52 protein-coding genes and 1 rRNA gene (1 of these 53 cut by a window edge) are annotated in these 48,592 nt (G+C 72.3%); 30 read left to right on the top strand and 23 right to left on the bottom strand.

Annotation, left to right across the window (positions count from 1 at the left end):
- Positions 1-437, bottom strand: the 5' portion of a protein-coding gene (locus tag ACFRAC_RS19315; RefSeq protein ID WP_382925145.1) for a hypothetical protein. It extends 370 nt beyond the left edge of the window; only the first 437 of its 807 coding nucleotides appear in the window; the start codon lies at positions 435-437; the stop codon falls past the left edge of the window.
- A gap of 101 nt (positions 438-538) precedes the next feature.
- Between ACFRAC_RS19315 and ACFRAC_RS19320 the strand changes: the two genes are divergently transcribed.
- Complete coding sequence (locus ACFRAC_RS19320; protein ID WP_361350137.1) at positions 539-901, top strand: DsrE family protein; 363 nt, start codon at positions 539-541, stop codon at positions 899-901.
- On the opposite strand, the gene ACFRAC_RS19325 is transcribed toward ACFRAC_RS19320, so the two are convergent.
- From ACFRAC_RS19325 to ACFRAC_RS19365, 9 genes are all read right to left on the bottom strand, one after another.
- Positions 895-1,281, bottom strand: coding sequence for a VOC family protein (locus ACFRAC_RS19325; protein WP_382925147.1), 387 nt, complete (start codon positions 1,279-1,281; stop codon positions 895-897). The genes ACFRAC_RS19320 and ACFRAC_RS19325 overlap by 7 nt on opposite strands.
- 10 nt (positions 1,282-1,291) lie before the next feature.
- Positions 1,292-1,552 (bottom strand): DUF3099 domain-containing protein, encoded by a 261-nt coding sequence (locus ACFRAC_RS19330; protein ID WP_382925148.1) that lies wholly within the window; start codon positions 1,550-1,552, stop codon positions 1,292-1,294.
- Positions 1,553-1,643: 91 nt separating this feature from the next.
- Positions 1,644-1,931: a DUF1416 domain-containing protein gene (locus ACFRAC_RS19335; protein ID WP_031064143.1), complete on the bottom strand. Its 288-nt coding sequence runs from the start codon at positions 1,929-1,931 to the stop codon at positions 1,644-1,646.
- 50 nt (positions 1,932-1,981) lie between these two features.
- Entirely contained in the window at positions 1,982-2,827 is an 846-nt protein-coding gene (locus ACFRAC_RS19340; protein ID WP_382925150.1) for a sulfurtransferase, read from the bottom strand.
- Positions 2,828-2,970: 143 nt separating this feature from the next.
- Entirely contained in the window at positions 2,971-3,051 is an 81-nt protein-coding gene (locus ACFRAC_RS19345) for an Ms5788A family Cys-rich leader peptide (protein ID WP_350751515.1), read from the bottom strand.
- 238 nt (positions 3,052-3,289) lie between these two features.
- Complete coding sequence (locus tag ACFRAC_RS19350; RefSeq protein WP_382925152.1) at positions 3,290-4,021, bottom strand: DUF2993 domain-containing protein; 732 nt, start codon at positions 4,019-4,021, stop codon at positions 3,290-3,292.
- Between the two features lie 158 nt (positions 4,022-4,179).
- On the bottom strand, positions 4,180-5,364 hold the full coding sequence (locus ACFRAC_RS19355; RefSeq protein ID WP_382925153.1) for a hypothetical protein: 1,185 nt from the start codon (positions 5,362-5,364) through the stop codon (positions 4,180-4,182).
- A gap of 2 nt (positions 5,365-5,366) precedes the next feature.
- Positions 5,367-5,621, bottom strand: coding sequence for a MoaD/ThiS family protein (locus ACFRAC_RS19360; protein WP_361350127.1), 255 nt, complete (start codon positions 5,619-5,621; stop codon positions 5,367-5,369).
- 37 nt (positions 5,622-5,658) lie between these two features.
- A complete protein-coding gene (locus tag ACFRAC_RS19365) occupies positions 5,659-6,507 on the bottom strand; it encodes an alpha/beta hydrolase (protein ID WP_382925155.1) in 849 nt (282 codons plus the stop codon).
- A gap of 170 nt (positions 6,508-6,677) precedes the next feature.
- Here ACFRAC_RS19365 and ACFRAC_RS19370 point away from each other — a divergent pair, with 170 nt between their 5' ends.
- From ACFRAC_RS19370 to ACFRAC_RS19390, 5 genes are all read left to right on the top strand, one after another.
- Positions 6,678-7,457: a response regulator transcription factor gene (locus ACFRAC_RS19370; protein ID WP_382925156.1), complete on the top strand. Its 780-nt coding sequence runs from the start codon at positions 6,678-6,680 to the stop codon at positions 7,455-7,457.
- Between the two features lie 104 nt (positions 7,458-7,561).
- Complete coding sequence (locus ACFRAC_RS19375) at positions 7,562-8,584, top strand: LacI family DNA-binding transcriptional regulator (RefSeq protein ID WP_361350121.1); 1,023 nt, start codon at positions 7,562-7,564, stop codon at positions 8,582-8,584.
- 88 nt (positions 8,585-8,672) lie between these two features.
- On the top strand, positions 8,673-9,740 hold the full coding sequence (locus ACFRAC_RS19380; protein ID WP_382925158.1) for a S1C family serine protease: 1,068 nt from the start codon (positions 8,673-8,675) through the stop codon (positions 9,738-9,740).
- Between the two features lie 94 nt (positions 9,741-9,834).
- Positions 9,835-10,569 (top strand): response regulator transcription factor, encoded by a 735-nt coding sequence (locus ACFRAC_RS19385; RefSeq protein WP_382925159.1) that lies wholly within the window; start codon positions 9,835-9,837, stop codon positions 10,567-10,569.
- The gene (locus tag ACFRAC_RS19390) at positions 10,566-12,011 is read left to right on the top strand and encodes an ATP-binding protein (RefSeq protein ID WP_382925161.1); all 1,446 of its coding nucleotides are present in this window, start codon (positions 10,566-10,568) and stop codon (positions 12,009-12,011) included. The genes ACFRAC_RS19385 and ACFRAC_RS19390 overlap by 4 nt, the downstream gene beginning before the upstream one ends.
- 4 nt (positions 12,012-12,015) lie before the next feature.
- Here the strand turns inward: ACFRAC_RS19390 and ACFRAC_RS19395 are convergent, their stop codons facing one another.
- The 3 genes from ACFRAC_RS19395 to ACFRAC_RS19405 all read right to left on the bottom strand — a co-directional run bounded on the left by ACFRAC_RS19395 (position 12,016) and on the right by ACFRAC_RS19405 (position 16,211).
- Positions 12,016-13,056 (bottom strand): type VII secretion protein, encoded by a 1,041-nt coding sequence (locus ACFRAC_RS19395; protein WP_382925163.1) that lies wholly within the window; start codon positions 13,054-13,056, stop codon positions 12,016-12,018.
- A gap of 14 nt (positions 13,057-13,070) precedes the next feature.
- Positions 13,071-14,162 (bottom strand): type VII secretion integral membrane protein EccD, encoded by a 1,092-nt coding sequence (locus ACFRAC_RS19400; protein WP_382925164.1) that lies wholly within the window; start codon positions 14,160-14,162, stop codon positions 13,071-13,073.
- Positions 14,163-14,396: 234 nt separating this feature from the next.
- Positions 14,397-16,211 carry a bifunctional metallophosphatase/5'-nucleotidase gene (locus ACFRAC_RS19405; RefSeq protein WP_382925166.1) on the bottom strand — a complete coding sequence of 605 codons (1,815 nt, stop codon included), beginning with the start codon at positions 16,209-16,211 and terminating at the stop codon, positions 14,397-14,399.
- 145 nt (positions 16,212-16,356) lie between these two features.
- Between ACFRAC_RS19405 and mshD the strand changes: the two genes are divergently transcribed.
- Entirely contained in the window at positions 16,357-17,307 is a 951-nt protein-coding gene (mshD, locus tag ACFRAC_RS19410; RefSeq protein ID WP_382925168.1) for a mycothiol synthase, read from the top strand.
- A gap of 7 nt (positions 17,308-17,314) precedes the next feature.
- On the opposite strand, the gene ACFRAC_RS19415 is transcribed toward mshD, so the two are convergent.
- Positions 17,315-17,992 (bottom strand): hypothetical protein, encoded by a 678-nt coding sequence (locus tag ACFRAC_RS19415; protein WP_382925169.1) that lies wholly within the window; start codon positions 17,990-17,992, stop codon positions 17,315-17,317.
- A gap of 110 nt (positions 17,993-18,102) precedes the next feature.
- Between ACFRAC_RS19415 and ACFRAC_RS19420 the strand changes: the two genes are divergently transcribed.
- The 10 genes from ACFRAC_RS19420 to pstB all read left to right on the top strand — a co-directional run bounded on the left by ACFRAC_RS19420 (position 18,103) and on the right by pstB (position 28,728).
- Positions 18,103-18,489, top strand: coding sequence for a GntR family transcriptional regulator (locus tag ACFRAC_RS19420; RefSeq protein WP_382925171.1), 387 nt, complete (start codon positions 18,103-18,105; stop codon positions 18,487-18,489).
- The gene (locus ACFRAC_RS19425; protein WP_382925172.1) at positions 18,486-19,373 is read left to right on the top strand and encodes an ABC transporter ATP-binding protein; all 888 of its coding nucleotides are present in this window, start codon (positions 18,486-18,488) and stop codon (positions 19,371-19,373) included. Before ACFRAC_RS19420 ends, ACFRAC_RS19425 begins: the two co-directional genes overlap by 4 nt.
- Positions 19,370-20,365 carry an ABC transporter permease gene (locus ACFRAC_RS19430; RefSeq protein ID WP_382925174.1) on the top strand — a complete coding sequence of 332 codons (996 nt, stop codon included), beginning with the start codon at positions 19,370-19,372 and terminating at the stop codon, positions 20,363-20,365. Before ACFRAC_RS19425 ends, ACFRAC_RS19430 begins: the two co-directional genes overlap by 4 nt.
- A 138-nt stretch (positions 20,366-20,503) precedes the next feature.
- On the top strand, positions 20,504-22,879 hold the full coding sequence (locus tag ACFRAC_RS19435) for an RNA degradosome polyphosphate kinase (protein ID WP_382925175.1): 2,376 nt from the start codon (positions 20,504-20,506) through the stop codon (positions 22,877-22,879).
- Positions 22,860-23,909 carry a CHAD domain-containing protein gene (locus ACFRAC_RS19440; protein ID WP_382925176.1) on the top strand — a complete coding sequence of 350 codons (1,050 nt, stop codon included), beginning with the start codon at positions 22,860-22,862 and terminating at the stop codon, positions 23,907-23,909. Before ACFRAC_RS19435 ends, ACFRAC_RS19440 begins: the two co-directional genes overlap by 20 nt.
- Before the next feature lie 29 nt (positions 23,910-23,938).
- Positions 23,939-24,361 (top strand): NUDIX hydrolase, encoded by a 423-nt coding sequence (locus ACFRAC_RS19445; RefSeq protein WP_382925178.1) that lies wholly within the window; start codon positions 23,939-23,941, stop codon positions 24,359-24,361.
- A gap of 208 nt (positions 24,362-24,569) precedes the next feature.
- On the top strand, positions 24,570-25,703 hold the full coding sequence (gene pstS, locus ACFRAC_RS19450) for a phosphate ABC transporter substrate-binding protein PstS (protein WP_382925180.1): 1,134 nt from the start codon (positions 24,570-24,572) through the stop codon (positions 25,701-25,703).
- A gap of 128 nt (positions 25,704-25,831) precedes the next feature.
- A complete protein-coding gene (pstC, locus tag ACFRAC_RS19455; RefSeq protein ID WP_382925182.1) occupies positions 25,832-26,836 on the top strand; it encodes a phosphate ABC transporter permease subunit PstC in 1,005 nt (334 codons plus the stop codon).
- Entirely contained in the window at positions 26,833-27,897 is a 1,065-nt protein-coding gene (gene pstA / locus ACFRAC_RS19460; protein WP_382925183.1) for a phosphate ABC transporter permease PstA, read from the top strand. The genes pstC and pstA overlap by 4 nt, the downstream gene beginning before the upstream one ends.
- A gap of 54 nt (positions 27,898-27,951) precedes the next feature.
- Positions 27,952-28,728, top strand: a complete 777-nt coding sequence (gene pstB / locus ACFRAC_RS19465) for a phosphate ABC transporter ATP-binding protein PstB (RefSeq protein WP_361350090.1) — start codon at positions 27,952-27,954, stop codon at positions 28,726-28,728.
- A 123-nt stretch (positions 28,729-28,851) separates the two neighbouring features.
- On the opposite strand, the gene ACFRAC_RS19470 is transcribed toward pstB, so the two are convergent.
- Both ACFRAC_RS19470 and ACFRAC_RS19475 read right to left on the bottom strand, forming a co-directional pair.
- The gene (locus ACFRAC_RS19470; RefSeq protein WP_382925185.1) at positions 28,852-29,850 is read right to left on the bottom strand and encodes an anion permease; all 999 of its coding nucleotides are present in this window, start codon (positions 29,848-29,850) and stop codon (positions 28,852-28,854) included.
- Between the two features lie 7 nt (positions 29,851-29,857).
- Positions 29,858-30,478: a DUF47 domain-containing protein gene (locus ACFRAC_RS19475; RefSeq protein ID WP_382925187.1), complete on the bottom strand. Its 621-nt coding sequence runs from the start codon at positions 30,476-30,478 to the stop codon at positions 29,858-29,860.
- Positions 30,479-30,714: 236 nt separating this feature from the next.
- Here ACFRAC_RS19475 and ACFRAC_RS19480 point away from each other — a divergent pair, with 236 nt between their 5' ends.
- The gene (locus tag ACFRAC_RS19480; protein ID WP_361350086.1) at positions 30,715-31,095 is read left to right on the top strand and encodes a metal-sensitive transcriptional regulator; all 381 of its coding nucleotides are present in this window, start codon (positions 30,715-30,717) and stop codon (positions 31,093-31,095) included.
- A gap of 13 nt (positions 31,096-31,108) precedes the next feature.
- On the opposite strand, the gene ACFRAC_RS19485 is transcribed toward ACFRAC_RS19480, so the two are convergent.
- Together ACFRAC_RS19485 and ACFRAC_RS19490 are read right to left on the bottom strand one after the other, a co-directional pair.
- Complete coding sequence (locus tag ACFRAC_RS19485; RefSeq protein WP_181890458.1) at positions 31,109-31,285, bottom strand: hypothetical protein; 177 nt, start codon at positions 31,283-31,285, stop codon at positions 31,109-31,111.
- Between the two features lie 71 nt (positions 31,286-31,356).
- Complete coding sequence (locus ACFRAC_RS19490) at positions 31,357-32,196, bottom strand: hypothetical protein (RefSeq protein WP_382925190.1); 840 nt, start codon at positions 32,194-32,196, stop codon at positions 31,357-31,359.
- A 148-nt stretch (positions 32,197-32,344) separates the two neighbouring features.
- On the opposite strand from ACFRAC_RS19490, the gene ACFRAC_RS19495 reads away from it, so the two are divergent.
- Both ACFRAC_RS19495 and ACFRAC_RS19500 read left to right on the top strand, forming a co-directional pair.
- Positions 32,345-32,509 carry a hypothetical protein gene (locus tag ACFRAC_RS19495; RefSeq protein ID WP_382925192.1) on the top strand — a complete coding sequence of 55 codons (165 nt, stop codon included), beginning with the start codon at positions 32,345-32,347 and terminating at the stop codon, positions 32,507-32,509.
- A 92-nt stretch (positions 32,510-32,601) separates the two neighbouring features.
- The gene (locus tag ACFRAC_RS19500; RefSeq protein ID WP_382925194.1) at positions 32,602-34,158 is read left to right on the top strand and encodes an FAD-binding oxidoreductase; all 1,557 of its coding nucleotides are present in this window, start codon (positions 32,602-32,604) and stop codon (positions 34,156-34,158) included.
- Positions 34,159-34,164: 6 nt separating this feature from the next.
- Here the strand turns inward: ACFRAC_RS19500 and ACFRAC_RS19505 are convergent, their stop codons facing one another.
- Together ACFRAC_RS19505 and ACFRAC_RS19510 are read right to left on the bottom strand one after the other, a co-directional pair.
- Complete coding sequence (locus ACFRAC_RS19505) at positions 34,165-34,875, bottom strand: phosphatase PAP2 family protein (RefSeq protein WP_382925196.1); 711 nt, start codon at positions 34,873-34,875, stop codon at positions 34,165-34,167.
- A 196-nt stretch (positions 34,876-35,071) separates the two neighbouring features.
- Positions 35,072-36,079 carry an NlpC/P60 family protein gene (locus ACFRAC_RS19510; protein ID WP_382925198.1) on the bottom strand — a complete coding sequence of 336 codons (1,008 nt, stop codon included), beginning with the start codon at positions 36,077-36,079 and terminating at the stop codon, positions 35,072-35,074.
- Positions 36,080-36,266: 187 nt separating this feature from the next.
- On the opposite strand from ACFRAC_RS19510, the gene ACFRAC_RS19515 reads away from it, so the two are divergent.
- Entirely contained in the window at positions 36,267-36,629 is a 363-nt protein-coding gene (locus tag ACFRAC_RS19515; RefSeq protein ID WP_382925200.1) for a DUF1330 domain-containing protein, read from the top strand.
- A gap of 77 nt (positions 36,630-36,706) precedes the next feature.
- Here the strand turns inward: ACFRAC_RS19515 and ACFRAC_RS19520 are convergent, their stop codons facing one another.
- Positions 36,707-37,666 (bottom strand): alpha/beta hydrolase, encoded by a 960-nt coding sequence (locus ACFRAC_RS19520; protein WP_382925202.1) that lies wholly within the window; start codon positions 37,664-37,666, stop codon positions 36,707-36,709.
- 207 nt (positions 37,667-37,873) lie between these two features.
- Here ACFRAC_RS19520 and ACFRAC_RS19525 point away from each other — a divergent pair, with 207 nt between their 5' ends.
- The 7 genes from ACFRAC_RS19525 to ACFRAC_RS19555 all read left to right on the top strand — a co-directional run bounded on the left by ACFRAC_RS19525 (position 37,874) and on the right by ACFRAC_RS19555 (position 45,816).
- Positions 37,874-38,350 carry a MarR family winged helix-turn-helix transcriptional regulator gene (locus ACFRAC_RS19525; protein WP_382925203.1) on the top strand — a complete coding sequence of 159 codons (477 nt, stop codon included), beginning with the start codon at positions 37,874-37,876 and terminating at the stop codon, positions 38,348-38,350.
- A gap of 325 nt (positions 38,351-38,675) precedes the next feature.
- Positions 38,676-38,984 carry a hypothetical protein gene (locus ACFRAC_RS19530; RefSeq protein ID WP_055624817.1) on the top strand — a complete coding sequence of 103 codons (309 nt, stop codon included), beginning with the start codon at positions 38,676-38,678 and terminating at the stop codon, positions 38,982-38,984.
- 184 nt (positions 38,985-39,168) lie between these two features.
- A complete protein-coding gene (locus ACFRAC_RS19535) occupies positions 39,169-39,975 on the top strand; it encodes a hypothetical protein (protein WP_382925205.1) in 807 nt (268 codons plus the stop codon).
- The gene (locus tag ACFRAC_RS19540) at positions 39,965-41,278 is read left to right on the top strand and encodes a hypothetical protein (protein ID WP_382925207.1); all 1,314 of its coding nucleotides are present in this window, start codon (positions 39,965-39,967) and stop codon (positions 41,276-41,278) included. Before ACFRAC_RS19535 ends, ACFRAC_RS19540 begins: the two co-directional genes overlap by 11 nt.
- Positions 41,275-42,834 (top strand): SCO6880 family protein, encoded by a 1,560-nt coding sequence (locus ACFRAC_RS19545; protein WP_382925209.1) that lies wholly within the window; start codon positions 41,275-41,277, stop codon positions 42,832-42,834. Before ACFRAC_RS19540 ends, ACFRAC_RS19545 begins: the two co-directional genes overlap by 4 nt.
- 6 nt (positions 42,835-42,840) lie before the next feature.
- On the top strand, positions 42,841-44,253 hold the full coding sequence (locus ACFRAC_RS19550) for an ATP-binding protein (RefSeq protein WP_382925211.1): 1,413 nt from the start codon (positions 42,841-42,843) through the stop codon (positions 44,251-44,253).
- Between the two features lie 12 nt (positions 44,254-44,265).
- Positions 44,266-45,816, top strand: coding sequence for a type VI secretion protein (locus tag ACFRAC_RS19555; RefSeq protein ID WP_382925213.1), 1,551 nt, complete (start codon positions 44,266-44,268; stop codon positions 45,814-45,816).
- Positions 45,817-45,827: 11 nt separating this feature from the next.
- On the opposite strand, the gene ACFRAC_RS19560 is transcribed toward ACFRAC_RS19555, so the two are convergent.
- Positions 45,828-46,388, bottom strand: a complete 561-nt coding sequence (locus tag ACFRAC_RS19560) for a GNAT family N-acetyltransferase (RefSeq protein ID WP_382925215.1) — start codon at positions 46,386-46,388, stop codon at positions 45,828-45,830.
- 93 nt (positions 46,389-46,481) lie between these two features.
- Between ACFRAC_RS19560 and ACFRAC_RS19565 the strand changes: the two genes are divergently transcribed.
- Both ACFRAC_RS19565 and ACFRAC_RS19570 read left to right on the top strand, forming a co-directional pair.
- Complete coding sequence (locus ACFRAC_RS19565) at positions 46,482-47,738, top strand: sensor histidine kinase (RefSeq protein WP_382925217.1); 1,257 nt, start codon at positions 46,482-46,484, stop codon at positions 47,736-47,738.
- Positions 47,735-48,421, top strand: a complete 687-nt coding sequence (locus ACFRAC_RS19570) for a response regulator (RefSeq protein ID WP_382925219.1) — start codon at positions 47,735-47,737, stop codon at positions 48,419-48,421. Before ACFRAC_RS19565 ends, ACFRAC_RS19570 begins: the two co-directional genes overlap by 4 nt.
- A 79-nt stretch (positions 48,422-48,500) precedes the next feature.
- On the opposite strand, the gene rrf is transcribed toward ACFRAC_RS19570, so the two are convergent.
- Positions 48,501-48,592, bottom strand: a 5S ribosomal RNA gene (gene rrf / locus ACFRAC_RS19575); the annotation flags it as partial.

Genomic DNA, 48,592 nt, shown 5'->3' on the forward strand with positions numbered 1-48,592 from the left:
AAGGCGGGCTTGGGGCGCTCGAAGACCTCCGCGTAGGAGGCCAGGTCGAGCCAGCCGTCCTGGGCGGACGACCAGTCGGCGGTCTTCGCCCCGCGGGGCTTCTTCAGCAGCAGCTTGCGCAGGTCGCCGTCGGTGCGCACGCGCCGGTCCCGGGCAGCCGACAGCGGCTCGGGCGCCTCGCCCTTCGCCTGCCTCAGCTTCGGCTGGGACAGCGACGGCAGCTTCGTGGGCTCGCGGTCGGCCTGCACCAGGTATCCGGTGCAGGTCCCGGCGACGAGCCCGAGCACGGCGGCCCCGGCGATCAGCAGCGTTGTCCGTCCACGGCGGCGCGCCCGGACCGGCGCTGCGGCGGCGTCAGGCGCGGCGGTCTCGGGCTCGGGCGCGGTGCCGGGTGGGGCCATGCCCTCGGGCTCGCCCGGTCTTTCGGGTAGTTCCACGACGTCTCCCACAGATGCGTGACGTGCGCATTTCACATGCGGCGCACTGGAGACCCACGACCCGCGGCCGAGGTTGTGGCGATGTTGATTACGATTCGGTCATGGCGAACAAGCTGGTGATCAAGGTGACGGCGGGGGCCGACGCTCCCGAACGCTGCTCGCAGGCGTTCACGGTCGCGGCGGTGGCCGTGGCCAGCGGCGTCGAGGTCTCCCTGTGGCTGACCGGCGAGTCCGCCTGGTTCGCCCTCCCGGGCCGGGCCGCCGAGTTCGAACTCCCGCACGCGGCCCCGCTGCCCGACCTGCTGGACGCGCTGCTGGCGGGCGGCCGGGTCACCCTGTGCACACAGTGCGCGGCCCGCCGGGACATCACGGAGAAGGACGTGATCGAGGGCGTGCGCATCGCGGGCGCCCAGGTCTTCGTCCAGGAGGCGATGACGGACGGCACCCAGGCCCTCGTCTACTGAGCGGCCTCCGTCCACAGACAGAACGGATGGCCCGCCGGGTCGAACAGCACCCGCACGTCGTCCTGCGGCTGGTGCCCGGCGAGGGCCGCCCCCGCCGCCACGGCCCGCGCGGTCTCGGCGGCCAGGTCGTCGACCTCGACGTCCAGGTGGAGCATCATCTGCTGGTCCCCCGGCCGCCGCGTCGGCCAGACCGGAGGTACGTAGTCCGCTTCGGTCTCGAAGGCCAGCGCGACGCCCTCGGAGCCGGGAGGCGGGCCGATCAGCACCCAGTTCGGTTCCTCGGCGCGCACCACATAGCCCAGCAGCAGCCGGTAGAAGGCGGCGAGTTCGTGCGCGTCGGGTGCGTCCAGCACCACGGTGGACAGCCTGGCGGGCGACATGGGGCCTGTTCTACTGCGGCTTCTTCTTGCCGTCCAGCTCGTCCCACCACTCGTCGGACTGGGGGTCGCCGGAGGGCTCGTCCCACCAGCGGTCGTCCGGGCCGCGCCGGTTCGCCACCATCGCCGCCACGGGCGGGATGACCATGGCGACCACACACATGCCCACCGCTACGGGGATCGACCACAGGCGCACGACGCCCCACGCCAGGACAAAGAGCGTGATGCAGATCCCCATCAAGGCGAAGTACCAGTGACGCCGCCGTACGTACATACGTCCAGGGTAGGTCGGCTCGCCGGGCTCGCATGCCGAAGGGCCGCACCCCCGGTGACACCGGGGGTGCGGCCCTTCCGATCGTCTCGCCTCAGACCGCGATCGCGACCTCGGCCAGGCCGCCCTGCCGGGCGACGACCGTGCGGTCGGCGGTCCCGCCGGGCACCAGCGCGCGGACGGTCCAGGTGCCCTCGGCCGCGTAGAAGCGGAACTGGCCCGTCGCGGAGGTGGGAACCTCGGCGGTGAACTCGCCGGTCGAGTCCAGCAGACGGACGTAGCCCGTCACCGGCTCGCCGTCGCGGGTCACCTGACCCTGGATCGTGGTCTCACCGGGCTTGATCGTCGAGGCGTCGGGGCCGCCGGCCTTCGCTCCACACATGTCTTTCTCCAGGTTGGGGTCTGACCGGAAGGAAGGCCGGTCGGGGTGGGTTACTTGGCGGGGCCGAGCTCGATCGGCACACCGATCAGGGAGCCGTACTCGGTCCAGGAGCCGTCGTAGTTCTTGACGTTCTCCACGCCGAGCAGCTCGTGCAGCACGAACCAGGTCAGCGCGGAGCGCTCACCGATACGGCAGTAGGCGATGGTGTCCTTCGCCAGGTCGACGTTCTCGTCGGTGTAGAGCGCCTTGAGCTCCTCGTCCGACTTGAAGGTGCCGTCGTCGTTGGCGTTCTTCGACCACGGGATGTTGGCGGCCGTCGGGATGTGGCCCGGGCGCTGCGACTGCTCCTGCGGCAGGTGGGCCGGGGCCAGCAGCTTGCCGGAGAACTCGTCGGGCGAACGGACGTCGACCAGGTTCTCCGCGCCGATGGCCTCCACGACCTCGTCGCGGAAGGCGCGGATCGCGGTGTTCTGCGGCTTGGCCTTGTAGTCGGTGGCCGGGCGCTCGGGGACGTCGTCGCCGGCGACCAGCTCGCGGGCGTCCAGCTCCCACTTCTTGCGGCCGCCGTCGAGAAGCCTGACGTTCTCGTGGCCGTAGAGCTTGAAGTACCAGTAGGCGTAGGACGCGAACCAGTTGTTGTTGCCGCCGTAGAGGATCACCAGCGTGTCGTTGGCGATGCCCTTCTCCGACAGGAGCTTCTCGAAGCCCTCCTGGTCGACGAAGTCGCGGCGGACCGGGTCCTGCAGGTCCTTGGTCCAGTCGATGCGGATCGCGTTCCTGATGTGGTTCTTCTCGTAGGCGGACGTGTCTTCGTCCACCTCCACGATCGCGATGTTCGCGTCGTCGAGGTGCTGCTCCAGCCAGTCGGCGTCGACCAGGACGTCGCTGCGGCTCATGTTTCTCCTCCGGGGCAGTTGCGGCGGGGCGTGCACAGTGCGGGCGTGCGGTTCGCCGCCGGCTCGGACGGCCGGGGCGCGCACGGGTGCCCGGTCAGGGCTGCGGGGATGGGGGGTGAACCGGCAGGAGCCGGCCAGTCCGCTCAGAAGGGGCGACAGAGCATGGCGGCGACGCGGCACAGGTCTACTGCCCGCCGCTTCGTGAGGTCCGCCTGTCGCTTCATGACCTCGATCGTAGGGACGGACAGGCGGGCGTGTCACCGGCGTGTCGCATGCTGAGACAAGATTGTCCGGGATGTGAAATGAAAAGACCGTCGAGCCCGCTCCGGAGGGGATTCCGGGCGCGTGTACCGACGGTCACAGCGGAAGGGCGGACAAGGGCGTCTCGCCCCTTGGGACCGGGCCGTCCATCAAGGGTCGCCCTGGGTCCGGCGGGGGCCGTCCGCTTCGTCCAGACCCGTCCTACCCGGCGAGGCGGACGTCCGAACCCCGCACCGCGATCTCCACCCCGTCCTTCGCGGCCTGGACGCTTTCGAGCTTGATGCCGCCGGGCAGGCCGTCGATCTTCTGCTCGAAGTCGGTGATCGACCGCACCCGGTTCTCGGCGATGTCGGCGCCGCCGAGGGCCGGCAGCCTGTCCGCGTGCACCCGCACGGTCCCGCCCTCGGCGGTGACCGTGCTGAGGACGGAGACCGGCTGCGGCAGCTTGGCGCCGAGGACGGTCGCCTCGACGGTGACCTTGATCTTGCCGTTGCCGCCGTCGGAGAGGCCGACGACACGGGCGGTGACCCCCGGCGCGACCTGCGTGGACTCGGACTTGGCGGTCTTCAGCAGCTCGGCGTAGGAGATGGCGGCCGTGCCGGTGGCGGTGGCCGCCGTGGCGGAGCTGTAGTCGCCGGAGAACTCGACGCCCTTCATGTTCGCCTTGAGGTCGTCGATACGGATGGTCCCGCCGTCGGCGGTGGCCTCGTAGTCCTTGATGCCGACCTCGACGTCGTCCAGGGTGCCGCCGGCGACCTGGGTGAGGAACGGGAAGCCCTTGATGGACACGTCCGGGGTGGCCGCCAGGTTCTCGGTGGCCTGGAGCTTCCCGGCGGCCTCGTCCTCGGCGAACCCGACGGCGAGCCGGTCGGCCAGCACGAACAGGCCGCCCAGGATCACCACGATGATGAGCAGTATGCGCAGGGCTCGCATGGTCCGGTCTTCCCTCACCTCGACGGTCGTCCACGACGACGGTTCCCGACGACCGGGCGGCCGTCCACGCCGTGAGACTAACCCCGCCGCGGGACCGGACCGCCGGATTGTCGATCACCTGTGACAGGCGCGACCTCCGGCGGCCCGGGCCCCGTGCCTCAGACCAGGGCCCGCCCGAGCAGGTAGACCGCGGGGGCCGCGGCGGCCAGCGGCAGGGCGACGCCCGCCGTGAAGTGGACGAAGCGCGAGGGGTAGTCGTAGCTCGCCACCCGGTGCCCGATCAGCGCGCACACCGCGGCACCGGCGCCGAGCAGGGCACCCGCGGCCCCCATGCCGGTCAGCGCGCCGGCCAGGGCTCCGGCCCCCGCGGCGGCGAGCAGCGAGGCGGTCACGGACGCCGGCGTGGGCAGCGGCAGCGCCCGCACCAGGACCGCGACGGCCACGGCGACGGCGCCGACGGTCACCGCCTCGCCGTGCGCGACGAGGTACCCGGACGCGACGATCGCCAGGGCGGCCGAGGCCACCGTCGCCATCAGGCCGTACATCCGCTCGTCCGGGTCGGCGTGCGAGCGGAGCTGGAGCACGAGGGCCAGCAGCACCCAGACGCCCAGCGTGCCGAGGATGGCCGCCGGGGTGCGGCCGGACGCGAGCAGCGCCACGTCCGCCGTGAGCCCCCCGGCGAAGGCCAGCGCGATGCCCTGCCGGGCGGGCCACATGCCGTTCAGCCGGAACCAGCCGGCGGCCGTCACCGCCTGCAGGGCGACGAGCGGGACGACGAGGGCGTACGGCCCGATCGCCGCGGCCACCGCGAGCAGCAGCCCGAGCACGGCGGTCAGCCCCGCCGGCTGCACGCCCGGCTCGATGATCGGGGAGCGGCCCTCCAGCCGCGCCCGCTGCGCGTCCGTGATGCGGGCGTTGCCCGCGACGGTCGCCGGACCGTACCCGGATCCGGCGGCGTCGGAGGGCGGCGTCTGTGCGGGGGCGGGGGGCTGCGTCCGGCCGGCGCCGCCCCAGGCCGGGTCCTGGTACCCGGCGGCCGGAGCGCCGGGCTGGGGGTATCCGCCGTCCGGAGCGCCGCCCTGGTGGTACCCGGCGGCCGGAGCGCCGCCCTGGTGACCGCCGTAGACCGCGCCGGCTCCCTGCGACGGCATGTACGCCGTCTCCTCCGCGGCCGGGGCCACCGGGGGCTGCGCCTGCGTCTCCCAGGTCTGCCCCTGCCACTGCTGCGTGTACTGCTGGGCCGCCTGCGGGTCGTCGTACGGCTGCTGCTGCCACCCCTGGGGCGGCTGCTGCTGCCGGTACGGGTCGTACCCGTCGTATCCCTGATACGGCTGGTCGGTCATCGTCACCCTCCTGCGAACGGCGGGAGCACCTCGACCGTGCCGCCGTCGGCCAGCCGTACCGTCTCATGTCCGCGGGTGCCCACGGGGTCACCGTCGACGAGGAACGAGCAGCGCAGCAGGACGCGCTCCAGCTCACCGGGGTGTCGCTCGCGTACGGCATCCAGCGCCTCGGCGAGCGTGGCCGCGTCGAACGCGTCCTCCGCCACCCCGGCCGCGGCCTTCGCGGCGGCCCAGTAGCGCACCGTGACCTTTGCCATCCCGTCCCTCGTTCGGTCGTCTGTGTACACGGTCAGGCTAGCCGCCCTGTGCGAGGGCCCAGTCCCCGATCCGGGCGAGCAGGTCGTCGCCGGCCGCGTTCTCGGCGTGCCCCATGCCGGGTTCCAGCCAGAGACCGGCGTGTCCACCGGCCGCGGCGGCCATCATCCGGGGGTGGTCGAGAGGGAAGTAGCCGTCCCGGTCGCCGTGCACGATCAGCAGCGGGGTCGGCGCGATCCGGGGGACCGCCTCGACCGGGGACATCGGGACGGGGTCCCACTCCCGGTGGTGGATGCGGGTGCGGAAGCCGTAACGGCCCACCAGCCGGCCCTCGGGGCGGGTGACCATCCAGTGCAGCCGGCGCATGAGCGGGGTGCCCCGGTAGTACCAGCGGGCGGGCGCGCTCACCGAGACGACCGCGTCCGTTCGGGCGTCGTCGTCGCGGTGGAGCGCCGCGTGCCGCAGCACCACCGAGCCGCCCATGGAGAAGCCGACGGTCACCACGCGCGCGTGCCCGAGCCCGCGCGCCCACCGCACGGCCGCCGCCAGGTCCAGCACCTCCCGGTCGCCGACCGTCGACCGGCCGCCCGACGCGCCGTGCCCGCGGAAGGAGAAGGTGACGACCGCGCCGAACCGCCCGAGCACACCCGCCACCCGTCGGACATGCGGCCGGTCCGCGTCGCCCGTGAAGCCGTGCGCGACGACGAACACCGGGTCACCGCCGGACGACCGGGAGGTGTCGTATACGGCCCGGCCCGGGTCGTATACGGAATCGACGGCCACACCGTCCGCGGCGCGCAGAAACGTCCGGATAGGTCCCCGTCCGACCGTCTCAGAGTTCGGACAAACCGTGGATCGTGCCGCATGACCTGCCGGACCGTTGCTCATGTGGGCTATTCTGCTGGCAGAGGACTCGGGCAGCGTTGCCCCCGGGTCCTTTTGTGCTTTCGGAAGCGTTGTATACGACGCGGGAAACCGCGGGTGTACGGGGCCTTCGGGATCGCAGAGCAGTTCCGTACCGCACACGTCCTCGCAGGGACCGAGGAGGAACCAGACGTATGAGTTCTCTGCTGCTCCTGACCAACGCCCTCCAGCCGTCGACGGAGGTGCTCCCCGCACTCGGCCTGCTGCTGCACAACGTGCGCGTGGCCCCCGCCGAGGGCCCCGCCCTCGTCGACACCCCCGGCGCCGACGTCATCCTCGTCGACGGCCGGCGCGACCTGCCGCAGGTGCGCAGCCTGTGCCAGCTGCTGCGCTCCACCGGCCCCGGCTGCCCGCTCGTCCTGGTCGTCACCGAGGGCGGCCTCGCCGCCGTCACCGCCGACTGGGGCATCGACGACGTCCTCCTCGACACGGCGGGCCCCGCCGAGGTCGAGGCCCGTCTGCGGCTCGCCATGGGCCGCCAGCAGATCGTCAACGACGACTCCCCCATGGAGATCCGCAACGGCGACCTGTCCGTGGACGAGGCCACCTACAGCGCGAAACTGAAGGGCCGGGTCCTCGACCTCACCTTCAAGGAGTTCGAGCTGCTGAAGTACCTCGCCCAGCACCCGGGCCGCGTCTTCACCCGCGCCCAGCTCCTCCAGGAGGTCTGGGGCTACGACTACTTCGGCGGCACCCGGACGGTGGACGTGCACGTACGGCGGCTGCGCGCGAAGCTCGGTCCCGAGCACGAGTCGCTGATCGGCACCGTCCGCAACGTCGGTTATCGATTCGTTACCCCGGAGAAGCCCGAGCGGTCCGCCGAGGAGCCGAAGGCCGCGGCGGGGCGGGCAAAGCCGGTGGATGCGGACACAGCGGCCACCCTGGACGCCGCCGAGCTGCGGGCCGACGCGTAGCGGCACCCCGGGCGGGGCGCACCGGCGCGGCCGGGGCCCGTCCGGCATGCGGGACGCTCCCGCACGCCCTGCCCAGAGCGGGTCCATCCGCGTAGACTCCGCGCGTGGCCAAGGTGACTCGCGATGACGTCGCACGACTGGCGGGGACATCCACCGCCGTCGTCAGCTATGTCATCAACAACGGACCCCGGCCGGTCGCCCCGGCCACCCGCGAGCGAGTGCTCGCCGCGATCAAGGAGCTGGGCTACCGGCCCGACCGGGTCGCCCAGGCCATGGCCTCGCGGCGCACGGACCTCATAGGCCTGATCGTGCCGGACGCCCGCCAGCCCTTCTTCGGGGAGATGGCGCACGCGGTCGAGTGGGCCGCCGCCGAGCGCGGGAAGATGGTCCTCGTCGGCAACTCCGACTACGTCGGCGAGCGCGAGGTGCACTATCTGCGGGCGTTCCTCGGGATGCGCGTCTCCGGGCTCATCCTCGTCTCGCACGCCCTGAACGACCTGGCCGCCGCCGAGATCGAGGCGTGGGACGCCCGGGTCGTCCTGCTGCACGAGCGGCCCGAGGCCATCGACGACGTCGCCGTCGTCACCGACGACCTGGGCGGCGCCCAGCTCGCCGTACGCCATCTGCTGGAGCACGGAAACCCGTACGTCGCCTGCATGGGCGGCACCGCGGACACCCCGGCGGTCGGCGACCCGGTCTCCGACCACGTCGAGGGCTGGAAGCGGGCGATGGCGGAGGCCGGGCTGCCCACCGAGGGACGGCTCTTCGAGGCGCCGTACAACCGCTACGACGCCTATCGCATAGCGCTCGACATCCTGTCCGGCCCGCGGCGGCCCCCCGCGATCTTCTGCTCCACCGACGACCAGGCCATCGGTGTGCTGCGCGCGGCGCGCGAGCTGCGCATCGACGTCCCCGGCGAGCTGGCCGTCGCCGGCTTCGACGACATCAAGGAGGCGGCGCTGGCGGACCCGCCGCTGACCACGGTCGCCTCCGACCGCTCGGCCATGGCGCGCGCCGCCGTCGACCTCGTCCTCGACGACGGGCTGCGGGTCGCGGGATCGCGCCGGGAGCGGCTGAAGGTGTTCCCGTCCCGGCTCGTCCAGCGCCAGTCCTGCGGCTGCGCCTGACCGCCTTTACATCGGGCATACGGTCTTCTGCCGGGCTTCTCAGCCCGCCCTCAGGAAGCTCTCATCCTCGGGCGCCACGCTCATCCGTATGACCGAGAGCTACCGCCGCAGCGGCGACGACCACCCGTATCAGGGCGCCCGGCAGCACGCCTCCTCCCCCGTGAACCCGGAGTGGCCACCCCCGCCGGCCCACCGGCCGGCCGGTCACCCCGTGGGCGCGGCGGCGCCCACCCCTCTCCTCGTCGAGCCGGCCGCCCGACCGCCGGCCGGGCGGCGGCGCAGGCCCGGCCGCCCCGTCGCCCTCCTCGCCGCCGTGGCGATCGTCGCCGCGGCGATCGGCGGCGGCACCGCCTACGGCATCCAGGAGCTGAGCCACGGCGACACCGCGGCCACCGCGGCGCCCGTCGGGACCACCGTCGTCCCCTCCAGCCAGAAGGGCACGGTCGCCGGGGTCGCCAAGGCGGTCAGCCCGAGCATCGTGGAGATCAGGGCGCAGTCCGACTCCGGCACCTCCACCGGCTCCGGCGTGATCATCACGAGTGACGGCGAGATCGTCACCAACAACCACGTCGTCTCCGGCGCCTCCCAGGTCACCGTGCGCACGGACGACGGCAAGCGGTACACCGCCGACGTTGTCGGCACCGACAGCGGCAAGGACCTCGCGCTGATCAAGCTCAAGGGCGCGTCCGGGCTGCCGGCGGCCACCCTCGGCGACTCCGGCCGGGTCCAGGTCGGCGACCAGGTCGTGGCGATCGGCTCACCCGAGGGCCTGACCGGCACGGTCACCAGCGGCATCGTCTCCGCGCTCGACCGCGACGTGACGGTCTCCACGGACCAGGGGCAGCAGCAACAGCAACAGCAACAGCAACAGGACAGCGGCTGGCCGTTCGAGTTCGGCGGCCGGCAGTTCAACGGCGACACCGGGTCCTCGAGGACGACGTACAAGGCGATCCAGACGGACGCGTCCCTGAACCCCGGCAACTCCGGCGGCGCGCTCATCGACATGAACGGGCACATCGTCGGCATCAACTCGGCGATGTACTCGGCCGCGGGGTCGGGCTCCTCCGACGCCGGCAGCGTCGGCCTGGGCTTCGCCATCCCGGTGAACACCGTCAAGGCCGACCTGGCGAAGCTGCGGGCGGGATCACAGAGCTGAGAAGGCCGTGAACCGTGCGAGGCTGAAGAGGTCCAGCCCCCCTGGACGCCCGCACACCCGTCCCCGTCCCGTCGCACCCGAGGAACCCGAGCCGATGAGCCCCGCCGACGCCGACCGTGACCCGCAGCGCATCCTGATCGTCGACGACGAGCCGGCGGTGCGTGAGGCCCTCCAGCGCAGTCTCGCCTTCGAGGGGTACGACACCGAGGTCGCGGTCGACGGCGCGGACGCCCTGGAGAAGGCGGCCGCCTACCAGCCCGACCTGGTCGTCCTCGACATCCAGATGCCCCGGATGGACGGCCTGACCGCGGCACGCCGTGTGCGCGCCGCCGGTGACACCACGCCGATCCTGATGCTCACCGCCCGCGACACCGTCGGCGACCGCGTCACCGGACTGGACGCCGGCGCCGACGACTACCTCGTCAAGCCGTTCGAGCTGGACGAGCTGTTCGCCCGGGTCCGCGCGCTGCTGCGGCGCAGCTCGTACGCGGCGGCCGGTACGGGCCCCGGGGACGACGACGAGGTGCTGACCTTCGCCGACCTGCGGATGAACCTCGCGACCCGGGAGGTCTTCCGGGGCGGGCGGCCCGTGGAGCTGACCCGCACGGAGTTCACGCTGCTGGAGATGTTCCTGACGCACCCCCGGCAGGTCCTGACCCGTGAGCAGATCCTGAAGGCCGTCTGGGGCTTCGACTTCGAGCCCTCCTCCAACTCCCTCGACGTCTACGTCATGTACCTGCGCCGCAAGACGGAGGCGGGCGGCGAGCCGCGGCTCGTGCACACTGTCCGGGGTGTGGGGTACGTGCTGCGCCAGGGCGGCGCCGAGTGAGCAGGGCGCTGCGCCGCCTCCGCACGCTGCCGATCCGCACACGGCTGTCGCTGCTGGTGGCGGCGGCGGTGGCGTTCGCGGTGGCGGCGGTGTCGGTGACGTGCTGGTTCCTGGTGCAGGGGAAGCTCTACGAGCAGCTGAACGACGACCTGCGCCAGGCGGTGCGGACGAGGCCCGGACAGTGGGTCGAGCTGCAGCGCGCGCTCTCCGACTGCACCACGTCCCCGCAGGACCCGGGGCCCTTCCGGAACCTGTACACCCAGATCGTCAAGGCCGACGGAACGCCCTGCGTCACCGCCGACTCCATCGGCGCGGTGAAGGTCACCCAGGCCGACAAGGACGTGATCCGGGACGGGGCGTCCAGCAAGGGCGTCATCCACAACAGCACCGCCGAGGACGGGACCCCGGTCCGGGTCATCACCGTGCCCCAGCCGGCCCAGGACGCCGGCACCGGGCAGCAGTCCTACGTCGCCCTCAGCATCGCCGTGTCGCTGGAGGGTACCCGCGCCACCCTCAACGACCTCGCCCTCATCCTCCTCCTCGTCTCCGGCGTCGGAGTCGTCGGCGCCGGGGCGGCCGGGCTCGCGGTCGCGCGGGCCGGGCTGCGTCCGGTCGACAAGCTCACCGAGGCCGTCGAACACGTGGCCCGCACCGAGGACCTGAGCATCCGGATCCCGGTGGAGGACGACGCCGAGGACGAGATCGCCCGGCTCTCCCGGTCCTTCAACTCCATGACGTCCTCGCTGGCCAGCTCCCACGAGCTGCAGCAGCAGCTGATCGCCGACGCCGGGCACGAACTGCGCACGCCCCTCACCTCGCTGCGCACCAACATCGAGCTGCTCACCCGCAGCGAGGAGACCGGCCGGCCCCTGCCCGAGGCCGACCGCAAGGCGCTGCTCGCCTCGGTGAAGGCGCAGATGACCGAACTGGCCGCCCTGATCGGCGACCTGCAGGAACTGTCCCGGGCGCAGGGCCAGCGCGGCGAGCGGGTCCAGGTGGTCTCCCTGACAGACACCGTGGAGGCCGCCCTGCGCCGGGTGCGGCTGCGCGGCCCGGAGCTGACCATCGGCGCCGACCTGCGGCCCTGGTACGTCCGCGCCGAACCGGCGGCGCTGGAGCGCGCGGTCGTCAACATCCTCGACAACGCCGTGAAGTTCAGCCCCGCCGACGCCACCATCGAGGTGGCGCTGGCCGACGGCGTCCTCACGGTCCGCGACCACGGCCCGGGCATCCCCGCCGACGAACTGCCCTACGTCTTCGACCGTTTCTGGCGCTCACCGAGCGCACGGGCGCTGCCCGGTTCGGGGCTGGGCCTGTCCATCGTGGCCCGTACGGTCGAGCAGGCCGGCGGGCAGGTCGCGCTGACCCGCGCCGAGGACGGCGGCATGGTCGCGACCGTACGGCTGCCGGGGGCGCCGACGCCGCCGCCCGAGACGCCGTAGGGCGTCAGCGGGGGCCGGCCGCCCGGCGCATGACCTCGGCGGCCAGGCGGACGGACGCGTCACGGGTGGCGGTGGCGAGCATGTCGGTGCGGATGGGGCCGCCCTGCGCGAGGTGCCGGTCGTAGGGGAGCAGGACGACGGGGACGCCGGGCTCCCGCAGGTGGGCGACGGCCGTCCGCTCGTCGAGGGTGGCGTCCGGGGTGGCGGCGCTGAGGGCCACGACCGTGGTGTGCAGCGCGGAGTGCGGGAGCCGGGCGAGCCAGTCCAGCACCTGGCGGGTGCCGTGGACGCCCTCGGCGGTCATCGGGGCGACCACGACCCGGGCGTGCGCGGTGTCCATCGCCGTACGCGCCACCTCGCCGGGCAGCGTCTCGCTGTCCACGACGGTGACCGCGAAGTAGCGGCGCAGCGCGAGGGTCACGGTTCGGTAGGTCCGTACGTCGAGCGGCGCCCCGACCCGGCCCTGGCTCGCGGGCAGCAGCCAGCCGCCGTCCTGGACGGGCACCAGATAGCCGGTGAGGTCGGTGAGCCCCATCGACGGGGTCAGGATCGAGGCGAGGTCGGCGCAGGTCCAGCGCACGGTCCTGGCGCCCATGCGCATCGGGAGCGTGCCGAGGGCGGCGTCGGCCTCCAGGGTGAGGACCGGGTCGTGCCGGTAGTGGTTGAAGGTGCGCCCGAGGAGCGCGGCGACCGTGGACTTGCCGACGCCGCCGCGGATCGAGGTGACGGCGACGACCCGTCCGGTGGTGACGGGTTGCTGCACCTCGCGGGCGAGCCGCGTCTGCTCGGTGACCTCCTGCGCGGCGGAGGCGGTCAGCCTGCGCAGCGAGGCCCCGGCCCGGCGCGCGGCCGTGTCGCCGTGCTGCGGGCGTCCCAGGGCGACGGCCAGCCGGGGGTCGACGGTCGGCACCGACTCCGGCGTGCCGCGGCCGTGGTCGGGCACGAAGGTCTGCCGGGGGACCGGCGGCGGGGGTGCCTGGCGGTCCCGGCCGGCGTCCGGTGCGGGCCCGAGCGGGCCGCGGTGTGCGTCCTGAGTCCCCGTCACGCTGTCACCCTGCCCTACGCGAAGCCGCCGGACACCACGACCGCCGCCGGGACCAGGGCGAGCACGGCCCACGGTTCCAGCAGGTCGCCGGCCCGGCGCAGCCGTGCGCGCGGTCTCTCGGACGGGTGCACGGTCAGGTGCAGCACCGCGAGCAGGGCGAGGACGACGATCCCGGGCTCTTCCCACAGGGCGGCGAGCCGCACCACGACGACCGCGGCGGCCAGCAGCAGCGACCCGACCTCGACGGTGAGGGGGAACGCGCGGGCGCGCAGCACGAGGACGACGGCCAGCAGGGCGGCGAGCGTCACCGTCCCCGCCGTGGCGGTGCGCAGCAGGAGCACGCCCGACGCGCCGGCGGCCAGGGCGAGCACCACGGTCGCCGGGGCCAGCGCGCGATGGGTGACCGCGAGAGCGGTGCCGGCGTCGTGGCGGCTGACGGAGACGCCGCCCGTGCGCCGGTCGTCGAGGGCGGTCAGGCCGGAGGCCGTCAGGCCCAGCCGCGGGAGAACGCCGAGGGCGAGTCCGGCGGCCACGGCCGGCAGGGCGGCGGCCCGGCTCTGCTGGACGGCCGTGTGCGCCCCGCCCTGGAACAGGACCGCCGCCTCACCCAGGACGAGGCAGCCGAGGACGGCCGCGGCGCCGGTCAGCGCGGGACGCCCGAGAGGGGTGCACCAGCCGGCGAGCGCGAGCGCGGCGGCCACGGCCGCGGCGAGGCCCGCGGCCCGGAGCGGACCGGGCCAGCCGTAGGTATCGGCCGCGGCCCATACGCCGACGACGGCCAGGGCGGCGGCCAGCGCGAGAAGGGTGACGGCGGTCGTGGAGCGCCGGGTCCGCCCGCACAGCACACCGGCCCCGGCGGCGGCCGGGGCGATGACGAGCAGGACGGCCCCGACGGTGGCCGGGTCGAGGCGGTGGAGGGCGAGGACGGCGGCGGACGACGCCCAGAGCACGGCCGCGGCCGCGCCGGCGGCACGTCGTGTGGCGGGCCGCCATCGCCAGGCCCGCGTCCCGAGGTCGTCGGCGGACGCGTCGGTGGCGTCGTGCCCGGCGGGGCCGCGGGGAAGGACCTCCGGCTCCAGCGTGCGCTCGGACCCCGTGGATGTCACGCGCCCGAACCTACCACCGGCCGACTCGGGTGGATGGAGAGGGAGTGAGGGAAGCGGGCCGGTCCGAGGAAGGTCCGGCCCGCGCCCGTGACCTGGGTGTTCGAGAGTGCCTGACTCTCCTGTGGTGGGGGGAGCGCGACGGTCCGTCCGACCGTGCGCGCTCCCCCCACCCGCAACCGCTACCGGAGGTGCGCCATGCGGTTCACGCCTCTCCATCGGAGCGGTGACGGTGTCCTACCGGACGACGGTGATGCGGTCCGCCGCGGGGGGCGCGATCGGGCTCGTGGGCGTGGAGTTGGCCGTCAGGTACTTCTGCAGCACCGTCAGGTCGTCCGTGCCGACGAGCGGGTTCGTGCCCCGGCCGAGCGTGGTGAAGCCGTCGCCGCCGCCCGCGAGGAAGTTGTTCATCGCGACGCGGTAGGTGGCGGCCGGGTCGATCGCCGTGCCGTTCAGCTTGACGGAGTCCGCCACCACACGGTCCGCGCCCGACTTGGTCAGGTCCAGCGTGTAGGTGAGGCCCGCGGAGATCTGCAGGATCTTCGGCGAGGCCGCGTTGGTCCCGCTGACCTGCTCCTTGAGCACCTGGATGAGCTGGGCGCCGGTGAGGTCCTGGAGGTTCACCGTGTTGGAGAACGGCTGCACCGTGAAGCCCTCGGCGTAGGTGACCACGCCGTCGCCCTCGTCGCCCTTGGCCGCGTAGGTCAGGGCCGCGCGGATGCCGCCGGGGTTCATCAGCGCCAGGTCCGTCTCCGGGTCCAGCTCCTTGCCGTACGCGAGCTGGGCGTCGGCGATCAGGTCGCCGAGCGGGGACTCGGTGCCGGCGTTGCCGATGTCGGCGGAGATGTAGCCGATCGGGCGGTTGCCGATGGGCGCCGCGAGGGTGTTCCACTTCGAGATCAGCGCGGTCATGTCGGGGGCCTTGGTGACGTCCCGGCTGACCACGTGGTTCGCGGACTTCACGGACGTACGGGCGATGTCGCCGGTGAAGCGGTCGTACGTCAGCGTGGTGTCGGTGTAGAGGCGGCCGAAGGACGAGGCCGAGGTGACCATGCGGGGCTCGCCCGACGGGTCGGGGACCGTGCACACGTACGCGTTGTGCGTGTGGCCGGTGACCAGCGCGTCCACCGACGGGGACACGTTCTTGGCGATGTCCACGATCGGGCCGGAGATGCCGGAGCCGGCGCTCCCGGAGTCACAGTCGTAGTTGTACGACGTGGAGGCCGGGAAGCCGCCCTCGTGGATGAGGGCCACGATCGACTTCACGCCCTGGCGCTGCAGCTCCTTGGCGTACTTGTTGATCGTCTCGACCTCGTCCTTGAACGTGAGGCCCTTGACGCCCTCGGCGGAGACGACGCCCGGGGTGCCCTCCAGGGTCACCCCGATGAAGCCGATCTTGACGTCCTTCTTCTTCCACACCCAGTAGGGCTTGAGGATCGGCTTGCCGCTCTTCTCGTTCAGGACGTTCGCGGCGAGGTAGGGGAAGTCGGCGCCCTCGAACCTCTGGTCCGTGTAGCAGCCGTCGGTGGGGTGGCAGCCGCCGTTCTGGAGGCGGGCCAGCTCCTTGGAGCCCTCGTCGAACTCGTGGTTGCCGACGGAGGTGACGTCCAGTTCGAGCTTGTTCAGCGCCTCGACGGTGGGCTCGTCGTGGAAGAGGCCCGAGATCAGCGGGGAGGCGCCGACCATGTCGCCACCGGCAGCGGTCACGGAGTACTTCTTGCCGGCGCGCGCCTGGCGCAGATGCGTGGCCAGGTACTCCACGCCGCCCGCGTCGATGGTCTTCGTGGTGCCGTCGGCCTGGAGTTCGGTGACCCGGCCGGAGGAGCCGGACGGCGGCTCCAGGTTGCCGTGCAGGTCGTTGAAGGACAGCAGCTGCACGTCCTGGTAGCGGTGGAGGCCGTGCCCGTGGCCGCCCCTGCCGGAGTCGGCGCCCGGCGAGGCGGTCGCGGGGAGCGCCGCGGCGAGCGCGCCGACGGTGGCGAGCCCGGCGGCCGTCGCGACCAGTGCGTATGTACGGCGTCTGCGGTGCTGCTGCTGGGATGTGGCTGACATCCGCCCCCCTGTGGGTCGTGAGTGGCATGGGCCCGTCGGGCGGCAGCCTAGAGTCAACGCGCGTAGCGCGACAGGGGGTTCCGGGTTACACCTTGGTTGCTTCTGTGCCGCGACTTTGCCCGGGGCGCCCTTTACCCTCGTACGCATGACCAGCGACGACATCGCCCGATCCGTCCCGTCCCGTTCCGTCGAGACCTACTCCGCCCTGTCTCCGGAGCAGACGGAGGCCATCCTCGAACTGCTCGCGGAGGCCGCCCGGGTCGACGGCCAGCAGGCGGTGTCCGAACAGGGCCGGCTCCAGCTGCGCCACAGCGTGTCGGCCGGTGACGGCGGCGGCGGCCGCGAGGGCGTCTCGCATCTGCTGCTGACCGCGGGCGGCCAACTCGTCGGGTACGCCCAGCTGGAGGACACCGACCCGGTCGAGGCGCCCGCCGCCGAGCTGGTCGTGCACCCCGCGCACCGGGGCCTCGGCCACGGGCGCGCGCTCGGCACGGCCCTCCTGGCCGCCTCCGGCAAGCGGCTGCGGGTGTGGGCGCACGGCGGCCACTCCGCCGCCCGGCATCTCGCCCAGGTGCTGGGTCTGACCCTCTTCCGCGAACTGCGCCAGATGCGTCTGCCGTTGACCGGTACGGAACTGTCGGAGCCGGTGCTGCCGGAGGGTGTCACGATCCGCACGTTCGTGCCCGGCCAGGACGACGCGGCCTGGCTCGCGGTGAACGCCGCCGCGTTCGCCCACCACCCCGAGCAGGGCTCGCTCACCCAGCGCGACCTCGACGACCGCGAGGGCGAGCCGTGGTTCGACCCGGCGGGCTTCTTCCTGGCCGAACGCGGCGGCGAACTGGTCGGCTTCCACTGGACGAAGGTCCACGCCGAGGAGCGCCTCGGCGAGGTGTACGTCGTCGGGGTGCGTCCGGGCGCCCAGGGCGGCGGCCTCGGCAAGGCCCTGACGGCGGTCGGGCTGCGGCACCTGGCCGCGCAGGGGCTGCCGACGGCGATGCTGTACGTCGACGCGGACAACAAGGCGGCGGTGTCCGTCTACGAGCGGCTCGGGTTCACGACGTACGAGACGGACCTGATGTACCGCACGGAGACCTGAGCCGGTCTCACCCGACGGGCCGGGCGCGGACCACGAGGACGTCGAGCGCGTGCTCGTCGCCGCCGATGGACAGCCCGGCCCAGCGCGCCTGCGCGGCCAGCAGGTTGACGGCCCGCTGCGGCGCGCAGGTCACGTCGGTGCCGCCGCCGGTGCCGTCCTCGCCGGTCAGCCGCCGGGCCACCGCGCGGGCGGCCGCCTCGGCGTCGGCGGCGTGCGGTCCCAGCGCGGTGGGCACCGGCTTGCCCTCCCCCGACACGAACGCCTCCACGAGCAGCAGCGGCGCCCCGCCGTCCGCCGTACCGCGCCAGCGCCGCACCTGAGTGGTGGCCGCGAGCCCGGGCAGCGCGCGGGCGATCTCCGCCAGCAGCCACGCCCCCTGCGCCAGCCCCGTCGCCAGCGCCCCGGCTCCCGCGCTCGCCGACCAGGCCCGGTTCCCCTCCCCCGCACGGCTCTTCCCCAGCAGCCTCCAGTCGCCGGGCACGGGCACGGACATCGGCGCCTCCAGCGCCAGCACCGCACCGGCCCCGTCCGCCAGGGCGGCGGCGAGCGCTTCCGCCGCGCCCGCGGGCTCGTCGCCGTGCGCGGCGAGCGTGTGCCCCGGCAGGTCGACCGCCGCCCAGGCGAAGGAACCGGTGCGCACGGAGCCCACGTCGACGGCGACCACACGCGCTGCGGACAGGTCCACGCGCCCCTCCCCCGTTGTCGAGTCCGGTCACCGTACCGGGCCGGCTTGACACCGCGGCCCCCTTCCACCACCCTTTCACTACTCAATTAGTGAAAGGGTGGTGTAACGCGATGATCGAGTACCGCATCGACCGGCGCTCCGGCGTCGCCACCTACGTCCAGATCGTGCGGCAGACCAAACAGGCGCTGCGTCTCGGCCTGTTGGAGCCCGGCGACAAGCTGCCCACCGCCCGCGAGGTCGTCGAGGCGACCGCCGTCAACCCGAACACCGTCCTCAAGGCGTACCGCGAACTGGAGCGCGAGGGCCTGGTCGAGGCGCGCCGGGGGCTGGGCACCTTCGTGCGCCGGGGGCTGAACACCGCACCGGCGGACTCACCGCTGCGGGCCGAGCTGGACGCCTGGGCCGTCCGGGCCCGTGAGGCCGGGCTCGACCGCGACGACGTGGACGCGCTCTTCACTTCCGTACTGGACACACACTTCAAGGGGGACCCGTCATGACCGAGACCGCCATCGAGGCGGCCGGGCTGGGCATGCGGTTCGGGCGACGAAAAAGGCCCGCGCTGGACGGCTGCGCGTTCCGGATCCCGCCGGGCGGCGTGTGCGCCGTCGTCGGCCCGAACGGCGCCGGCAAGTCGACCCTGCTGTCCCTCGCCGCCGGGCTGGCCCGGCCCACCGCCGGCACGCTCACCGTCCTCGGCCGGTCCCCCGCCGAGGTCCGCGCACGGGTCGGGTACGTCGCCCAGGACAAGCCCCTGCACCCCCAGCTGACCATCGCCGAGACCCTGCGCTACGGCCGTGAGCTGAACCCCGGCCGCTGGGACGACCGGGTCGCCGAGCGGATCGTCGCCGAGGGCGAGCTGGACACGGACACGAAGATCCGCGCCCTGTCCGGCGGCCAGCGCACCCGCGTGGCGCTCGCCCTCGCCCTCGGCAAGCGGCCCGAACTGCTGCTCCTGGACGAGCCGATGGCCGACCTCGACCCGCTCGCCCGGCACCAGCTGACGGGGACGCTCATGGCCGACGCGGCCGAGCACGGCACCACGGTCGTGATGTCCTCGCACGTCGTCGCCGAGCTGGAGGGCTCCTGCGACCACCTCCTGCTGCTCGGCGCCGGGCGGGTGCGCCTGGCGGGGCCGCTGGAGGACCTGCTGGCCGCGCACCGCCTGGTCACCGGGCGCGCCGGCGCCTCCCTCGACCCGCACACCGTGGTCGAGGCGCGCACCACCGGCCGCGGGCTCACCGCCCTGATCCGGCCCGAAGGCCCCCTCGAGCCGGCCTGGCAGGACACCGCCCCCACCCTGGAGGAGCTGGTCCTCGCCCATCTCCGTGCCCCGCAGGCCCCCGCCCTGCACCTCGACGACGTCCGGGAGGCCGCCGTATGACCACTGTGACCCCCGAGACCACGGCCGCCGTCGCCCGGCGCCGGGGACCCCGCGGTCTGCTCTGGGCGACACTGCGGGTGCACCGCTCGGCCCTGTGGTTCTGGGTGATGCTGGTGGCCGTCGGCGCCGGCGTCCTGCTGTGGGCGTACGGCCCCGGCGCGGACGCCGCCTGGGCCGAGTACCGGTCCCGGGGCTGCCTCGACGGCGGGGCCAGCCTGGGCTGCGACATGGGGGGCGCGGCCGCGGGGCGCTACCAGAGCGCCGAGGCACTGGCCGGCGGTCTCATCGAACTCGTGCCGTTCCTCACCGCGGCCTGGGCCGGCGGCGCGCTCATCGGGCGTGAGCTGGAGAGCGGCACGGCCCGGCTGGCCTGGACGCAGTCGGTCTCCCCGGCCCGCTGGCTCGCCGCCAAACTGGCCGTCCCCGCCGCGCTGCTGGTGGCCGGAATGCTCCTCCTCACCCCGCTGCACCGCCTGATGTTCACCTCCAACAGCCTGCTGCGCGCCACCATCGGCTCGGCGGACTGGGACCAGAGCCCGGTGTACGAGGCCAACGGGACCCTCGCCGCCGCCTACGCCCTGCTGGGCCTGGCCGTCGGCGTCCTCGCGGGCCTGCTCCAGCGCCGTGCCCTGCCCGCGCTCGGCACCGCGGTCCTGGCCCTCGGCGCCCTGATGATCGCCCTCAGGGACCTGCGCCCGTACCTGTGGCCGGTCCGGACGCTGACCGGCGAGCAGTACCCCGAGTGGACCGGCATGGTCGTCGACGACGGCGCCCTGACCTCCGACGGGTCCCGCATCACCGACCCGATGTGCGTGGACGAGGCCCGCTGCCTGGCCGAGCACGACGTCGTCGGCTACTACCGCGACTTCCACCCGGCCTCGCACTTCTGGCCCCTCCACCTGGTCGAGACGGGCATCGTCCTGGCCCTGGCGGCCCTCGCGGTCCTGATCTCCTTCCGCCTGCTGAACCGCCGTACCGCGCGAGCCGTATGACGGAGCGGCCGCCTCGCACGCGTCCGCACGTCTCTCCACGGGGGGAAGGACGTGCGGACGCGCGCGGGCCGTGTCCCGCTTCACCGCACGCCATGTCCTGGTAACCGGCGGTTAAGACAACCTTGCGACGCTCGGCCAATGACTCCCGCCGTGCCAGAGCCCGTGCCGCCTTCGCACCCGGGCGCGGGGAACGGGGACCGGCGACGCCTCCCGGCGGCGCTCCCACCCGCCCGTTCCGACGCGCCTGTACACCTCGACGCGCGGAACAATGGGCGTATGAGCCAGTCCTCGAACGCCCCGGCACAGGTCCAGCACGCGCAGCCCTCCGTGGGCTCCATCGCGGCGCACCGCCCGCACACCGTCACCTCGGCGGTCGTCTCCGACCTGGAACCCGACATCGACGCCGATCTCGACGCCTACGACGTCGGCGAGATCGAGGGCGTCCAGCTGCCCCAGGGCCGCTTCCTCGACCGGGAGCGCAGCTGGCTGGCGTTCAACGAGCGGGTGCTCGAACTCGCCGAGGACCCCGCGACGCCGCTGCTGGAGCGGGCCAACTTCCTGGCCATCTTCGCCAGCAACCTGGACGAGTTCTTCATGGTCCGGGTGGCCGGTCTGAAGCGCCGCATAGCCACCGGCGTGGCCACCCGCTCCGCGTCGGGGCTCCAGCCGCGCGAGGTGCTGGAGATGATCTGGGCCCGCTCCCGTGAGCTCATGGCCCGGCACGCCGCCTGCTACCACGAGGACGTCGCCCCCGCCCTGGCGGAGGAGGGCATCCACCTGGTCCGCTGGAACGAGCTGACGGAGAAGGAGCAGGCCCGCCTGTTCACCCTGTTCCGGCACCAGATCTTCCCGGTGCTGACCCCGCTGGCCGTCGACCCGGCGCACCCCTTCCCGTACATCTCCGGGCTCTCCCTGAACCTGGCCGTCCGGGTCCGCAACCCCGTCACCGGCACCCCGCACTTCGCGCGCGTCAAGGTGCCCCCGCTGCTCTCCCGCTTCCTGGAGGCCTCCCCCGGCCGGTACGTCCCGCTGGAGGACGTGATCGCCGCGCACCTGGAGGAGCTGTTCCCGGGCATGGAGGTGCTGGAGCACCACGCGTTCCGGGTCACCCGCAACGAGGACCTGGAGGTCGAGGAGGACGACGCGGAGAACCTCCTGCAGGCCCTGGAGAAGGAGCTCATGCGGCGCCGGTTCGGCCCGCCGGTGCGCCTGGAGGTCGAGGAGAACATCAACCAGGAGGTCCTGGACCTGCTGGTGCGCGAGCTGAAGATCAGCGAGGCCGAGGTGTACCCGCTCACCGGCCCCCTGGACCTCACGGGCCTCTTCCGCATCGCCTCCATCGACCGGCCCGAGCTGAAGTACCCGAAGTTCATCGCCGGCACCCACCGCGACCTCGCCGAGGTGGAGTCGGCGTCCGCGCCGGACATCTTCGCCGCGCTGCGCAGCCGGGACGTCCTGCTGCACCACCCGTACGACTCCTTCTCCACCTCCGTGCAGGCGTTCCTGGAGCAGGCGGCCGACGACCCGGACGTCCTCGCGATCAAGCAGACCCTGTACCGGACCTCCGGCGACTCCCCCATCGTCAACGCGCTCATCGACGCGGCCGAGGCCGGCAAGCAGGTCCTGGTGCTGGTCGAGATCAAGGCGCGCTTCGACGAGCACGCCAACATCAAGTGGGCGCGCAAGCTGGAGGAGGCCGGCTGCCACGTCGTCTACGGCCTGGTCGGTCTGAAGACCCACTGCAAGCTGTCGCTGGTGGTCCGTCAGGAGGGCGAGACGCTCCGGCGCTACAGCCACGTCGGCACCGGCAACTACCACCCGAAGACGGCCCGCCTCTACGAGGACCTCGGCCTGCTCACCGCCGACCCGCAGGTCGGCGCGGACCTGTCCGACCTGTTCAACCGGCTGTCGGGCTACTCGCGCCGCGAGACCTACCGGCGCCTGCTGGTCGCCCCCAAGTCCCTGCGGGACGGCCTGATCGCCCGGATCAACAAGGAGGTCCAGCACCACCGTGCCGGACGCCCCGCGTACGTCCGCATCAAGGTCAACTCGATCGTCGACGAGGCCCTGATCGACGCCTGCTACGGCGCGTCCCAGGCGGGCGTGCCGGTGGACATCTGGGTCCGCGGCATCTGCGCGGTCCGCCCGGGCGTGACCGGCCTGTCGGAGAACGTCCGCGTCCGCTCGGTCCTCGGCCGCTTCCTGGAGCACTCCCGTGTCTTCGCCTTCGGCAACGGCGGGGAGCCCGAGGTGTGGATCGGCAGCGCCGACATGATGCACCGCAACCTCGACCGCCGTATCGAAGCCCTGGTCAGGGTCACCGACCCGGCCCACCGCGCGGCGCTGAACCGGCTCCTGGAGACCGGGATGTCCGACACCACCGCGTCCTGGCACCTCGGCCCGGACGGCGAGTGGACCCGGCACGCGACGGACGCGGAGGGGCAGCCCCTGCGCAACGTCCAGGAGATGCTCATAGACGCCCGGAGGCGCCGGCGTGGCACAGCGACACCCTGATCCGACGGACCCCGCGGCCGGCGCGGTGACCGGGGAGGCCCTCGCGGACCACCTGCGCGCCCAGGCCACCGAGTTCCTCCGCGCCCTGCGGCTGCACCGGGAGGGCGGTGCGGGCACGGAGCCCGACGGCGCGGTCCGGGCACTGCGGCGCTCGGCCCGCCGGATCAGCGGCAGCCTGCACACGTTCCGCCCGCTCCTCGACGCCGGCTGGGCGGAGGCCGTCCGCCCCGAGCTGGCCTGGCTGTCGGGCACCCTGGCCCTGGAGCAGGCGTACACGGCCCGGCTGGAACGGCTGCTGCAGGCCCTGCACCGGCTGTCGGGCACCCCGGTCCTCCCGGCGCAGCCGCCGGGCCCGGCCGGGGTGCCGCCCACCCCGGAGCCCACCGGGCCCGCCGCCACCGAGCGCGGCAAGCTCGCCGTGGGCGCGGCCAAGGCGGGCGCCCTGCTCGAACGGCAGCTCACCCTGGCCCGGACCCGCGCCCACTCCGCCGCCCTGCAGGCTCTCGGCGGCAGCCGCTTCCACGCGGTGGCCGACACCGTCGCCCTGCTGGCCAGCGAGGTCCCCCTGACCCCGGCGGCGGCCACCGCCGACCTGCGGCCCCTCGCGGCCGCCGCCGAGGAGCGGCTCGCCGCCGCGGTGACCGCGCTGCCGCTGATGCGGGCGGGGCACCCGTACAACGCGGAGGCGCTGGTCCACGGCCTGTCCCCGGACCCGTCCCCGCATCCGCAGGACGCGCCCTGGCACCAGGTCCGGCTGCTGCTGCGCCTGCACCGCTACGCCCGCGAGGTCCTGCGCGGCGACGCCGGCCCCATGGACGTACGGCTGACGGCGGCCGGGCAGGCCCTGGACCGGCACCGGGACGCCGCCGAGGCGGCGACCGCCGCCGCCCAGGCGGCCCGCACCCCCCGGATCGCGCCCGCGACGGCCTACGCCCTCGGTGTCCTGCACGCCGACCAGCGGCACGAGGTGGAGGCGGCCCGGTTCGCGTTCCAGCGGTCCTGGCAGAAGCAGACCGTGGGCACGTCCTGAGCCACGCCCGCCCCGAGGAGGCGCACCCGGTGACAGACGCGGACGACCGTACGGTGCACGCCGCGGGCTGCGTCCTGTGGCGCCGCTCGCCGGCCGGCGGCGAGCTGGAGATCTGCCTGGTCCACCGGCCCCGGTACGACGACTGGTCGCACCCCAAGGGCAAGCTGCGACGCGGCGAGGACCCCCTCGCGGGCGCGCTGCGCGAGGTGGCCGAGGAGACCGGGCACACGGCCGAACCGGGGGACGGGCTGCCCACGGTCCGCTATCTCGTGAACGACCGACCCAAGGAGGTGCGTTACTGGGCCGCCGAGGCGGGCGCCGGCACCTTCACCCCGAACTCCGAGGTGGACCGGGTGCTGTGGCTGTCCCCCGAGCGCGCCCGGGACCGGCTGACCCAGCCGAGGGACCGCATGCTCGTCGACGCGCTGCTGGCGTCGCTGCACCGGGCGTAGGAGGGGCGCGCGCGGCGCACGGCCTCACCACGCCGTCCCCAGGGGTTCACCCCCCGTTCATGCTCGCCCTTCGGTGCCTTCACCTGATCTGTCTAATTTCGGCCGTGCACGATGAGAGAACGCGCCCCGGGGGACGTGTCCTCATCTCACCAGTCTTCGCACGCCGCCGGAATTCAGGACGGCGGCTCCCGGAAGGAAATTCCTCACAGTGAAGCTTCAGCGCAAGACCCGGCGGGCTCTCTCACTCGGCGCTCTCGCCGTCTCCGGCGCCCTGGCCCTCACGGCGTGCGGCTCGGACGACACCGGCAACGCGAACGGCGGCGACTCGGCGGCCACCGCCAAGGCCGGCGCCATCGACTGCGGCGACGCCAAGGGGCAGCTCCAGGCCTCCGGCTCGTCCGCGCAGAAGAACGCGATCGACGCGTGGGTCAAGCAGTACACGACGGCCTGCAAGGGCGTACAGCTCAACTACAACCCGACCGGCTCGGGCGCCGGTGTCACCGCCTTCCTCCAGGGTCAGACCGCGTTCGCGGGCTCCGACTCCGCCCTGGACGCGGAGGAGATCACCGAGTCCAAGAAGACCGCCTGCACCGACGGCGGCCAGGCCATCGACCTGCCGATGGTCGTGGGCCCGATCGGCGTCGGCTACAACGTGCCGGGCGTCGACAGCCTCGTCCTGGACGCGCCGACCCTCGCCAAGATCTTCGACAGCAAGATCACCAAGTGGAACGACAAGGCCATCGCGACGCTCAACCCCGACGCGAAGCTGCCCGACCTGAAGATCCAGGCGTTCCACCGTTCGGACGAGTCCGGCACCACGGACAACTTCACCAAGTACCTCTCCGCCGCCGCGCCCGACAACTGGAAGTACGAGCACGGCAAGTCCTGGCAGGCCAAGGGCGGCCAGTCGGCGTCCGGCTCCTCCGGTGTGGCGCAGCAGGTGAGCCAGACCGCGGGCGCGATCTCCTACATGGAGCTGTCCTACGTCAAGGACGGCATGAAGTCCGTCAAGATCAAGACGGGTGCCACCCAGCCGGTCGAGGCGACCACCGAGAACGCCACCAAGTCCATCTCCGAGGCCAAGATCGTCGGCACCGGCAAGGACCTGGCGCTGGAGCTCAACTACACGCCGTCCGCCGAGGGCGCCTACCCGATCACCCTCGTCACCTACGAGATCGTCTGCGACAAGGGCAACAAGGCGGAGTCCCTGCCCGCCGTGAAGTCCTTCCTCTCCTACATCGCCTCCGAGGACGGCCAGGGCCTGCTGGCCGACGCCGGCTACGCCCCCGTCCCCGCCGAGATCATCACCAAGGTCCGCTCCACCGTCTCGAGCCTGAGCTGACCTGAGCCGCGGCCGGGCCCCCGGGTCCGGCCGCACATCCGGTGCACCGCCGCCAGGAGCGCCCCGCCGCCGGGAGCGCTCCGCCGTGAGCCGCCCAGCGCGGTGGCTCCGCAGACCGGAGACTCCCCATGGACATATCAGTCAAGAACGACACAGCTCCGCCCACCCCCCTCCCGACCCCTGCCCGGCGCGGCAGCGGCGCCCGCGGCGCCACCCGCCCCGGTGACCGGATCTTCCTCGCCCTCACCCGTGGCTCCGGCATCTTCCTGCTGGTGCTCATGGCCGCCATCGCCGTCTTCCTGAGCCTCCGGGCCGCCAGCGCGATCGGCAAGGACGAGGCCAACTTCTTCACCACCTTCGAGTGGAACCCCACCGGCGACCCGCCCGCCTTCGGCATCGCGGTGCTCGCCTTCGGCACGGTCGTGTCGTCGGTCATCGCGCTGGCGATCGCCGTCCCGGTGTCCGTCGGCATCGCGCTGTTCCTCACGCACTACGCCCCGCGCCGTCTCGGCGGCCCCATCGCGTACGTGATCGACCTGCTCGCCGCGGTCCCGTCCATCGTCTACGGCCTGTGGGGCGCTCTCGTCCTGGTGCCGCACCTGGGCGGCCTGTACGCGTGGCTGGACGAGTACCTCGGCTGGACCGGCGTCTTCGAGTGGAACGGCGGCGCCCCGCGCGCGCTGTTCACCGTCGGCATCCTGCTCGCAATCATGATCCTGCCGATCATCACCAACGTGAGCCGTGAGATCTTCCGGCAGGTCCCGCGGACGCACGAGGAGGCCGCCCTGGCCCTCGGCGCCACCCGCTGGGAGGTCGTCCGGATGGCCGTCCTGCCCTACGGGCGCTCCGGTGTCATCTCCGCCTCGATGCTGGGCCTCGGCCGCGCGCTCGGCGAGACGATGGCCGTCGCGATGGTCCTTTCGCCGACCTTCGACATCGAGGCCAGCCTGCTCGACCCGGGCGGCGGCACCTTCGCCCAGAACATCGCCAGCAAGTTCAACGAGGCCACCACGGACGGCCGGGACGCGCTGATCGCCTCCGGTCTGGTGCTGTTCGTCATCACCCTGCTGGTCAACGGCACCGCCCGCCTCATCATCGAGCGGCGCAAGGAGTTCTCGGGGGCCAACGCATGAGCCACACATCCCTTTCCGCCCGGCGCCCGGACAGCCTGAAGGGCGCCACCCTGCCCAAGTGGTTCTCCTGGGCGGTCGCCGCCGGTTCCGTCGCCCTCGGCCTCGGCGTCAGCGCGGCCGCCGGGCTGGAGAGCAGCATCCAGTGGGCGCTGATCGCCGCGCTGCTGTTCGTCGCCGGCTCGTACGGGATCTCCGCGCGGGTCGAGGGACGCCGGCAGGCCAAGGACCGTGTCGCCACGAGCCTCATCTGGGTCGCTTTCCTGCTCGCCGTCATCCCGCTGGCCTCGCTGGTGTACGAGACGGTCCGGCGCGGGGTGAAGGTCCTCGACGGCTACTTCCTCACCCACTCGATGGGCGTGGTCGCCGACACCGAGACCGGCGGCGGCATCTACCACGCCCTCCTCGGCACCCTGGAGCAGGTCGGCATCGCCACCGCCATCGCCGTGCCCATCGGTGTGCTCACCGCGATCTACCTGGTCGAGTACGGACGCGGCAGGCTCTCCAAGGCGATCACGTTCTTCGTCGACGTCATGACGGGCATCCCGTCGATCGTCGCCGGCCTGTTCGTCCTCAGCCTGTGGATCGTCGTCCTCGGCATGGGCTACTCCGGCTTCGCCGGCTCCATGGCGCTCGCCATCCTGATGCTGCCGGTCGTCGTCCGCTCCACCGAGGAGATGCTCAAGCTCGTCCCGAACGAGCTGCGCGAGGCGTCGCTGGCGCTGGGCGTGCCGAAGTGGCGGACCATCCTCAAGGTGGTGCTGCCGACCTCCGTCGGCGGGATCACCACGGGCGTGATGCTCGCCGTCGCGCGCATCACCGGCGAGACCGCCCCGCTCCTGCTCCTGGTGTGGGTGACGAACTTCATCAACGCCAACCCCTTCCAGGACCCGCAGGCCTCCCTGCCGGTGTACATCTACCTGCAGTACGCGAACAGCGGCGGCTCGGGCGCCGCCTACGACCGCGCCTGGGCGGCCGCCCTGGTGCTCATCGCCTTCATCATGATCCTCAACCTGGTGGCCCGCGGCATCGCCCGCTGGAAGGCCCCCAAGGCCGGTCGCTGACGCGACCCCCGTGGAACAGTCAGCGACTCGGATTCGAAAGAAGCAGTGATCGACATGGCCAAGCGCATCGATGTCAGCGGCCTCAACGCCTACTACGGCTCCTTCCTCGCGGTCGAGGACATCTCGATGACCGTCGAGCCCCGCTCCGTGACGGCCTTCATCGGCCCGTCCGGCTGCGGCAAGTCCACCTTCCTGCGCACGCTCAACCGGATGCACGAGGTCACCCCGGGCGGCCGCGTCGAGGGCAAGGTGCTCCTGGACGACGAGAACCTGTACGGCCCCGGCATCGACCCGGTCGCCGTGCGCCGCGAGGTCGGCATGGTCTTCCAGCGGCCCAACCCCTTCCCCACCATGTCGGTGTACGACAACGTGGCGGCGGGCCTGAAGCTCAACGGCTCGTACAAGAAGTCCGAGCTGGACGACATCGTGGAGAAGTCCCTGCGGGGCGCGAACCTCTGGAACGAGGTCAAGGACCGGCTGGCCAAGCCGGGCTCGGGCCTCTCCGGCGGTCAGCAGCAGCGCCTGTGCATCGCCCGCGCCATCGCGGTCGAGCCGGACGTGCTGCTGATGGACGAGCCCTGCTCGGCTCTGGACCCCATCTCCACCCTCGCCATCGAGGACCTGATCGGGGAGCTGAAGGAACGGTTCACGATCGTCATCGTGACCCACAACATGCAGCAGGCGGCGCGGGTCTCCGACCGCACGGCGTTCTTCAACCTGGCGGCCGTCGGCAAGCCCGGCAGGCTCATCGAGATCGACGACACCGAGCGCATCTTCTCCAACCCGTCGGTCCAGGCCACCGAGGACTACATCTCGGGCCGCTTCGGCTGACCGGGCCGCCCACCGGACCCCTCGCGGTGCTGCATGGCGGTGCCACCGCGAGGCACGGGAAGGGCCCGCCCCCAGGAGTCGGGGGCGGGCCCTTCCACGTACCGCGTCACAGGGGCGCGGGCCTCACAGGAACGCGAGGTCCACGATCCAGAAGGACAGGGCCGCGACGGCGGCCGCCGCGGGCATCGTGATGAACCAGCCCAGGACGATGTTCTTGGCCACGCCCCAGCGCACCGCGTTCACCCGCTTGGTGGCGCCCACGCCCATGATCGCCGAGGTGATCACATGGGTGGTGGAGATCGGCGCGTGGAAGATGAACGCCGAGCCGAACATGATCGAGGCGCCGGTGGTCTCGGCCGCGAAGCCCTGCGGCGGGTCCAGCTCGATGATCTTCCGGCCCAGGGTGCGCATGATGCGCCAGCCGCCCGCGTAGGTGCCGAGGGACAGCATCACCGCACAGGCGATCTTGACCCACACCGGGATCGGGTCGCCGTAGTCCTCGACGTCGGCGATGACCAGGGCCATCACCACGATGCCCATCGTCTTCTGCGCGTCCTGGAGGCCGTGCCCGAGGGCCATGCCGGCCGCCGACACCGTCTGCGCGATACGGAAGCCCCGCTTGGCCTTGTGCGGGTTGGCCCGCCGGAACATCCACAGGATCGCCGTCATGACGAGGTAGCCGACGATCAGGCCGACGACCGGCGACACGAACATCGGGATGACGACCTTGTCGACGACGCCGTGCCAGTACACCTTCGTCCCGCCGGCCAGCGCCGCGCCCACCATGCCGCCGAACAGGGCGTGCGAGGACGACGACGGCAGGCCGAAGTACCAGGTGACCAGGTTCCAGACGATCGCGCCGACCAGGGCCGCGAAGAGGATGCCCATCCCCGTCGAGCCCTTGGGCGTCTCGATCAGGCCCTCGCTGACCGTCTTGGCGACCCCGGAGCCCAGGAAGGCGCCGGCCAGGTTCATCACGGCCGCCATGGCGAGCGCGGCCCGGGGCGTGAGCGCGCGCGTCGAGACCGAGGTGGCGATGGCGTTCGCCGAGTCGTGGAAACCGTTGGTGTACGTGAAGAAGAGCGCGACCCCGATGGTCGCGACCAGAGCGAAGGTGTCCATGAAGGGGTCAGGACTCCTTGACGGCGATGGTCTCCACCGTGTTCGCCACATGCTCGAAGGCGTCCGCCGCCTCTTCCAGCACGTCCACGATCTGCTTGAGCTTCAGCACCTCGATCGCGTCGTACTTGCCGCTGAAGAGGTGGGCGAGCAGCTTGCGGTGTATCTGGTCGGCCTGGTTCTCGAGGCGGTTGACCTCGATCCAGTACTCGGTCAGGTTGTCCATGGTGCGCAGGTTCGGCATCGCCTCGGCCGTCAGCTCGGCCGCCCGCGCCAGGACCTCGATCTGCTGGTCGACGCCCTTGGGCAGTTCCTCGACGTTGTAGAGGACGACCAGGTCGACGGCCTCCTCCATGAAGTCCATGATGTCGTCGAGGGACGACGCGAGGGAGTAGATGTCCTCGCGGTCGAACGGCGTGATGAACGAGGAGTTCAGCTGGTGGAAGATCGCGTGCGTCGCGTCGTCACCCGCGTGTTCCGCGGCCCGCATCCGTTCGGCGATCTCGGCCCGGCCGGCGGTGTCCGCCCCGAGCAGTTCCATCAGGAGCTTCGAGCCCGTGACGATGTTGTCCGCGGACGCGGCGAACATGTCGTAGAAGCTCGTCTCCCTGGGGGTCAGACGAAATCGCACGTGTGGTCCTCAGAATGCATCGGTTTCGGTCAGGCTGATGCTAGGCGCATCATCCGGCCACGGCTAATGGGCCGCCTCCCAGTGTCGCCCATCAGGCACAGTGGTCGGCACGGGGCCCGCCCGTAAGCCCCGGTGAGGCGGGGCCCACGGGTGGACGCCATCACGCCCCTACCCGGCAAAGTTCGGTACGATATACCCGGTAGGGGTATAGAAGCGGTTTACGTCGGGAGGACGCGATGACGACCACAGAGGCCGGCGCGGGTGCGCCCTCCGCCGCCGACGACGCCCTGGAGACGACGGCCGGCGCGGACATCGTGACGGATCACGACCGCGGCGTCCACGGTTACCACCACCAGAAGACGGAGCACCTCAAGCGCCTGCGCCGGATCGAGGGCCAGATCCGCGGTCTGCAGCGCATGGTCGACGAGGACGTCTACTGCATCGACATACTCACGCAGGTCTCCGCGTCGACGAAGGCCCTCCAGTCCTTCGCCCTGCAGCTGCTGGAGGAGCACCTTCGCCACTGCGTCGCCGACGCGGCCCTCAAGGGCGGTGCGGAGATCGACGCGAAGGTCGAGGAGGCCACGAAGGCCATCGGCCGCCTGCTGCGGACCTGAGCGGCCCGCCCGGTCACCGGGCCCGCGCGTCCCGCTCCTCCGCGACCCGCAGCACCTGGTCGATGCTCTCCAGGCTGAGCCGCTCCTCACGGGCGGCCGAGGCCGCGATGATCAGCTCTCCGCACAGCTCGATCTCGGCGAGGGCCACGTGGTCCTGAACCGCCGTACCGCCGACCGGAGCCACGCGCATCACCTCTTCTCTGCCGTTACCGACTTCCTAGAGTAGGGAGCGGCCTACGGACCGCGCATGGCACGGAAGGGCTAGTCCTCGACGCCCCGGTGGTGCCGCTGCTCCTCGGCGATCTGCCCGGCGTAGATGTCGTCGTCCTCCGGCAGCCGGACGCGGGCGGGGGCGCCGAAGTCGTACAGCGCGGTGGTGGAGGTCACGTCGACGGCGCTGCGGTGCTGCCCGTTGACGAAGCTGAAGCGGTGCCTGACCTGGCGGACCAGCCCCTCGTCGTCCAAGTAGACGTCGAACGGCACCTGGTCCGTGGCGAACCCTTTCGCCGCCGCCGCGAGCGCCCGGGCGTTCCCGTCGGAGGCCTTCCGGGCCGCGGTGCTCAGGTCGGCGGTGCCGCGGTAGTGCCGCACCCGGGTCCCGGAGATCTCCGCCTGCCCCACGTAGGTGGCGGTGCGCGCGCCCCGCAGCACCTCGGCGGCGGCGAACGGGTCGGTGGCGCCGCCGGTGACGAGATTGCCGTCGGTCAGGGACCGGGTCTCCACCCGCACCCATTTGTCGGCGGGCACCCCGGCGCCGCGGTTCTTCATGAACAGCGCGCCGGGCGCGAGCAGCTCGGTGATCGGCCGCTGTCCGGTCGTCCCCGCCGGGTCCTGCGGCAGCCGCACCTTCAGCCGCCCCAGCTGCCGGCCGAAGTCGTACACCCCTTCGCCCCGGATGGTGACCCGGGTGCCGCCGGTGGCCATCTCCATGGAGGTGCGCGCCCGGGAGCTGCGGGCGCCCACCAGGGCGTCGGCGGCTCCGCGCACCACGCCGACCGGGTCGCCCCCGTGGGCGTCCTCGGCGGCGGCCCCCCTCTGCACGCACCCGCTGCCGGCGAGGCAGAGACCCAGGAGCCCCACCGCGACGCCGGCTCCCCGCATGCGCCTGTGCTGCTGCCTCTCCGCCATCGCCTGCCTACCCCCGGTACGACCGTCACGGGCTCCTTGTCGTACCGGTTAACGACCGGTAGAGGTCCCCGTCACGCCGCCGGGCGCGTCGCGCCCGACCGCCCTGGGTAGCGTGGGGGCGATGGCAGAGCAGGACGAGCACCGCGACGCCCCCTCTCGGCACCGGACGACGACGGTGGAGAAGGGCCCCTTCTGCACGGCCCACTGCACCTGCGGCTGGCGAGGCCCGGCCCGCCGCGCGAGAAGCCAGGCCCGCACGGACGCGGAGACGCACGGCCGCGGCTGAATCTCCCTGCCCCTCGGCCGGACCGGCCCGTCCGCTCATGGAACCCCACGCCGCGCCACCCCGTCTCGTTCCACGTGACCCCAGGAGGCGACATGGAACGGCGTACCTTCATCGGCGGCGGCACCGCGGCGGCGCTCGCCGCGCTGACGACCACCGCCTGCGAGGCCGGCACGGACAAGGGCGGCACCCGCCCCGCGTCGAAGACGACCCACACCCGCACCCGCACCTCAGCCGCCTCCGCCCCCGCCACCTGGTCCGCCCTCGCCCGCGACCTCGACGGCTCTCTCATACGCCCCGGCGACGCCTCCTGGGGCACGGCCCACCAGCTGTACAACACCCGCTTCGACGGCCTGAAGCCCAGCGCCGTCGCCTACGTCGCCCACGCCGACGACATACGCACCACGCTCGACTACGCCCGCGCCCACCGCCTGAAGGTCGCCATCCGCAACGGCGGCCACAGCTACGCCGGCTGGTCCTCGGGCGACGGCCGCCTGATCGTCGACGTCTCCCGGCTCGACCGCATCCGCGTCTCCGGCGGCACCGCGGTCGTCGGCGCCGGCTCCAAGCTCATCGACGTCTACCGCACGCTCGCGGCGAAGGACGTGACCATACCCGCCGGCTCCTGCCCGACCGTCGGCGTCTCCGGCCTCACCCTCGGCGGCGGCCACGGCGTCACCTCCCGCGCCTACGGCCTGACCTGCGACAGCCTCACCCGTGCCGTCCTCGTCACCGCCGACGGCAAGCAGCTCACCGCCGACGCCTCCACGAACCAGGACCTCTTCTGGGCCCTGCGGGGCGCCGGCAACGGCAACTTCGGCGTCGTCACGGAACTGCACTTCAGGACCCACCCCGCCCCGCAGTCGGTGACGGCGTACATGAGCTGGCCCTGGTCGAAGGCCGCCGCGCTGATCAGGGCGTGGCAGGAGTGGGGCCCGTCCCAGCCGGACGAGATCTGGTCGGCGCTGCACCTCGGCGGTGCCGGCGCCACCCCCACCGTCTCCGTCTCGGCCTTCTCGCTGGGCTCCTACCGCGAGCTGCAGAACGCCGTCGACCGCCTCGCGGACGGCCCCGGCGGCCCGGGCCCCGCCCGCAGCGTCACCCTGCGGCGCCGCTCCTACGAGGAGTCGATGGAGCTGTACGCCGGCTGCGCGTCGTTCACCGACGAGCAGTGCCACCTGCCCGGCTCCACCCCGGGCCGCACCCCGCAGGGCGCGCTCGGCCGCGAGACGTACGCGGCCAAGTCGGACTTCTTCGACCGCTCCCTGTCAGCGGCCGGCGTCCAGACGCTGATCCGCCAGATGGAGTTGGTGCGCGGCGGCTCGGGCAGCATCGCCCTGACGGCCCTGGGCGGGGCCGTGAACCGGGTCTCCCCCACCGCGACGGCGTTCGTCCACCGCCGCTCGCGGATGCTGGCCCAGTACATCGGCTCCTGGCGGGCGGGCACCTCGGGCACCGCCGTCCAGTCCTGGCTGACGGCCGCGCACGACGCGATGCGGCCGTACGCCTCCGGAGCCGCGTACCAGAACTACACCGACGGGTCCCTGAAGGAGTGGCGCACGGCGTACTACGGGGACGCGGCGACCCGTCTGGCGAAGCTGAAGCGGCGGTACGACCCGCAGGGCTTCTTCACCTACCCGCAGTCGCTGTAGCGCCTTTCAGGCCGCGAGGTCCCGCTCCTCGGCCCCGGAGCCGTCCTTGCGGGCCCCGCGCAGCAGCGCGTCGCTGCCGTCGTCACCCGACAGCCCACGCGCGCGGATCAGCCAACCACCGCGCGGGGAACGTTCGATGGCGGACATGAGCGGCGTCAGCAGGGCCATGGCCGGCGGGGACAGGAGCAGCGCGACGGCCGTGCCGAGCGCGAACCCGCCGACGACGTCGGTCGGGTAGTGCACGCCCATGTAGACCCGGCAGAAGCCTTCGAGCAGCGCGAGGCCGATGCCGACGAGCCCGAACCTGCGGTTGGCGACGAACAGGGCGACACCGAGAGCCATCGCGATGGTGGCGTGGTCGCTGACGAAGGAGTAGTCGGTCTTGCCGCTGACCAGGACCTCGAGCCCCTGGTGGTCGTTGAAGGGCCGGGGGCGTTCCACGAAGCCCCTTATCGGCACGTTCACGAGGACGGCGATGCCCGCGGCCAGTGGCGCCCACACGAGCGCGGCGACCGAGGAGGCGGCGTCCTGCGCGCCGCGCCGCCGTACGGTCCACCAGCACCACAGCACGGCCAGGACCAGGCCGAGCAGCACGCCGTACTCACCGACGTACTCCATGACCCGGTCGAACCAGTGCGGTGCGTCCTTGGCCAGGCCGTTGATGTCGTACAGCAGCTCGACGTCGGGGTTCGACCCGGATTCTGCGAGTCCAGCCATGGTGCCGCGGCCCCTTCATCGTCTCTCGGCGCATCCTGCGTACGCCGCTCCGCCCACCCCCGTGGTTGTAGATCCGGCTACGCCACCAGGAACGCACGGTCCCCGCCGTTGGGTTCCACACTCCACTGAATGATCACGCAGACGTTATCGAAGAGAGACCCGTCATCGCTGCTCAGGGGGAGGGTTCACGCTCCGTTCACACCGTCGTGGGCAGCGCTTTCGCGCCATCCTCCGTCACCCGGGTGGCCCCGAAGTAGTCGGGGGTGTCGATCGGGTCGAACCGGATCACAGCACCCGTTCTCGGGGCGTCGATCATGTATCCGCCGCCGACATAAATCCCGACATGCCGGATGGCCCGTGAGTTCCCGAGGTCGTCGGAGAAGAACACCAGATCCCCGGGGAGCAGTTCGCTCCTGGCCGGATGCGGTCCCGCGTTCCACTGGTCGTTGGCCACCCGGGGCAGCGTGACGCCGACGCTCTCGTAGGCGGCCTTGGTCAGCCCCGAGCAGTCGAAGCGCCCGCCGTCCTCGGCGGTGCCGTCGCCTCCCCAGAGGTAGAGGGTGCCCAGCTTCTTCTGCGCGTAGGCGATGGCCCCGGCGGCCTGCTTGCTGGGGTCGAGCCGGGAGACCGGCGCGGCGAAGCTCTCCTCCAGCGTCGTGATCGTCTTCACGTAGTTCCGGGTCTCCTTGTACGGCGGCACGCCCCCGTACTTGATGACCGCGTACGCCCCGGCGTTGTAGGACGCGAGCATGTTCCGCTTCGGGTCGCCGGGCACGTCCTTCACGTACGAGGCGAGCGTGCAGTCGTACGACGCGGCCGACGGGATGGCGTCCGCCGGGTCCCACACGTCGCGGTCGCCGTCGCCGTCGCCGTCGATGCCGTGGATGGCCCAGGTGCCCGGGATGAACTGCGCGATACCCTGGGCCGCCGCCGGGCTCTGCGCCCGCGGGTTGAAGCCGCTCTCCTGGTACAGCTGGGCGGCGAGCAGCGCCGGGTTGATGGCGGGGCACCGGTTGCCCCACTTCTCCACCAGCGCCTGGTAGGCGGCGGGCACCGCGCCCTTGGCCAGGTTCCGGGCGCCGCCGCTCAGGCCGCCCGCCGGGTTCCCGGCGACGAGGTACACCCCGATGACGAGCACCAGCACGAAACTCAGCCCCGCCGCGACGGCGGAACCCGCCACGATCCAAGCCTTACGCACCGTCAACCGCCCCTCACCCGCCGGGAGTCCGCCCGCGCCAGTGTAGGAGCTTCCCTCGCCCGGGCACCCGCAACCGGCCCACCCACCGTCCGCGCATGACCCGGCGGGTAATCGATCCCGGCGTGGCCGGCGTGCCACGATCGCGTCGCAGGCCGCTCGATCCGACCCGACCCGTCCCGACCGGGAGGACCCCATGCCCGCCTACGCCATAGCCCACCTCCGCGACATCACCCCGCACCCCGAGGTCGCCGAGTACATCGACCGCATCACCGCGACCTTCGCGCCGTACGGCGGCCGCTTCCTGGTGCACGGCACCCCGCACGAGACGGTCGAGGGCGACTGGTCCGGCGCCGTGGTGATGATCGCCTTTCCCGGCCTCACCGAGGCCCGCGCCTGGTGGAACTCCCCCGCCTACCAGGAGATCGCCCCGCTGCGCACCCGTCACATCACGGGCGACATCGTCCTGGTCGACGGGGTCCCCGAGGGCTACGACCCCACCGCGACCGCGCAGGCCGTCCGGGACTCCCTGCCCGCCGCGGGCGGTACGTCCGGCTGAGACGCCACAGGCCGCCCCCGCCCCGACGGGCGTGGACGGCCTGCTCGCTCGGCCCGGTGCCCCTCACCGGAGCCGCGTCACGCCCCGAAGGCGTCCCGCAGCACGCCGATCGCCTGCTTGATCGCCCCGTCGGCGGCCCGTGTCCCGCGCAGGGCGTTCAGCATCACGAAGTCGTGGATCGCGCCCTGGTAGCGCACGGCGGTCACCGGGACGCCGGCCTGGCGCAGCTTGTTCGCGTACGCCTCGCCCTCGTCGCGCAGCACGTCAGCCTCGGCGGTGACGACGAGCGCCGGCGGCAGGCCCGTGAGCTGTTCCACGGTGGCGCGCAGCGGCGAGGCGGTGATCTGCGCGCGCTCGGCCTCGTCGGTCGTGTACTGGTCCCAGAACCACTGCATGGCGTCCCGGCGCAGGAAGTACCCCTCGGCGAACTGCCGGTAGGAGCCGGTGTCGAACGAGGCGTCGGTGACCGGGTAGAAGAGCACCTGCGCCACCAGCGGGACGTCCCCGCGCCGCTTGGCCGTCAGGGTCAGCGCCGCCGCCATGTTGCCGCCCACCGAGTCACCGGCCACGGCGATCCGGCTCGCGTCCAGGCCGTGTCCGGCGCCCTCGGCGACGACCCACCGCGCCACGGCGTGGTTCTGCTCGACGGCGACGGGATAGCGGGCCTCGGGCGAGAGGTCGTACTCGGGGAAGACGACCGCGGCACCGGTGCCGACGGCCAGTTCCCGCACGAGGCGGTCGTGGGTGTGGGCGTTGCCGAAGACCCAGCCGGCGCCGTGGATGTAGACGATCACCGGCAGCGTCCCGGAGACACCGGCCGGACGGACGATCCGCACCCTGACCTCGCCGGTCGGGCCACCGGGGACGGTCAGCCACTCCTCGTCGACGGCCGGCTTGGCCACCTCGCCCGACTGCACCTCGTCGACGGCCTTGCGCCCGCCCTCCGGCCCCAGGTCGAAGAGGTACGGCGGCTGCGCGGTCGCCTCGACGAACGCCTGGGCGGCGGGTTCGAGAACGGGGCGGGGGGACTCGGACATGACGATCTCCTCGGATCGGGGTGCTACGGGCAGGAGCGCCCGGCCGGTTCGCCGGGGTCGGCGGCGCGACATAAAAGTAGCGCTCGATTAAGTCGTGCGCAACTTATTCGTCATCGACGACTTCGTGCTCGACTCATTAGGGCTCGATGAGTTGGCCCGATACAATGGGGAGACGCACAGGCAGCAACCGCCGCACCAGGAGCCCCGATGAGCCCGACCCCGCCGCCCGGACCGCCCGCGAGCGGCCCCGGCTCCCTGCTCCTGGACGACCAGCTCTGCTTCGCCCTGTACGCCGCCTCCCGCGCCGTGACCGCGCGATATCGGCCACTCCTCGACGAACTGGGCCTGACCTACCCCCAGTACCTGGTGATGCTGGCGCTCTGGGAGCAGGACGCGATCTCCGTACGCGACCTCGGCGCGGCCCTCCAGCTGGAGTCCAGCACCCTGTCGCCCCTGCTCAAGCGCCTCGAGGCGGCCGGCCTGCTGCATCGCGAGCGCCGCCCCGACGACGAGCGCTCGGTCGCCATCCGGCTCACCGAGGCCGGTGCCCGCCTGCGCGAGCGCGCGACCGCCGTCCCGCTCGCGATCGGCGACGCCATGGGCCTGACGGCCGAGCAGGACGCCCTGGCCAAGCAGCTCCTGAGGCTCATCACGGCGAACGTCACCGAAGGCCGCGAAGCCTGACACCCTGTCACGCGCGGGTTCACCCACGCGGGATAGCCTTCACCCGCAGAACACGGGCACGACCCCTCACCCGGGCTGCCGCCAGAAGCGGCACCGGCACGAAGAGGGGCTAACGACAGAACCGCACCCCAGGTTCCGCTCAGGCCTCGTTGCCCGGCGTAACCTGGCGTGATACACAGAGTGACCATACGAGCTATTCGTACGAATCCCGCCCATCAATGACGCCAAGTCGACATACGGAAGCGACATTGTCGGCGAGAATGAGACCTGACCTCTGCGCAGTGCGGGGGGACTGTGGAACTACCCGACAGGGGCGGTGACTTACATGTTCTTTGCGGCCGACAAGGGCGACATCAACACCATCATCGGCGGGATCGCCCCGGACTGGGGTCCGTTCGGAGCACTGGGAAACGAAGCCAAGACCATGATCCAGGTCGTCATGGCGGTCGCCATCCTGATCTGCCTCGGCATCGCCATCTGGGGGGCGGCCAAACAGCGCATCGGCGCCACCGCCCTGCGGGACACGTTCAGCGCCGAGCAGGGCAAGGGCCTGATCGTCGCCGGCCTGACGGGCGTCTTCATCATCGGCTCCCTCGGCACACTCTTCACCATCGTGTACGGCATGGCCGTCTAGCGCCTCACCCCTCCGTCCCTCCGGGCACGCCCGGCTCCGCTGTCCCCTACCCACCCGTCGTGCCCACCGGCTGAGGTTGCGTCTCCCTGATGTCCAGTCACCACACCGCGCCCGCGCGGGAGCCAGCGCGGCTACCGTCGTACTCCAACGTGTATTCGTCCGACGCCGAGGGGGCGTACGCGGCATGAGTCTCGGAGACGATCGGGAGGGGCAGACCCGCACCCGGCTGCCCGACGCCGGCGGTGACGTGTACGGGGGTGCGCGCAGAGGGGGCCGTTCGTCGTCCCGGAGCATGATCACGGTCGTCGGCGTGGTGGTCCTCCTCATCGCCGCGATCGCCTTCGCGAACCGCGGAGGCAGCGGTTCCGGCTCCGCCTCCGGCGGCGAGGACAAGCCGAACGCCTCCTCCACGGCGGCCACGGGCACCCGCCCCGTCAAGAGCAGCTCCGCGGGCATCCCGGCCGGCTACGCCCACGACGAGCAGGGGGCGCAGAGCGCTGCCGCGAACTACGCCATCGCGCTGGGCTCGGCCGACATGTTCGACAAGGCCAAGCGTGACGCCATCCTGCGGACGATCATCACGCCTTCCCGTGTCTCCGAGTTCGAGGCCACCCTGGACCAGGCCTACACGCCGGCGTTCCACAAGAACGTCGGCCTGAACGAGGACGGTTCCACCCCGACGGGTTACACGTTCGTCTCCCGCACGAGCCCCGTCGGCACGAAGGTCGTCGCGGCCTCCACCACCAGCTCGACAGTCGAGGTCTGGTGCAGCGGCCTCCTGGGCCTCGCCGGTGAGAAGTCGACGAGCCCGGTCTCGAACAGCTGGTTCACCATCACCATGCAGCTGGAGTGGGCCGGTGGTGACTGGAAGATCGTGACGCACTCCCAGAAAGACGGCCCCACACCGGTCCCCGGCGACGAGCGGGCTTCCAGCGCCGACGAGATGGCGAAGGCCGTCCAGGAGTTCGGAGGGTTCACATATGCCCGCTAACCGCAGCGCGCTCAGGCTGGCCGCTGTCCTCACGGCCGTACAGACCACCGCGGTCCTCACGGCCTCCCGCGCCTTCGCGGCACCCACGCCGTCGCCGAGCAACAACCCCTGCGACCTCATCCACGGCCCCTCCAAGGACTACTGCGAGAAAGACAACGGCGGCGGAAAAAGGTCCGGCACCCCCTCCCTCACCGACCCCACCACCACCCTCGACCCCCTCTCCTCCCTCGCCAAGGGCTGTGCCGACGCCGCCGCGTGGACCGTCGACAGGCTCAGCGAGGCCGTGAAGGAGACCGCGGCCGTCGACTTCACGAACCTCACGTTCCTGAAGCACTACGCCGTCGTCTTCGCCGCCTCCGCCATCCTCACCCTCCTCCTGTGGCTGCTCGCCGTCGCCAAGCGCGCCGTACGCGGCGTGCCGTTCGCGACCGCCATGTCGGAGGCCATCGGCTTCCTCTGGCTCACGGTGCTGGCGTCCGCCTTCACGCCCCTGATCCTCTACACCGTCGTCTCCGCGACCGACGGCGTCAGCGACGTCCTGGCCAAGGCGACCGGCAACCAGACGGACACCTTCTTCGGCACGTTCTCCGAGGCGCTGGAGAAGGGCGACGACATCGGCGGCGGCCCGATCATGCTGATCCTGGTCTCGCTGATCTCGATCCTCGCCGCCGGCGTCCTCTACCTGGAGCTCTACATCCGGGCCGTGCTGCTCTACGTCGGCGCCCTGCTCGGCGTCGTCGTCTACGCCGGCCTCGTGGACAAGGACCTGTGGGGCCACGTCCGCCGCTGGGCCGGCATCATGATCGCCGTCATCCTGGTGAAGCCCGTCATCGTCATCGTCCTCGGCCTCGCCGGCGCCCTCGCCACGGAGGAGGGACCCGACTCCCTCGCCGCCGTGGTCTCCGGCCTCGCCATCATCCTGCTCGCGATCTTCGCCTCGGCGATGATCTACCGCTTCGTCCCCGGCTTCGGCGACGAGATCGCGAACACCCGCAACAACCGCATCATGCGCGGCGCCGAGAGCAAGGCGGCGGCCGTCATCAGCTCCCCGGCCACCCTCGTCGCCCAAGGCATCAAGACGCACAGCTCCCGTGCGGACAACAACGGCGGCTCGGGCCAGTCCGGCTCCCCCCGCCCGGCCAACCCCGCATCCGGCGGCGTCGCCGCCCACAGCTCGCGCTCCTCGAACGGGGGCGGCGGATCTGTCCCCTCCGCCGCACCCGCACCCCGTTCGAGCAGCCCGGTGAACACCCCGCACGCAGGCAACACCCACAGCAATCGTCCAGGAGGTGACGGGCGTTGACGACCGAGTCCCACGTGTCCCATCCGGTCACGCCCCGCCGTACCTATCTGATCGGCCGCGCCCGGCCGAACGCCATCGTCGGCCGCAACCGCGAGTCCGGCGAGATCGCGCTGATCATCGCCGGCGCGTTCCTCGGCATGATGTGCGGACTGCTCGTCCCCGTCCTGTCCCTGCGCATCGTGCTCCTCATGGGCTTCCCGCTGCTCGCGCTGGCCGCGGTGTACGTGCCGTACAAGCACCGGACCTTCTACAAGTGGTTCGAGATCAACCGCAGCTACAAGCGCACCCTGCGCCGGGGCACCACCTACCGCTCCTCCGCCATGGAGGCGGGCACCCGCGTCGACGGCCGGGAGATCGAGGTCGGGCCGCCGCCGGGCATCGGCCGCATCACCTGGCTGGCCGCCCCGTTCGGGCCGGACGAGATCGCCGTGCTGCTGCACGCCGACCGCCGTACCGTCACCGCCGCCATCGAGATCGAGGGCCCCGGCGTCGGCCTGCGCGACTCCGAGGACCAGGAGGCCCTGGTCGACCGCTTCGGCACCCTGCTGAAGCACGTCGCCAACAACGACGGCTTCGTGACCCGCCTGCAGATGCTGGCCCGCACCCTGCCCGCCGACCCCGACGCCCACGCCAAGGACGTGGCCGTCCGCGGCGAGGACCGGGCCCCGGCCTGGCTGCGGCAGTCGTACGACCAGCTCCAGTCCATGGTGTCGACGAGCAGCGAGCAGCACCGCGCCTACCTCGTCGCCTGCATGCACTACACCCGGGAACTGGCCGCCGAGGCCCAGGCGATGGCCCGTGCCGCCCGCCCGCACGGCCGCGGCAAGGTCGACCGGGACGCCGGGCTCGCGGTGGTCATGGCCCGCGAGCTCACCGACATCTGCTCGCGCCTGCAGGAGGCCGACATCCGGGTACGGCAGCCCCTCGGCCAGGGCCGCCTGTCGTCGCTGATCCACTCCATGTACGACCCGGACCACCCCATCGACCACATCCAGGCGATGACGAAGCGCAACGCCTGGCCGGCCGAGCTCGACGCCATGGAGCCGACGTTCCTCCAGGCCAAGACCCGTGAGTCCTCCACCCGCGCGCCCTGGTGCCACGCCACGGCCTGGGTGAAGGAGTGGCCGATGACCCCGGTCGGCGTCAACTTCCTGGCGCCGCTGCTGGTCCACACCCCGGACGTCATCCGCACGGTCGCCGTCACGATGGACCTCGAACCCACCGAGATCGCCATCGAGCGCATGCTCACCGAGAAGACCAACGACGAGGCCGAGGCGAGCCGCGCCGCCAAGATGAACCGCACGGTCGACCCCCGGGACATCGCCGCCCACAACCGTCTGGACCAGCGCGGCGAGGACCTCGCGAGCGGCGCGGCGGGCGTCAACCTCGTCGGCTACATCACCGTCTCCGCCCGCACCCCCGAGGCCCTGGCCCGCGACAAGCGGACCATCCGGGCGTCGGCCGGAAAGTCGTATCTGAAGCTGGAGTGGTGCGACCGCGAGCACCACCGGGCATTCGTGAACACGCTCCCCTTCGCCACCGGCATTCGGAGGTAGGACCTGATGCGGGACCCGCTGTCCGTCCTCACCGACGCCTTCACGTCCTTCCTGTTCGGGAAGGTCGAGACGACCCGGCCACCGGTGCGCACGTCCACGGGCCAGGCGCAGGCGGTGTACCTGCCGACCGCGGCCCCCGGCCTCGGCGACTCGGGCGTCATCATCGGCCGCGAGGTCTACTCCGGGAAGGGCTACATCTACGACCCCTTCCAGCTGTACGGCCAGCAGCTCCCGGCCCCGCACTGGCTGGTCCTCGGCGAGTCCGGCAACGGCAAGTCGGCGCTGGAGAAGACGTACGTCCTGCGTCAGCTGCGCTTCCGGGACCGGCAGGTCGTCGTCCTGGACGCGCAGGGCGAGGACGGCGTCGGCGAGTGGAACCTCATCGCCGAGCAGCTGGGCATAACGCCGATCCGGCTGGACCCGACGGCCGCCCTCGACCACGGCATCCGGCTCAACCCGCTCGACCCGTCGATCACCACGACGGGCCAGCTGGCGCTGCTGCGGACCATCATCGAGGTCGCGATGGGCCACGGCCTGGACGAGCGCTCCGGCTTCGCGCTGAAGGTCGCGCACGCCTACGTCAACGAGACCATCGTCGAACGCCAGCCGGTCCTCACCGACATCGTGGAGCAACTGCGGCACCCCGAACCCGAGTCGGCCGAGGCGATGAACGTCGCCATAGACGACGTACGGGCGTGGGGCCTGGACGTGGCACTGGTGCTGGACCGGCTGGTCGACGGTGACCTGAGGGGCATGTTCGACGGCCCCACGACGGTCGGCATCGACCTCGACGCGCCCCTCATCGTGTTCGACCTGTCCCACATCGACCGCAACTCGATCGCGATGCCGATCCTGATGGCGATCGTCGGCGTGTGGCTGGAGCACACCTGGATCCGCCCCGACCGGAAGAAGCGCATCTTCCTGGTCGAGGAGGCCTGGCACATCATCAACAGCCCGTTCGTGGCCCAGCTGTTCCAGCGGCTGCTGAAGTTCGGCCGCCGGCTCGGCCTGTCCTTCGTGGCCGTCGTCCACCATCTGTCCGACGTCGTCGACGGCGCGGCGGCCAAGGAGGCGGCCGCCATCCTGAAGATGGCGTCGACCAGGACGATCTACGCGCAGAAGGCCGACGAGGCGCGGGCGACCGGCCGGGTGCTCGGCCTGCCCCGCTGGGCCGTGGAGATCATCCCGTCGCTCACCCCCGGCATCGCGGTCTGGGACGTCAACGGCAACGTCCAGGTGGTCAAGCACCTGATCACGGAGTCCGAACGCCCCCTGGTCTTCACCGACCGCGCGATGACCGAGTCGTCCGCCGACCACCTCACCGACGACGCCCTGCGCGCCGCCGAACTGGAGGCGGAGGAGCGGGCGGCGGCCTTCGTGGAGCAGCACCTGGGCGACTCGGAATCGACGGTGGCGTAGGGGGAGGCGAGCGTGAGACCGGACGACCGCGGGGAGCGCCGGCACCGGGAGGGCCAGGGAGGCATTCCCGACGGCCTGCTGATCGGCATACTCGGCTTCCTCCTCGGCATGACCCTGATGGTCTGGACGGCGACGGGCCTGGCGGGCCTGTTCGCGCACGGGTCGTGGCCGGACGGCGTCACGGTCGCCCGCACGCCGCTCGCCATGCGCTCCCTGATCGGGGACCCCCACGACCTCGCGGGCGCGTGGCCGGACACCCCCGAGGGGCGGCTGTCCGGCTACGGACTGTTCTGGGGCCTGTTCATCGGCCAGTTGATGGTGATGGTCGTGCTCACCGTGTTCGTGATGGGCACGCTGACCCGCTGGCGCGCCGTCCGGGCGGCCCGCCGCGCCGGACGCCCGTACGCGGGCACCGCACCGACTCCGCACGAGGTGCCGGCCCCGCGGACGGAGCCCGAGCCCACACCGGAAGCACGGCAGCCCATGCCGGCACCCGAGCCACGGCAGACCGCCCCCGCGGTGGAACGGCGGCAGCCGGAAGCCGTCGTCGAGCACGCGGGCCTGCGCACGGAGACGGCCCCGCCCACCCCTCCCCCCACCGGGCCGGCCCTCGCGCCCCTCCCGGCCACCGTCACCGCCCGGGAAACGGTCCTCGTGGCACCCCGGGACGCCCGCCTGCCCAGCGCGGCCCAGGCCGTCCTCGACGCCGAGGGCGCCGCGCTCGTCGTCACGTCCAACCCGGCCCTCTGGCAGGACACCAAGGACGCCCGCGGCAAACTGGGCCCGGTCCTCCTGTACGACCCCAGCCACCTGTGCGACACCCCGGCCCGCCTCCACTGGTCGCCCACCACCGGCTGCGAGGACAAGGCGACGGCCGCCTCCCGATCCGCCGCGCTGCTCGCCCCGGTCCGCCCCACCTCCCGCCTCGACCAGGCGGTCGGCGACACCGCGGAGACGCTGCTGCGCAGCTATCTGCACGCCGCCGCCGTCGACGGCCGCACCGTCCGGCACGTCCACCGCTGGTCCCAGGGCACCCAGATCCAGGACGCCGTACGCATCCTCCGTACCCACCCGAAGGCCGCACCCGGGTCCGCCGGGGAACTGGAGGCGGCGCTCACCGCCCACCCCGAACGCCGGGACATGGCACAGGAGTTGACCACCCGGGCGCTGGCCGCCCTGTCGATGGTCAACATCCGGGAGTCCTGCACGCCCCACCGAACCGATGCCCTCACCCTGGATTCCTTCGTCCACGAAACGGGCACGCTTTACGTGGTGGGTGAATCCATCGAGGATCCCAGAGCCGAGCCGGGCGCCATGCCCCTCCTGACGGCCCTGGCCGCAAGCGTGGTCGAGCGTGGCCGGCGCATGGCCGAACGGTCATCCTCCGGTCGCCTCGACCCACCAATGACGCTCGTCCTGGACGACGTCGCCGCCGTGGCTCCGCTTCCCCAGGTACCGGAGCTGCTGGCAACCGGAGCGGACCGGGGTATGCCGACCCTGGCCCTGCTCCGGTCCCGCGAACAGGCGCGCTCCCGCTGGCCGCACGCCGAACTGCCCGGCTGACCGGGCGCCGGTCACGGCCGCTCGATGACGAACTCCAGCTCGCGCGCCCCCTGCTCACCGACCGGCACGGTCACCCCGGACGGCACGAACCCCACCCGCCGGTAGAAGCGCTGCGCCCGCCCGTTCTCCTCGTGCACGATGAGGCGCACCCGCTCCGCGCCCCGCGACCAGGCCCACTCCAGCGCGGCGTCGAACAGCACGTCCGTCAGCCCGCTCCCCCGCTCCTCGGGCCGCACGAACACCCCGACGACATGCCCCTGCTTGCGCGTCACCGGAAGTCCGGCCCAGTCCGTCGTGCCCGGCGCCTCGACCAGCACGGTGGCCGTACCGACCCACACCCCGTCCGGACGCGCGGCGACGATCTGCTGCGCCGCGTCGGCCCCTTCGCACGCCCCGGCCGCCCGCTCCTGCCAGAACGCGTCGGACCGGGTCAGCGCGTCCTCGTACGTCTCCAGGAAGGCCAGCGGCGCGACCGGGTCCTGGAGCGCGGCGAGCCGCAGCTCCCTCACCGCCGGCCACTCGTCCGCCCGTATCGACCTGATCACATAGCTCTCGGGGCTGCTGGTGCACATGACGGCCACCGTAGTACCCGGGTACGACATCCCTCATCCGGAATACGTCCCCCGCCTCTGGGACCGGCGGGGAAGAGCCCGCACGATGGACGCGTGACGGAGCAACCAGCCACCGGGGCGCGCACGGCCGAGCCGCTGACCCAGTACGTCCAGCGCGTCAGCCGGCGCGTCCGCGCCTTCGACGCACGCCACCCGCTCGTCTGGGACCTGCACCTCACCGGCTTCTGGGTGACGGCAGCCCTGATCGACTACTACGGCGGCGGCTGGCTCACCGTCACCCGCGCCCCCGACAGCCCCCGATGGCTCGTCCTCACCCTCAGCCTGGCCCTGTCCGTGCCGCTGCTGTGGCGCCGCACCCACCCGCGCGCCGTCCTCCTGGCCCTGACCCCGTTCGCCCTCGTCAACGCCTGGACGGGCATCGCCCTCCAGGCGGCCATGCTCCACCTGCTGGTCGTCTTCCACATCGCCCTGCGCCGCCCCGCCCGCACCCTGTGGTGGGCGGCGGCCCTCCTCACCGCGACCGCCACCGTGACCGCCGTACGCCATCCGCAGGGCGGCCCGGACAAGGAGATCGTCCCCGTCCTCATGACGTTCGCGGTGGCGACGGCCATCGGGATCACCGTCCGCACCCGCCGCGACCACACCGAGACCCTCGAGGACCGCGCCCGCCGCCTGGAGATCGAACGCGACCAGCAGGCCCGGCTCGCGGCAGCCGCCGAGCGCGCGCGGATCGCACGGGAGATGCACGACATCATCGGCCACAACCTCTCCGTCATCACCGGTCTGGCGGACGGCGGCAAGTACGCCGCCGTCAAGTCCCCGGAGCGCGCGGCCCAGGCCCTCCACGCCATCGCCGCCACCAGCCGCCAGGCCCTCGGCGAACTGCGCCGCCTCCTCGACGTCCTCCGTGAGGAGGACCACCCCGAGGAGAGCCCCGGACCACAACTCGCCCCGCAGCCCGGCCTCACCGACCTCGACCGGCTCGTCAGCGGTGTCCGCGCGGTAGGTCTCCCCGTCGACGTCACCGTGACCGGAACCCCGGCCCTCTCCCCCGGCCGCCAGCTCACCGTCTACCGCGTCATCCAGGAGTCCCTGACGAACACCCTCAAACACGCCGGCCCCGGCACGACCGCCCAGGTAGAGCTGTCGTACGAGGACAGGGGCGCCGTCACCGCCACGGTCACGGACACCGGCCGGGGCGGCCCCGCACCGGGCGCCGACGGCCGCGGCCTGCCCGGCATGCGCGAGCGAACAGCCCTGTACGGGGGCACACTTGAGGCCGGCCCGAGCCCGCATCCCGCGCCCGGCTGGCGCGTCCACCTGAGCCTTCCGGAGGAATCCCCGCAGTGACCACGGTCCTGATCGCCGACGACCAGTCCCTCCAGCGTTTCGGCTTCCGCATGCTCCTGGAGAGCCAGGACGACATGACGGTCCTGGGCGAAGCCGCCAACGGCAGCGAAGCCGTCCGTATGACGGCGGACCTGAGCCCGGACGTGGTCCTGATGGACGTCCGCATGCCCGGCCTGGACGGTATCGAGGCGACCCGCCGCATCACGGCTGCCGGGGACCGCACCCGGGTGCTCATCCTCACCACGTTCGACCTGGACGAGTACGCCTACGCCGGACTCCGCGCCGGCGCCTCGGGCTTCCTGGTGAAGGACGCCCAGCCGGAAGAACTCCTCGCCGGCATCCGGGCGGTGGCCACCGGCGACGCCGTGGTCGCCCCCAGCCTGACCCGCCGCCTCCTGGACGCCTACGTCCACCACCTGCCGTCCGGGACGCCCCGGGACGACCAGGGACCGCGGGGAACTCCAGGTCAGGACCCGCGCCTGTCCCCCCTCACGGAACGCGAACGGGAGATCCTCAGCGTGGTGGGCAGGGGCTGGACGAACACCGAGATAGCCACCCGTCTGCATCTCGCCGAGTCCACGGTGAAGACGCATGTGGGCCGCATCCTCGCGAAGACGAATTCCCGGGACCGGATCCAGGCGGTGATCCTTGCCTACGACACGGGCCTGGTGCACCCGTCCTGAACACCTCCGGACTCCGGAAATAAGTCCGGAAATGCAGAAAGGGCCCACACCGTAAGGTGTGGGCCCTTTCCCAAAAATTGTTCGGCGGTGTCCTACTCTCCCACAGGGTCCCCCCTGCAGTACCATCGGCGCTGTAAGGCTTAGCTTCCGGGTTCGGAATGTAACCGGGCG

The organism is Streptomyces sp. NPDC056628 (assembly GCF_042792555.1).
Lineage (GTDB): Bacteria > Actinomycetota > Actinomycetes > Streptomycetales > Streptomycetaceae > Streptomyces.

Coding starts and splice junctions, on each gene's coding strand:
- ACFRAC_RS19320 (WP_361350137.1), top strand. CDS start 539: ATGGCGAACAAGCTGGTGATCAAGGTGACGGCGGGGGCCGACGCTCCC.
- ACFRAC_RS19325 (WP_382925147.1), bottom strand. CDS start 1,281: ATGTCGCCCGCCAGGCTGTCCACCGTGGTGCTGGACGCACCCGACGCG.
- ACFRAC_RS19330 (WP_382925148.1), bottom strand. CDS start 1,552: ATGTACGTACGGCGGCGTCACTGGTACTTCGCCTTGATGGGGATCTGC.
- ACFRAC_RS19335 (WP_031064143.1), bottom strand. CDS start 1,931: ATGTGTGGAGCGAAGGCCGGCGGCCCCGACGCCTCGACGATCAAGCCC.
- ACFRAC_RS19340 (WP_382925150.1), bottom strand. CDS start 2,827: ATGAGCCGCAGCGACGTCCTGGTCGACGCCGACTGGCTGGAGCAGCAC.
- ACFRAC_RS19345 (WP_350751515.1), bottom strand. CDS start 3,051: ATGAAGCGACAGGCGGACCTCACGAAGCGGCGGGCAGTAGACCTGTGC.
- ACFRAC_RS19350 (WP_382925152.1), bottom strand. CDS start 4,021: ATGCGAGCCCTGCGCATACTGCTCATCATCGTGGTGATCCTGGGCGGC.
- ACFRAC_RS19355 (WP_382925153.1), bottom strand. CDS start 5,364: ATGACCGACCAGCCGTATCAGGGATACGACGGGTACGACCCGTACCGG.
- ACFRAC_RS19360 (WP_361350127.1), bottom strand. CDS start 5,621: ATGGCAAAGGTCACGGTGCGCTACTGGGCCGCCGCGAAGGCCGCGGCC.
- ACFRAC_RS19365 (WP_382925155.1), bottom strand. CDS start 6,507: ATGAGCAACGGTCCGGCAGGTCATGCGGCACGATCCACGGTTTGTCCG.
- ACFRAC_RS19370 (WP_382925156.1), top strand. CDS start 6,678: ATGAGTTCTCTGCTGCTCCTGACCAACGCCCTCCAGCCGTCGACGGAG.
- ACFRAC_RS19380 (WP_382925158.1), top strand. CDS start 8,673: ATGACCGAGAGCTACCGCCGCAGCGGCGACGACCACCCGTATCAGGGC.
- ACFRAC_RS19385 (WP_382925159.1), top strand. CDS start 9,835: ATGAGCCCCGCCGACGCCGACCGTGACCCGCAGCGCATCCTGATCGTC.
- ACFRAC_RS19405 (WP_382925166.1), bottom strand. CDS start 16,211: ATGTCAGCCACATCCCAGCAGCAGCACCGCAGACGCCGTACATACGCA.
- mshD (WP_382925168.1), top strand. CDS start 16,357: ATGACCAGCGACGACATCGCCCGATCCGTCCCGTCCCGTTCCGTCGAG.
- ACFRAC_RS19420 (WP_382925171.1), top strand. CDS start 18,103: ATGATCGAGTACCGCATCGACCGGCGCTCCGGCGTCGCCACCTACGTC.
- ACFRAC_RS19425 (WP_382925172.1), top strand. CDS start 18,486: ATGACCGAGACCGCCATCGAGGCGGCCGGGCTGGGCATGCGGTTCGGG.
- ACFRAC_RS19430 (WP_382925174.1), top strand. CDS start 19,370: ATGACCACTGTGACCCCCGAGACCACGGCCGCCGTCGCCCGGCGCCGG.
- ACFRAC_RS19435 (WP_382925175.1), top strand. CDS start 20,504: ATGACTCCCGCCGTGCCAGAGCCCGTGCCGCCTTCGCACCCGGGCGCG.
- pstC (WP_382925182.1), top strand. CDS start 25,832: ATGGACATATCAGTCAAGAACGACACAGCTCCGCCCACCCCCCTCCCG.
- pstA (WP_382925183.1), top strand. CDS start 26,833: ATGAGCCACACATCCCTTTCCGCCCGGCGCCCGGACAGCCTGAAGGGC.
- pstB (WP_361350090.1), top strand. CDS start 27,952: ATGGCCAAGCGCATCGATGTCAGCGGCCTCAACGCCTACTACGGCTCC.
- ACFRAC_RS19470 (WP_382925185.1), bottom strand. CDS start 29,850: ATGGACACCTTCGCTCTGGTCGCGACCATCGGGGTCGCGCTCTTCTTC.
- ACFRAC_RS19480 (WP_361350086.1), top strand. CDS start 30,715: ATGACGACCACAGAGGCCGGCGCGGGTGCGCCCTCCGCCGCCGACGAC.
- ACFRAC_RS19485 (WP_181890458.1), bottom strand. CDS start 31,285: ATGCGCGTGGCTCCGGTCGGCGGTACGGCGGTTCAGGACCACGTGGCC.
- ACFRAC_RS19490 (WP_382925190.1), bottom strand. CDS start 32,196: ATGCGGGGAGCCGGCGTCGCGGTGGGGCTCCTGGGTCTCTGCCTCGCC.
- ACFRAC_RS19495 (WP_382925192.1), top strand. CDS start 32,345: ATGGCAGAGCAGGACGAGCACCGCGACGCCCCCTCTCGGCACCGGACG.
- ACFRAC_RS19500 (WP_382925194.1), top strand. CDS start 32,602: ATGGAACGGCGTACCTTCATCGGCGGCGGCACCGCGGCGGCGCTCGCC.
- ACFRAC_RS19505 (WP_382925196.1), bottom strand. CDS start 34,875: ATGGCTGGACTCGCAGAATCCGGGTCGAACCCCGACGTCGAGCTGCTG.
- ACFRAC_RS19515 (WP_382925200.1), top strand. CDS start 36,267: ATGCCCGCCTACGCCATAGCCCACCTCCGCGACATCACCCCGCACCCC.
- ACFRAC_RS19520 (WP_382925202.1), bottom strand. CDS start 37,666: ATGTCCGAGTCCCCCCGCCCCGTTCTCGAACCCGCCGCCCAGGCGTTC.
- ACFRAC_RS19525 (WP_382925203.1), top strand. CDS start 37,874: ATGAGCCCGACCCCGCCGCCCGGACCGCCCGCGAGCGGCCCCGGCTCC.
- ACFRAC_RS19530 (WP_055624817.1), top strand. CDS start 38,676: ATGTTCTTTGCGGCCGACAAGGGCGACATCAACACCATCATCGGCGGG.
- ACFRAC_RS19535 (WP_382925205.1), top strand. CDS start 39,169: ATGAGTCTCGGAGACGATCGGGAGGGGCAGACCCGCACCCGGCTGCCC.
- ACFRAC_RS19540 (WP_382925207.1), top strand. CDS start 39,965: ATGCCCGCTAACCGCAGCGCGCTCAGGCTGGCCGCTGTCCTCACGGCC.
- ACFRAC_RS19550 (WP_382925211.1), top strand. CDS start 42,841: ATGCGGGACCCGCTGTCCGTCCTCACCGACGCCTTCACGTCCTTCCTG.
- ACFRAC_RS19560 (WP_382925215.1), bottom strand. CDS start 46,388: ATGTGCACCAGCAGCCCCGAGAGCTATGTGATCAGGTCGATACGGGCG.